Raw genomic sequence first — 56,158 nt, forward strand, 5'->3', positions numbered from 1 at the left:
TAAACTACCCGGACTATTCCGTGATCGTCAACCTGGCTATTCAGGCGACAAACCCGTCCTTTGCCGGCCCACAATCACGCACGCTAACTTCGCGGTCGTTACTGTTGTGGGAATCGACAGACCGGCCGACGTCCGCTTCGCGGCCATCCGCCCGGCTCCTGCCGGCTTCAGTACTCTACCCGGTCGGCTTCGTGATTGCAACTCCGTCTCCGGAAGTTCCTCACACCGCCCGTGCCCCAGCCCCGCTCGGCTGTATCGCCACGGCCCTGGTGCCCGCTCTCTGCCGGTTTTCCCGGCTTCCCGCGTGCAAAGAGAAAGTTACGCGGTCGTCCCGCAGAAGGCAAATCAAGATCCATCACTGGCGCCAGTCGGCCGTGGCACACCTCCGGCAACCCACCCACTCAACCGTGTGCGGAGGACCGGAACCGCTCATCCGTGGGAGAGTGTCTGCATGGCCGAGCTGACAGCGACCCCGGTGCTCGCCAAGGACACGCTACTCGGACTACTCCTGCCGTTCTGGCAACTCGTCATCGGCGCCGTCGTACTCGTCGTCCTGGTCCTGTCGATCGGCCGGCTCGCTCGCCGGGGACCGTCCCGAATGACGACGGCCCTCTTGGTCACGGCCGCCGCCATCGTCGGCCTCGCGACGATCGGTGTGCTGCTCCAGGGCTGAGGACGGCCTTCAACGAACAGCCGCACCACCGACGAGCCGTTACCGCCTGCGGCTCCGAACGCTCGGGCGGGCTCAGAAAGGCTAGAGACGACGGTTGGCCAGGCTCGGCAACTCGGCCCGGACCGTTCGCAGCCGCTCCAGGTCAAGATCGACAATCGCGAGCCCGGAACCATCCGGCACCTGGGCGAGCACCGTCCCCCAGGGATCTATCACCATGCTGCGCCCGAAGCAGGTGCGGCTCGGCTCGTGGTCCCCCGTCTGGGCGGCAGCCGCAACGAAGCACTGGTTCTCGATGGCCCGGGCGCGCAACAGCACCTCCCAGTGGTCCCGCCCCGTGTGCAACATGAAAGCTGCCGGAACGAGGAGTAGGTCTGCCTCTCCGTCCGTGACGAGCTGGCGATAGAGCTCGGGGAAACGAAGGTCGTAGCAGATCGACAGCCCGACCCGAATGCCCTCCACCTCAACGACTACCGGCTGCGAGCCGGCAGCGACCGTGGCTGACTCCAGGTACGACACCCGCCCGGGAATCTCCACGTCGTACAGGTGGATCTTGCGGTAGCTGGCAGCGAGCGTCCCGGAACGGTCGAACACCAGGCAGGTGTTGTACGAATGCTCCGGGTCCGGGCCCCGCTCGTGGATCGAACCAGCGACAACCCAGATGCCGAGCCGCTGAGCGGCGTCGGCGAAGAACCGCCCGACCTCCCCGTCCACCGGCTCCGCGTCCGGTTGCCCCGCGACCGGACCGAGATAGTCGACGTACTCGGGGAGGATCGCGAGATCGGCACCACCGGCTGCTGCCCGCCTCAGCAGGGCCTCGGCGGCGGCCAGATTCGTCTCTCGGTCATCCCGGGCGTTCAACTGGCAGACCGCGACTCGCATGGGACCCAGGCTACGGGCAGGGGAGTCAACGGAACAGGACCAGGATTACGGCCACGTCGCGTCGGCAACAGCGAAGCGCCCAGGACCTCGAGGTTCCGGTTAGACCCCAGCGCGAGTCAACTCGGTCACGCGGACTTCTCCTCACGCTCCCGCCGTGCCCGGCGGCTGGTGAACTCACGCGGAACGATCGTTGGGTTTACGTTCTCCAACACCACGTCACGATTGATCAGAACGCGGGCCGCGTCGGGGTTGCTGGGCACCTCGTACATCACGGAGAGCAGCACCTCCTCCATGATCGCGCGGAGACCGCGGGCGCCGGTGCCGCGGAGCATCGCCTGGTCGGCGATCGCCTCCAGGGCCGACTGCTCGAACTCCAGCTCGACGCCGTCCAACTCGAAGAGGCGCTGGTACTGCCGGACGAGCGCATTGCGCGGCTCGGTGAGGATCTGCACCAGAGCCTCACGGTCGAGGCTACGAACGTTGGTGATCACCGGGAGCCGACCGATGAACTCGGGGATCAGACCGAACTTCAGCATGTCCTCCGGCATCACCTGGCTGAAGGTGTCGTCGGTCGAACGCTCCGAGACCGCCCGCAGCCGGGCACCGAAACCCGTCCCACCGTGACCGGTACGCGCCTCAATAATCTGGTCGAGGCCCGCGAAGGCACCGCCGCAGATGAAGAGCACGTTGGTGGTGTCGATCTGAATGAATTCCTGATGTGGATGCTTACGGCCGCCCTGGGGCGGAACGTTCGCAACCGTCCCCTCCAGCATCTTGAGCAGCGCCTGCTGCACACCCTCGCCGGAGACGTCGCGAGTGATCGACGGATTCTCCGACTTGCGCGCGATCTTGTCGACCTCGTCGATATAGATGATCCCGGTCTCGGCGCGTTTGATGTCGTAGTCGGCGGCCTGGATCAGCTTGAGGAGGATGTTCTCGACGTCCTCACCGACGTATCCGGCCTCGGTCAGGGCCGTGGCATCCGCGATGGCGAACGGCACGTTGAGCATCCGGGCCAGGGTCTGTGCCAGGTGGGTCTTGCCGCATCCCGTGGGGCCCAGCAGCAGGATGTTGGACTTGGCCAACTCAACGCTGTCCGCGCTGGGCGCACCGGCCGCCTCGGCCTGAATTCGCTTGTAGTGGTTGTAGACCGCGACGGCGAGAGCTTTCTTGGCCTGAGCCTGACCCACGACGTAACTATCGAGGAACTGGCAGATCTCCATCGGCTTGGGAAGCTCTTCCCACTTCACTTCGCCCGACTCGGCCAGCTCTTCCTCGATGATCTCGTTACAGAGATCGATGCACTCGTCGCAGATATAGACGCCGGGACCAGCGATAAGCTTCTTGACCTGCTTCTGCGACTTCCCACAGAAGGAGCACTTCAGTAGGTCGCCGCCGTCACCGATCCGTGCCACCTACAGTCTCCCTGCACTCGTCGGCCAGCGATCCGGCCATGGCCCCCGGACACCGCGCGCCGCCCATCTCAGCTACCTGCCGGGTCGACCGGCGAAGCGGTACAGACCCGACGTTACCCGCTGGCGCGGGTTTCTCCGACCCCTAAAACGGGTGTGTCAGAGGTCGGTCGAGGCTTCCCCCGGCCGACCTCTGACCTGATCCGGCTCAGTTGGCGGCGTTAGCGGCCAGTAAGCCCTTCTTACGGCTGGTGAGGATGGTGTCGACCAGCCCGTACTCACGGGACTCCTCGGCCGTCATAATCTTATCTCGGTCGATATCCTTGCGGACCTTCTCCACCGGCTGGTTGCAGTGCCGGGAGAGCATCTCTTCCAGCTGGGTACGCATCCGCAGAATCTCCCGGGCCTGGATCTCGATATCCGAGCCCTGCCCGTAGCCCCCCTCCGTGGCAGGCTGGTGAATGATGATCCGCGAATTCGGCAGCGCCATCCGCTTACCGGGCGTGCCGGCCGAGAGCAGCACCGCCGCCGCACTGGCCGCCTGCCCCAGGCAGACCGTCTGAATATCCGGCCGCACGTACTGCATGGTGTCGTAGATCGCCGTCATGGCCGTGAACGAGCCACCCGGCGAGTTGATGTACATGATGATGTCGCGGTCCGGGTCCGTGCCCTCCAGCGTGAGCAGCTGGGCCATCACGTCATTGGCCGACGCGTCATCCACCTGGACCCCGAGGAAGATGATCCGATCCTCGAAGAGCTTGTTGTACGGGTTGGATTCCTTCACCCCGTACGACGTGCGCTCGACGAACGACGGCAGGACATAGCGGTTGTGCACGGCCGCGAACTGCGGCGGCAGGCTCAGGTCGGTCATCGTCAGCTCCTCGCTCAGCTCAGGGTCCCGGCGCCTTCCGGAACCTGAGCGGCCCCGGTGATCACCTTGTCGATGAAGCCGTACTCCATGGCCTCCTGGGCGGTGAACCAACGGTCACGGTCCGAGTCCGCCTCGATCTCCGCCTGAGTCTGGCCGGTGTGGAAAGCGACCCGCTCCTGGAACATCCGCTTGGTGTAGAGCATCTGCTCCGCCTGGATAGCGATGTCCGAGGCGGTACCGCCCATGCCACCCGACGGCTGGTGCATCATGATCCGGGCGTGCGGCAGGGCGTACCGCTTGCCCTTGGTGCCGGCGCAGAGCAGAAGCTGACCCATTGAGGCCGCCATGCCCATCGCCACCGTGGACACGTCATTGTCGATGAACTGCATCGTGTCGTAGATCGCCATGCCCGAGTAGACCGAGCCGCCCGGCGAGTTGATCCAGAGGTTGATGTCGCGGTCCGGGTCCTCCGCGGCGAGCAGCAGCAGCTGCGCGCAGATGCGGTTGGCGACCTGGTCGGTCACCTCGCTGCCCAGGAAGATGATCCGCTCCTTGAGCAACCGGTTGTAGACCGAGTCGTCGAGGTTGCCAATGTTGTCGCCACCGCGGGCATCGATCGCCCGGAGCGGCGTCGGCGGGATGTGCATGTCGGTCATGGCAGCCCTTCGCTCTCCGTACCGTCCTACCCGACACTAACGGCTCGACCGAGTGGCAGAACCCCGGTCGGGGCACTGTTCGCTCTCAGCGCAGCCCGGTCAGGCGTACCCAAAAACAGGTTCGGCCGTCGCCCCAGCCAAATGGCAGGGACGGCGGCCGAAACCTACGATCATTCCGCGTGAGCGTGCGCGGCCTCGTTCTCGGCGCGCAGGGCGTCGAGGCTTACCGCCTCGCCAGTAGCGTCCTTGATCGTGATGTGATCCATGATCGAGGCCAGGGCCTTGCCCCGCCGGACGTCACCGTAGACCGCACCGGCGGCACCGGAGCGGACCAGCTGGTCGTAGAACTGCTGCGGAGCCACCCCGGCCCGCTGCGCCCGGTGCACGATCTCGTGACCGAACTCGTCGTCGGAGACCTGAATCTCCTGCGCGTCGGCGACGGTGTCCAGCAGGAGCTGAATCTTCACGCCCTGGGTGGCCGCCTCGGTCAGTTCGGTGTTGATCTGCTCCTCGGTCTTCTCCTCGGCCGCGAGGTACTCCTCCATCGAGGCACCGATCCGCTCGAGCTGATCCACCATCGACGCCCTGCGGCTCTCGACCTCCTCGCGGACAACACCCTCCGGCGCCGGCACCTCGGCCGCCTCGACAATCTGCTCAAGGGCCTTGTCCCGGGCGGCGTAGATCTGCTCGACCTGCTTGCTCCGGGTCACCCGCTCGCGGACATCGTCGCGAAGCTCCGCCATGGTGTCGAACTCACTCGCCAGCTCGGCGAACTCGTCGTCCAGCTCCGGCAGCTCCTTCTCCTTGACCGTGCGGACCGTCACCGAGACCTCGGCGTCGCGACCGGCGTAGTCCCCGCCGACGAGCTGCGTGGTGAAGGTCGTGCTCGCGTCGGCTGCCAATCCGACGACGGCCTCGTCCAGGCCCGGCAGGAGCTGCTTGCTGCCGACCTCGTGCGAAAGGTTGGTCGCCGAGCCCCCGGGGACCTCCTCGCCGTCAACGGTCGCGTTCAGGTCGATCTGCACGAAGTCGCCCTCGGCGGCAGCCCGCTCGACGGTCTTCAGCGTCGCGAACCGCTCCCGCAGGCTCTGCACCTGCTCGTCGATCTCGCTGTCATCGATCTTCAGCTCATCTACCGTCACCTCGACCGTCGACAGGTCGGGAAGGTTGAGCTCCGGCCGGATGTCCACCTCGGCGGTGAAGTTGAGCGAGTCGCCGTCCGCGAACTCGGTGATCTCGACCTCGGGACGACCCAGCGTCTTCAGGTCGTGCTCGCGCACCGCCGAGAGGATGTTCTGCGGGATGGCCTCCTGGACCGCCTCGTTGAGCACGGTGCCCCGGCCGACCCGCTGATCGATCACGGCGGCCGGAACCTTCCCCCGGCGGAAGCCGGGAACCTGGACCTGCTGGCCGATCTCCCGGTACGCCTTCTTGAGGCTCGGCTCGAGCTCGACGAACGGCACCTCGATGGCGAGCCGCACGCGCGTCGGGCTCAGAGTCTCGACGGTGCTCTTCACAGGCGTACTCCTTGACGGATCTTGGTGGTCTGGGCGCTGTCTACAGCCCATCGAGTGTAGGCGAGCCGGTACGGCCTACAGGCACTGCCCGGGAACCACACGTAGAACGGCGGTGCCCGGGTCGACCCGGCCGCGAACGACAGTCGGGGTGGCGGGATTTGAACCCACGGCCCCTCGCTCCCAAAGCGAGTGCGCTACCAAGCTGCGCCACACCCCGTGGCGGGATGCAGTCTATGCCGTCCACACCCACGCACACTTCCCCGGGGCCACATCCGATCGCGTGTTCCGCCGTTGGGTCGACCGACGGAGCCCACCGGCCGGCTCGCGGGGGACGGCAACAGCGACCCGTCCGGTCGCACCGCACCCCCCGGGAGCAGCACTGTCCGCGCGCACCCAGACCGGGCCCGTGGTTCGTTCCCGACCACAGCCGCGGGCAGGCTGCGCGGAGATCGGCGGCATTGGGTACGCTGTCGGCGCGCCTCCACACGGAGGCCGTCGCGGGCGTAGCTCAATGGCAGAGCTTCAGTCTTCCAAACTGACGGTGCGGGTTCGATTCCCGTCGCCCGCTCCACCGCACTCCGGCCCAGGTCAACGGCACGATCGTCGAACCTGGGCCGCTGTCGTTTCAGCCCTCTTTGATCTTGCGTGCCATTGGCGTGCCGGTAGCGCCCGCCGTGCCGCCCGAGGCCGCTTCGCGTGCCGTCCGCGTGGCCTTCTTGCCCTTGGCCGGCTGCCGCGCCGCTCTGCGGCTTGCCACCGGGTATGGGGGTTCGGCTGATTGCTGACCGCCAGGACCAGTCACCGCCGTTCGATCGCGGCGGGCCGCGGTGGTGCAGCTACGAGACGTCAACCAGGCGTAGGCCGTCGTACTCGGCGAAGTCGGCGTAGTCCTTGCCGTTGAAGGTCGCCAGCGGAAGCCGGTCGACCCGGCAGCAGGCCGCGATCCAGGGGCGTCGGACGGGGACGCCCCCGATGCTGCGCCCGCGCCTGAAGCTGTCCCCAGGTGGTCCAGGACTACCAGGCTCACGCGGCGCTGGCCCGCCGAGAGGCGTACAGATCGGCGAGGAAGTCGTCCAACTTTTCGTCGGACTCGAACCGGTCCGGCCGGGCCAGGTCGTCGACGGAGGCGACCGGCCGTACACCCTGCCGGCGGGCCCGCTCCTCCGCCGGCACATGCTCAGCGGTCGGCCACCGGAACCCAAGTCGGCTGGGAACAGCCCAACGCCTCGCCGTTCTGCAGTGCACACGTGCGCAAGCCGTTGTCATACGGAACGCAACTGCTAACTTCCCGTGATCTTGCTCTGTGGCCCCGCCCAAGGAACATATCGCCTGATTTCTGGAGTTCTTAATGGAGCTTCACCGCCGTCACCCCAACCACTTCTTGGTCTTCTTCTTCCTGCTAGGCGGCATCGTCACCATTTGGGCCTCTCAGAACGGATGGCAGCTGAGGTTCCTGGTCGTGTCGGTGGGCTCGGCACCTCTGTCTACTGCTGGCCTGATCATGATCCTGGGCGCCCTTGCCAGCCTTGCCAGTACATTTCGTCCTGCGCCGATCGCGCTCAGTCAGTCAGCGCTCCGGCTGCGCGCGGGAGGCATCAACGGTTCCGTGCCGTGGACATCGATTGACGCATTGATACTTGAGCCGCACCAAGGAACGTTGGACAGCAGCGGTGCCCCACGACTGCTGTTGTTTCCGTCGGCGGACGCCAACCTGGGCACGGCAGCTGAATATCAAACAAGGTCGATGGCCGCCACTCGATCGTCCTGCTGTCGCTGGACTCGCTCCGGGAGCCACCGGGGAAGGTTATTCGGGTGCTTGCTACGTATGCAGCACAGCGGTTCATCAACGGAAGCTCGGACTCCGCAGTGGAGACGGAATCTCCCGGTAGCCCGATCTGATCCAGGCGACAACCAGGGATCGCCGGATCTCGGCTACGCCGGGCATCTCAGCCTCCTGACTGTTTCCGCACACGTCCCAGTCTCGCTTGAGGGATCTGCGCACCTCGACAGTGGCAGGTAGGTTGACCGAAAAGAGCCACCTTGCCCCTGGCCTCTCGGCGGCACTCCACGCACCGATCATCGAGATCGACGACTTCGTATCGTGGGACAACTTCACCGGCTGGTGGCCTCGCTTTGACGCCCAGGTACTCACCCCGCTGCTTCGCGGTCAGGATGCCCACTATCACGCGCGGGACTGGACGGACTGGTACGGCAACAGGCTCGGCGAGTGGAAGACCCTCCCCTGGGCCCCGGTCGTGATCTTCGAAGGGCTCACCTGCACCCGCCGCGACACGATCGGTCGGCTCGCCTACGCGGTCTGGGTCGATGCACCGGCACCGCTACGGCTGACGCGCGGCCTCGCCCGCGACCGCGCCGACCTCGTCATCGACACCGCACACCGTGGCTGACCGCTAACGCACACCCGGGCCACCACCGTCCCCGGCGCGGAAGCACCTCTTCCAGAGTAGCGAAGCCAACCCGCCATTGGTATGGTCCACTGCCGCATCGATGAGTCCGGCGGAAAGGGGGCATCATGTCGTCCGAGGTCCTACTCTTCACCGGGGCCATAGTTATGCTCTTAGCGACAGCTGTCCTGCTTGGCAGGACGTTGGCCAAGCGGCGACACTGGCGAATTCTGCCCATGATGGGCGCCCTTACCGTCTCGGTAATAGTGCTGACGATGATCACGGGTCCGTTCGGTGCACGTTCACTGGCGGTGATGCTGGCCGCCGCGCTATGGGGTGCGGTTCTCCTCTCCACCGCCAGCTTGGTGCGACACTCGCACTCACTCCTTGCGACCGTCGTCAGCGTGACTGGTGGTGTCATAGCGATTAACGCGGCGCTGGTTGCCTTTGTGGTAATGAGGTTCAGCTCGACGGACGCCCCCCGGGAGTACGCCCTGCACTGGTTGCCCACGATGTTGACCGGTGCTTTCAAGGATCTGGGTGGGGTGCGCAGCGAAAGCGAGAGGCCGCTGTGGGTGGACATGTCCGAGGAGGCCAGCTTGTTACCGTTGCTGATGGTCTTACTGACGGGCTTCGTCCTGTCCTATGTCGTGCGACGACAGGCCCTCACCCGTATGGCCGGTGTTGCGGGCTGAGCTGGCGCTTGGACCCCCGGTCGACGTCATCCGCCGGCGGTTGGCGCGGCGAGGGCCCGTCTCGTTGGTATCGGGCGGGCCGGTGTCACTGTGCTTCCTGGGCTCCCGCGACGAGCGGGTGAAGGAAATCGCGGCGATGGCGAACAGCGCGCCGCCGGAGAGCCAGACCGGGTCCCAGAGGAACAGATGCCAGGGCAGCGCCGAGCCGAGCCCGGCGGGCAGATCGACCACCCCGGCCACGATCAGTAGGTGCTGCGCCAGGTTCGCCACGCCATACAGGGACAGCAGCGCGGCGGTGCCCCACCCGGCGAGCAGCAGCACCCAGCGCGGCGTCCGGCGGGGGCGTCCGGTCGCCAGGGCCAGGCCGAGCGGCGCGGCGATCAGCTTGAGCACCGCCGTTATCCAGAGCAGGGCAACGAACGCCGACTCCCGGGCCAGCGCCGGCCCTTCAACGGCCGGGCCGAACGTGCCCTGTCCCAACAGGCCGCCAGCCGCCCAGTGGAAGCTCAACCCGGCGAACGACAGCGACCAGAGGCCGGCGCCGTAGCCGGCCCAGGAGCCCCGTCGCCCCCCAACCGCGCCGGCGGCGCCCCCGCCGCGCCGGTCATCGGTGTTCACGGCGCTCCGGCTCACGTTGCCCTCCCGGTGAATCAGCCCCGGTGTGGTGGCACTGTGCGGTTCCAGCACGGACCACCGACCGGCCCGATGCTGACGGGTCCAATGCTGCCACTCAGGTGGCTCGGGCCTAACCATTCGACGGGACGGGCGCTGGCACATTCCCCGTACCCCGCCGGGATCACCGCCGAAGAAGCCAAGAGGTAGGAAGCTCTGTGGTCGGATCTACCGAGGTAGCCGCCCCACACCCAACATCGAGTCGCGCTGCCCGTACGGTCACGGAGGCATTCGCGCCGGCGGTGTGGGCGACGGCCATGCCACTCGCCGTCGCCCTCCACGCCACCGCGCCGTCGTGGTTCGCCGGGCTCGGTTTGGGGGCTGCTCGCCGTCCTGTTCGGTTCCCTTGTGCCGTACGGCATCATCTATCTCGGTGTACGCCGTGGCACGCTCACCGATCACCACATCGGCGTACGCGAACAACGCCGCACGCCACTGCTCTACGGATTCTTCTCCCTGCTCGCCGGCCTCACCGTGCTGGTCTTGCTGGGTGCGCCACGGCCGCTTGTCGCGATGGTTGTCGTGATGTTCGCGGTCCTGCTGGTCACCACCGGGATCAACCAGGTGTGGAAGCTCAGCGCGCATGCCGCGGTGTCGGCCGGCTCCGCTGGTGTGCTCATCACCGTCTTCGGCCCGGCACTACTCGTCGTCGTCCCGGTCGTGGCGCTGGTCGCCTGGTCGCGGGTCCGGCTCCGCGATCACACCACCAGCCAGGTCCTCGCCGGAGCCGCCGTGGGTGTGTTGGTTGCGGTCCCCACGTTCCTCGTACTCTCGTGATCCGGCCTGGCCGGACGTGCGGTGCGACGTCGAACGAGGGTCAACCGGCCGGTCAGACGGTGATGACGACCTTTCCCCGAGCGTGGCCCTCCTCGAGGTAGCTGATCGCCTCGGGCACCTCGCTCAGGGGATAGGTCCGGTCGAGGACCGGGGTGACCTTGCCGGATTCGAAGAGATCGCAGAGCACCGCCAGGTCGTCCCGGTTGGGGCTCGCCACGAAGAACACCAGGCGTTGCCGTACGAACGGCGACAGGGCAAGCCCACGGAGTACGCGAGCCAGCGGGCCGAGCAGCCCGTCGCCCGTACCGCTGTTCAGGATGAGTGTGCCCCGCGGGGTGAGCATGCGTCGGCAGGCGAGGAGCGGGTGATTACCGACGTTGTCGAGGAGCACGTCGTAGCGTCGTCCACTGCGGGTGAACTCCGCTGTGGTGTAGTCGATGACGTGGTCGGCACCCAGGTCGCGGACCAGCTCGACGTTCCGGCTGCTGCAGACCCCGGTCACCTCGGCTCCCAGCGCCTTGCCGATCTGCACGGCGAAGGTGCCCACGCCGCCCGCCGCCCCGTTGACCAGGAGCCGCTGACCGGGTTGCAGCCGGCCGTGGTGACGTAGCGCCTGGTAGGCGGTGAGGGCGGCCACCGGCACGGAGGCGGCCTGTTCCAGGGTCAGGCGGGCCGGCTTCTTCAGCACTCCGGCGTCGTGGCGCATCGTGACGTACTCGGCGAACGCTCCCTGCTGCAGGGCGAACACCTCGTCTCCCACCTGGAGCGTGGTGACGTTGCTGCCGACTGCTTCGACCTGCCCGGCCAGGTCGTGCCCGAGCGTGTTCGCCTTGGGGCGGGTCAGCCCACCCTGGGCCCGGGTGATGTACGGGCTGCCGCGCATGATGTGCCAGTCCACCGGGTTGACCGAGGCCGCCCGCACCCGGACCAGCACGTCGTCGGCACCGACGGCCGGCATGTCAAGATCTTCAAGGGTGAGAACCTCGGGCGAGCCGTACGCGTAGAAACGAATTCCTTTCATGGGTTCCCTCTCATTCCACGCTGCGGAGGATGTGTTCGATCGATGCCGTTCGGGTTCGTAGTTCGGCGAGGTCGACGGCGCTTCGCTGCTGGGCGTCGAGGGTGTTCTCGGCGAGCTTCTCGAACCGGTGCACGAGCTGACGCAGGTCGTCTGCGCGGGCAGCTGCCCGCTTTTCTTTTCGGCCTTCGAACAGCCCGACGATGACCAGGGCGACCAGGAAGGCCGCCACGATGACCACGACCAGCAGGAAGACTGTCGTTGGCCAGGACATTTCCCCTCCAAGTGGGTCCATTACGTTGACTCCTTGGGCGCGGGACCCTTTCCTGGGTCCGGCCGGGTGAGGGTCTGGGCCGCCTCGGCCACCGCCGATGCGGTCAGGTGCAGGTCGAAATCGGTGACTTCGTAATACTTCATGGCTTTGCCATCGTCGGAGAGCTCGAGCCGGCCGGTGATCAGGCCTGCCGCCTCCAGGCGCCGTAGATGCATGTGCAGGAGTGGACGACTCACTCCAAGCTCGCGGGCCAGCTGACTCACGTAGTCACGACGGCCAGCCAGGGTCGCGACGATGCGTAGTCGAATCGGATTGGCCAGAGCCGCCAGCATCTCGACCAGGTCGTCTCCGGTCGGTCCGCTCACTGCCACAAGACCCCTTCACGTGTCATTTTTTTCTTACACGTGAAACCGTAGCAGTCACCACCCCCGCCGGCAATGCTCACCGCTGTTCTCCCCGGAGCTACAGCAACGACTGCCCGATCGGCCAGGGCCGCGTTGCCGGCCCAGGGTCGAACTCAACGCCGACCAGGGTCAACGGAAGGAAGGTCCGGGTCAGCTGTTGGTGATCCAGCTCCAGAACGAAACCACCCACTCGGTCTGCTTGAGCCATCCGAAGCCGAGACTGACGAGAAAGACGGCCGTCACCAGGTGCGCGCCGCGGGCACCGCGCCGCACCCGGCCCAGACGCTGCTCCAGCACCACCCGGCCAACCAGCCGGGCGAGGGCGAAGAGCCCGACCGCGACCAGCAGACTCAGTAGGAAAATCAACAGTGGTGCGGCGAGGTTGCCGCCACCCGAAATCGCCCAGATCCCCCAACAGACGAACGCGAAGAGCGCTCCGCCGGCGCTCCACTCCCGGCCCGGGCGGAGCTGCGCGAGGTGCCAGCTGATCGGCCGACGCGAAGCCCGCGCCTCCGGCCAGCCCGCCTCCGCCTGCTCCACCACCGGGAACGGCGTGGTCCGACGGGCACTGGTCTCCCCTACCGAGGCGACCCCCCGCTGGAAGGCATCCGGCTGCGGCGGCATCCCGGCCTCCGGCTGCGGCGGCACCGCATCTCCCCACTGCGGCGGCACCCCGACGCCTGGCTGCGGCGGCACCTCGACGGTCCGCTCGGCCCACGGTTGCGTCTGGTCGGCCATGTCGTCCCTCCCCTGGACCAGACGGGGACCGGCGGGCCCCGTCTGACTATCGAGGGTAGCCAGCACACAAATGTGGGTCCGCTACGGACCGCCGGGCCAGCCGACCCCGGCGCAGTGCGCTAGACACGAGGACATGACCTTCGTACCGCACTTCGGTGTCGCCCGGACCGAGGAGCTCGAGAAGTTGGGTGAACTACTCAACAGCCTCTTCCACAGCAGCCTGGACGCCGAGTCACAGGCCGTCCAGCAGAGCACCCTGGAGCCCGAACGCACCCTGGTCGTCCGCGACAACACCGAGCTGGTGGCGACCGCCACCGCCTTCACCCGCGACCTGACCGTACCGGGGGCGTGTCTGCCCGCGGCACACGTCAGCATGGTTGCGGTGGCGCCGACACACCGCCGCCGCGGTCTGCTCACCGAGTTGATGCGGCGGCAGCTCCGCGACGTACGTGACGCCGGCACCGAGCCCGTCGCGCTGCTGTGGGCCAGCGAAGGGCGGATCTACCCACGCTTCGGCTACGGCCTGGCCTGCCAGCAGTTGGTGGTGGAATGCGAGACCACAGAGCTACGCCTGCCCGATCCCACCGCCGCTGAGAGTCGACTCCGCCTGACCAGACCGGCGCACTGCCGGGGTGAGCTGGCCCGGGTGTACGACCGGGTTCGGCCCGACCGGCCCGGCTGGTCCAGTCGCAACGAGGTGTGGTGGAACTATGTCCTCGCCGATCCGGCCGCCCGCCGGGCGGGAGCCACCGAACGTCGAGCTCTGCTACACGAGGGCCCCGACGGCGTCAACGGGTACGCGCTCTTCCGCACCCGCAACGCCTGGGACGCGGTCGGGCCGAAAGCCGTCACCATGGTTGACGAGGTGGTGAGCGGTGATCCGGCCGCCAATCTCGCGATGTGGCGCCTGCTGCTCGCCCTCGACCTGACCCGCCGGCTCACGCTGCGCGGCGTACCGCTGGACGACCCGCTGCTGCGGCTGCTCAACGAGCCACGCCGGCTCGACGCACGACTGACCGATGCGCTCTGGCTACGGATGGTGGACCTACCGGCGGCTCTCTCCGCCCGACGGTACGCGACCCCGGTTGACGTGGTGCTGGAGGTCACCGACGACCTGCTGGCGGAGAACGCCGGTCGGTGGCGGCTTACCGGCGGGCTGGACGGGGCCAGCTGCGTACCCAGTGCCGGGGCGGCCGACCTGGCCTGTGACATCCGGGCCCTCGGAGAGCTGTACCTGGGCGGTGCCGGACTGGGCGCACTAGCGGCGGCCGGCCGGGTTCGGGAGCTGCGGCCCGGCGCCCTGGCCGCAGCCGGGCCGGCCTTCGGTTGGCACCGGGCTCCCGCTGCCATGGAGATCTTCTGACCCCGCGGGGTACGTTCGGTTGATGGGTGACGTGGAACGACGACGGCGGCGGCAGCGGCAACCCGCCGACCGCACCACCGAGAGCCCGAGCCCGGCCCGGACAGCGGCCGGGGGGCCGAGCGGAGGCCGGCCGTCCCGAGTCCGCCGGGGCGGCGCCGAGGAGAGCGAGCGCGGGCTGCGGGGCCTGGTCGGCTCTGGCTCGTCGCAGGTGAGCGTGACCGCGGCGATGCGGGCCCGGGACGCCACCCGACCGACGGAGCAGGACCTGGCGGAGGCGGAGGCCCGGATAGTCCTGGTCCGCCGGAACTGGGTTCCGCGCGAGGACCTCCCCCGTCGGTGAACGGCCCGGTTCAGGGCAGGTCGGGAAGCTTCCGGGTGCGCTCGTAGTCGGCCACCTGGTTGATGCGGCGGGTGTGCCGTTGATTTCCGGAGAACGGGGTGGTCAGGAACGCCTCGACGATGGCGGTGGCCTCATCGAGGGTGTGCTGCCGCGCGCCGATCGCGACGATGTTGGCGTTGTTGTGCTCCCGGGCCAGGTGCGCGGTATCGAGACTCCAGGCCAGCGCGGCCCGAACGCCGTCGATCTTGTTCGCGGCGATCTGCTCACCGTTACCGGAGCCCCCAATAACCACGCCGAGGCTACCCCCGTCGGCAACCACCCGGTCGCCGGTGTGTAGGCAGAACGCCGGGTAGTCGTCGTCCGGGTCGTAGGCGTGCGGGCCGACGTCAACCACGTCGTACCCCTCCTTGGCCAGATGGTTGGCCACGTGCGCCTTCAGCTCGAAACCGGCGTGGTCGGATCCCAGGTAGACACGCATACCGGGCAGTCTGACAGGGCCTGTCTCCGACCGACGCTCGCGGGTCGGTCGGAGACAACTTCAGCACACTCGAGGGAAGACGTCAGCACACTCCGGGAGACGCCAGACCGCCCCCCGGCGAGGGTGCGCTTACCCTCTGCCCGGTCCGGACAGCAACTCGGCGACGACCAGTCCACCGCGGGCCTTCGGGGTGAACCAGGTGCTCTTACGCGGCATCTTCTCCCGCGCCAGGTTCACCGCGACGAAGTCGTCCACGGTCACCGGTGCGACGAGGACGGCCAGCTCGGCGCGGCCGGCGTCAACCTCACCGGTGAGCCAGCTCGCCGGATAGTCACCGCCGACGTAGGTGATCCGCTTGTCACCCGGGTCCAGCCCCAGCGCGTCCCGCAGCAGCAACCGCTCGACCAGGGCATGATCCAGGTTCTCCAGGCGCCCCGCGCCGACCTGGGGCAGGCGTACGGCGTACGCCGCATCGGGGAGCCGGAGGTGGATGGTGCCGCCGGCCGCCGGGACCTCGACCGGGCCGTCCATCGGCTCGACCTGGGCGCCGGCGGCGCGAAGCCGGTCGATCAGCTCATCTGGGCTGGTGGTGAGCTCGTCAACCAATCGGTTGTACGGGGCGATGGCGACCGAGGCCGGCGTGGTGACCACGGCCAGGAAGCGCGGTAGCCCGCCGGTCTGGGCCGCCAGACTGCGGTGGTTGCCGTCGGCGACGACCAACTCGCCACCGCCGGCCAGAGCGGTCAACTCGTCCTGCTGCTCGCCCGGGCCGACCAGCCAGATGGCGTGCGTCCGCCCGGCCTGGTCGGTGTCGGTCGCAGCCGGCGCCCCGGCGCGATCGGCCGCCGCCGCGAGGGCGGTGTGCAGCTCCTCGCCCCGGCCGGTCTGCAGCAGGAGCACCGGCGACAGCAGATGCCCCAGCGCCTCGGCCAGGGCCACCCGCTCGCGCACCTTGGCGATGAAGACATCCTCGTTGCGGATGACCAGACCCGGCTCGGCGGCGCTGGTGGAGATCTGGTCGGTATCGACCATGACGAACAGCCCGTACCCGGGCTCCTCCTGCGGGGCACTGATCCGGTAGAGGACCACCACCTGCTCGGCGGGGGTGTAGCTGCCCGCCGCCTTCGCCTCGGCGAGCCGGGCTACCGCCTCCGGGAGCGCTTCGAGAAACGTTTTCCCCCGGCTCTCCGGGGCCCGATGCGGCATCTCGATGCCGAGGGCGCTGTGTGGATTCACCTCAATGATCGAGGTGATCTCCGCGTCGTCGGCGAACTCGTCGTAGTTCTGCGCGCCGGTGCCGCCAGTGGTGATCCAGGCCCGGGCGATTGGATGGGCGACCGTCATGCCCGCTGACGCTACCGGTACCGCTCACCCCCGGTGTCCGGGCCCACCCGCCGTGCACCGGAGCAACCCGCCGGCACCAGCGGTACGCTCACTCACGGTGAAGTCTCTTCACGACAGCTGCGCCGATTCTCGGCGCCGGTACCGCTCCTCGCCGGAAGTTCCCAGGTACAACCCGAAATGAGACCGTGACCTGGCCCACCCGCCGACCCGGGTGCGTGTCAGACTCGACTCGCGCGACCGCTACGAGCGGTTGCCCGACGACGCCGCGGTCGGCGTGCGGCGAGACGAGAGATGGAGACGAACAGTGCCGGGAGTGCGCAACCTGACACAGGCGGAGGCCACCGAGCGAAGCCGGCTACTCGACGTGACCGGGTACGACATCAACCTGGACTTGTCGAGCGCCGTGCAGGCCGAGGGCCACACGTTCCGGTCCCGGACCGAGGTCCGGTTCCGATGCAGTGAGCCGGGTGCGAGTACCTTCATCGAGGTCGCCGCGGATTCGGTGCGGTCGGCCACCCTGAACGGCACCCCGCTGGAGCTGGGCGGCTGGTCGGCGGAGGCGGGGCTCACCCTGCCCGACCTGGCTGCCGAGAACACACTCGTGGTGGATGCGGACTTCGCGTACTCGAACAGCGGTCAGGGGCTACACCGCACGGTGGATCCGGTTGACGGCGAGACCTACCTCTACAGCCAGTTCGAGACGGCGGATGCGCAACGGGTCTACGCGGCCTTCGACCAACCCGACCTGAAGAGTGTCTACACCTGGCACGCCACCGTGCCGGAGCACTGGAAGGTCGTCTCCAACATGCCGGTGGAGCGGGAGGAGCCGGCCGGCGAGGGCGGCAAGACGGTCCACTTCGTGGAGTCGGTGCGGATGAGCACCTACATCACCGCGCTCTGCGCCGGGCCCTACCACGAGGTGCGGGACAGCCACGACGGCATCGACCTGGGCGTCTTCGTCCGCGCATCGATGGCGCAGTACCTGGACGCCGACGATCTCTTCCTGATCACGAAGCAGGGCTTCGACTTCTTCCACGCCCAGTTCGACATTCGGTACCCGCTGCCCAAGTACGACCAGCTCTGGGTGCCGGACTTCAACGCGGGCGCGATGGAGAACTTCGGCTGCGTCACGCACGCCGAGTCGCTGTTCATCTTCCGGTCGCAGGTCACCGACTTCGAGTACGAGCAGCGCGCCAACACGATCCTGCACGAGCTGGCGCACATGTGGTTCGGTGACCTGGTCACCATGCGCTGGTGGAACGACCTCTGGCTGAACGAGTCGTTCGCCGAGTGGGCCAGCCACTGGTGCAACACCCACGCGACCCGCTTCTCCGAGGCGTGGACCACGTTCCTCTCCGTCCGGAAGAACTGGGGTTACCGACAGGACCAGCTCTCCTCCACCCACCCGGTCTACTGCGAGATGCCGGACCTGGAGGCGGTCGAGGTCAACTTCGACGGGATCACGTACGCCAAGGGTGCGAGCGTGCTCAAGCAGCTCGTCGCGTACGTGGGCGAGGAGCCGTTCCTGGCCGGGCTCCGGTCGTACTTCCGCAAGCACGCCTGGGGTAACGCCACCTTCGACGACCTGCTCTCCGAGCTGGAGGCGGCCTCCGGGCGCGAGCTGCGCAAGTTCGCCGCCCAGTGGCTGGAGACCGCCCAGGTGAACACGCTGCGCCCAGAGCTGACGATCGGCGCCGACGGCAACTACCAGCGGGTCGTGGTCCGCCAGGAGGCGCCGGCCGACCACCCGACCCTGCGCACCCACCGGATCGGGGTCGGCCTCTACGACCGCACCGATGGCCGGCTGGTCCGCCGCGAGCGGTTGGAGGTTGACGTCGTCGGCGAGACGACCGAGCTGACCGAGCTGGCCGGGGTTCCCGCCGCGGACGTGCTGCTGCTCAACGACGACGACCTGACCTACACCAAGCTGCGGCTCGACGAGCGGTCGATGGCCACCGTGGTGCAGCACATCACCGGCTTCGAGTCGTCGCTGGCGCGGGCGCTGTGCTGGACTGCCGCGTGGGACATGATCCGCGACGCCGAGCTGGCCGCGCGGGACTACGTGGCGTTGGTGCTCGCCGGCCTCCCCGCCGAGACCGACATCAATCTGGTCACCGCCACCCTGCGGCAAGCCACCACCGCGCTCACCTTCTACGCCGACCCGATGTGGGCACCGAGCGGCTGGGCCGACCTGGCCCGGACGGCGAAGACCGCCCTCGCCGCCGCCGAGCCGGGCAGCGGCTTCCAGCTCGCCTGGGCTCGGGCGTACGCCTCCGCCGGTCGGTCGGCTGAGGACCTGGCGACGTTGCGGGGCTGGCTGGAGGGGAACGGGGTCCCGTCCGGCCTGCGCATGGACACCGAGCTGCGGTGGGCGGTGCTCACCGCGCTGGTGACCAACGGCGCGGCGGGTCCCGACGACATCGAGGCGGAGCTGGCCACCGACCGCACCGCCAGCGGCGAGCGCGAAGCCGCGCACGCGCACGCGCTCGTGCCGACGCCGGAGAACAAGGCAGCCGTGTGGGCCAGGTTGACCGGTCCGGAGCCGCTGCCGAACTGGCGGCACCGCGCCCTGTTGCGGGGCTTCGCCCACCCGACGCAGGTCGAGCTGGTCCGCCCCTACCGGGAGCGGTACTTCGCCACCATCGCGCAGGTCTGGGCCAGCCGGGACAGTGAGCCGGCGCAGGAGTTCGTCCTGCTGGCGTACCCGGCGTACCTGGTTGAGGAGGAAACCGTGGCGGCGACCGACGAGTGGCTGGCCGGCGCGGGCCAACCGGCACCGCTGCGGCGGCTGGTCGCCGAGGGCCGCGACGGCGTCGTCCGGGCCCTCAAGGCCCGGGCGCGGGACGCCCGAAGCGGCTGACATGCGACGGCCCGGGGCCGAGAGCGTGCTTGCCGGGTGTCAGCAGCCCTTACCGGCGTGGCTGGCCAGCTGGTCGAGGCCGGTGACGATGCCACCGGTCAGGTCGCCGCCACCGAAGGCCGCCACCATCGACAGCGCGGCGAGCCGCGCGTACGTGTCCGGGATGCGCCGGCGGGCGTGCTGGCCGGTGACGATCTCCAGCTGCCGCTGGTTCGGCGAGATCGCGATCAGGACCGACCGGTCGGGGTCGGCGAGCTGGCGGTGCCGCCGCTCGGCGTCCTCCCGGACCGGCTCGTCGAGACCACCGACGAAAATCGAGAAGGTCAGCCCGGTGCTCTCGTCGGCCAGGCGCATGGCCTCGTCAACGCGGAGCAGCTGGCGGGTCGAGAACGGGCCGTCCAGCTCCGGCGGGGCCGCCGTCTCGGACGACGACTGCAGCTCACCAACGGTCACTTGCGCCTCCGGTTCCACCGGCCGGCGCCTGCTGGCCGGCCTGCTCCTGCTTACGGCCCGTCAGCGCGGGCGCCTGGGCGCCGGCGGTCAGTGCGGTGCCCGCCGCGTCGGCCAGCTCCTCCGGACTACTCAGGAACCAGACCGGAGTGAAGTCGAAGGGCCGGCCGGGCCGGTAGCGCTTACCACCGCCACCAACGCCGCGGCTGCTGGCGGCGTATGCCACACCAGCGATTACCAGCGCTGCTACCGCCGGGATTCCGACGAAGACCAGCAACGTATCGGTTACAGACAATCCCAACGCCCCCAGGCGAAAGAGAGACCAGGAATCCGGGTCGGGTGGACGGTCAGGTGGACGATTCCCCGACTCCGCTTGTGGTATTCACGTTAGCGGAGTCAACCGCCCGCCAGATTGCGGGGTGGTGATCCCATCCCCCACTGAGCTGCTCCAGCTGGGCAGCAGCGGCGAGCAGCCGCGCGTCGTCGCCCTGCCGGCCGCTGAGGAGGACCCCGACCGGCAGCCCCTCGGCGGTGGCACCCACCGGGAGCGACACCGAGGGGTCACCCGTGACGTTGAAAATGGCACAATACGGTGAAAAACGCCGTTGACGGTCGAAGTCATCCGCCGGGTCATGAACATCGGTAAACCAGCCCACCGGTGCCTGCGGCGCGGCGAGAGTGGGACAGAGCAGCAGATCGCAGCCGGCGGTCCGGCGTAACCCGAGCCGGACCTGCGCCTGGAGTTCGCCGAGCGCGGCGGTGAGGCTGGCGGCGGAGATCGCCGCCCCGCGGTCCCGCAGCAGCCGGGTCAACGGCAGCAGCTGGCTCTCTCGCTCGGGCGGCACCGGGGCGAGCGAGAGCACGTACCAGACGGTCTCGAACAACGGCCAGGCCGTCGGCGTCAACGGCGGCGGCACCTCGACCACCTCGTGCCCAGCGGCGGTGAACAGGGCAGCGGCCTGGTCCACGGCGGCGACACAGTCCGGGTGGACGGACTCATCGGCGAGCATCGGCGTGGTGAAGCGGCCGATCCGCAGTCGGCCCGGCGTGGCGGTCCGGGCCGCCGCGAGCCAGCCCCCGGCCGGTGGTGACGGCGCCAGGTAGGGCTCACCGGGAACCGGCTGAGCCAACACGTCGAGCAACGCGGCCACGTCGGCCACGGTCCGCCCGATCGGGCCGCTGGTCGGCAGGCCGTATGCGCCGAAGCCGACCGGACCGCCGGAGACCACCCCGCGGCTGGGTTTGTAACCGATCAACCCGCACATCGAGGCGGGGATACGCAGCGAGCCGCCGCCGTCGGAGCCCTGAGCCACCGGAAGGAGACCGGCCGCCACCGCGGCCGCCGCACCACCGCTGGAGCCACCGGCGGTGTAGGACAGATCCCACGGGTTACGGGCCGGCGGAGCGACCCGCCCCTCGGAGTAGAGCGAGCAGCCCAACTCGGAGGTGGTGGTCTTGCCGAGGCTGACCAGGCCGGCGGCCCGGATGAATCGGACCACGTCCGCGTCTACCGGCGGTACGAAGTCGGCGAAGGCAGCGGAGCCGAAGGTCGTGCGCACACCGGCGGTGAGGGTCAGATCCTTGATCGCCGTCGGCACGCCGTGCAACGGCCCCCGCGCCGTGATCGGCACGGCGTCAGCCGCGTCGGCGGCGGCGAGGGCCGCCTCCGGGGTCACGGTGACGAACGCGCCGACGGTGTCACCGAGCGCCGCCACCCGGGTCAGATGGTGTTCGACCAGTTCCCGGCTGGTCCGCTCGCCGCTGGCGATCGCGGCGGCCTGCTCCAGTGCGGTCAGATCGTGCGCCTCGGTCATGCCGTTATCCTGCCCGCTGCCCGATCGGGCCACTGCCCCGACAGGCCGTACGGGTCAACTGTGGTGGGTTCGCCCTGCCCCCAGGGGGCGAGAAAGCGCAGTGCGTTGCCGCCGAGCAGGCCGGCGCGTTGGTCCGGGGTGAGGAAATCGGAGCGGTGCACGACCGCACCCACCGGCCGCTCCCCCAGTGGATATGGATAGTCGCTGCCGAGCAGCACCTGGTCAACGCCGATCGTGTCGACCAACAGCCGCAGCGCCGGCGGTTCGAACACCACCGAGTCGACGAAGAACCGGTCCACGTACGAGCTGGGGGGCCGGGCCGAGGCGCCGCGGACCAGATTTCCGCGACGGTGCCAGGCGTTGTCCGCGCGGCCCAACCAGAACGGGAAGCTGCCGCCGCCGTGCGCGAAGCAGATCCGCAATGTCTCCGGCACCCGGTCGAAGACCCCGCCGAGAATCATCGCCAGCACCGACAGGTGGGTCTCGGCCGGCATCCCGGTAAGCCACCGCGCCATCCACCGATCCAGCCGCGGCCCGCCGGGCATGTCCCACGGATGGACGAAGACCGGCGCACCGACCTCGGCGCAGTGGGTGAGGAACTCGACGATGCCGTTGTCGTCCAGGTCGAGGTCGCCGACGTGGTTGCCGATCTCCACCCCGGCGTGCCCGGCGGCGAGACAGCGGTCCAGTTCGGCGCTGGCGACCTCCGGGTCCTGCAACGGCACCTGGCAGAACGGAACCAGCCGGCCAGCTCCGGCGGCCGTGATCTCCAGCATTCGGTCGTTGAAGATCCGAGCCACCCTGACCGCCTGGGCGGCGGGGCGGTCGTAGCAGAAGAAGACGGGCGTAGGCGAGACCACCTGCACGTCGACGCCGTCGGCGGCCATGTCCGCCAATCGGATCGCCGGGTCCCAACACTCCGCGCCGACCGGGCGGAACTCCATCTCGCCGACCATGATCATCGCGGCGCGCTCGGAGTCGACCCGTAGCCAGGGCCAGCCAGAACCGCCGCAGACCGCGGCGAGATCCGGCCAACCCCGCGGTACGGCGTGCGAGTGCACATCAATGACGGGGGTACCCATCAGCCCTTGCCCGGATGCAGCGTGCCGCACTGGTCGCAGGTCCGGGCCGCCTCGTCGGCGTAGAAGGTGGCGAAGACCGGGGGCAGGTCGGCGGCGATATCCCGGACCTGCAACTCCACCTCGTGCACCTTGTTGGTGCACTCGGGGCAGTACCACTGGAACCGTTCCAGGGTGCCCTCCTCGCGGACCCGCTCGATCACGACACCGATCGAGCCGGCCTCCGGCCGCTGCGGCGAGTGCGGAACTCCGCGCGGCAGCATCCACATCTGCCCCTCACGGATGTGCACCGTCTGTGGCCCGTCCGGGAGCATCAGGTTGACGTGCATGTCCCCTTTGACCTGGTAGAAAAATTCTTCGTATGGTTCAACGTGATAGTCGGTGCGCTGGTTCGGTCCGCCGACGACCATGACGATGAAGTCCGAACTGCCCGGGAGCAGTTCCTTGTTGCCCACCGGTGGCTTCAGCAGGTGCTGGTTGTCCACGATCCAGCCGGGAAAGCTGAACGGCTCAGCGATCTCGCTCACAACGGACCTCCTTCGGGGCGCAGGGCGACGGCCTGCATTTCGATCAACAGGTGTGGGTGCGGTAGCTGGTGGACCGCCACGGTGGTCCGAGTGGGCCCACCCGCGTCGAAGAACTCCGCCCACACCTCGTTGTAGCCACCGAAGTCGTTCATGTTGACCAGGTAGCTGGTCACCTGCACCAGGTCGGCCAGCCCGGCACCGACCGGCTGGAGCAGATCCCGGATGTTCACGATCACCGCCCGGGTCTGGGCCCGGATATCGAGGTCGGTGGTGCCGAACCCGTCAACGGCGACACCCGCGAAGGTGTTGTCCGGGCGGCGGGAAGAGGTGCCGGAGACGAAGATGAAGCCACCGGCGACCTTGACGTGCGGGAACGCCCCACGTGGCACGGCCTTTCCGGCCACCACCCGGGCAGCTGCCCGCGCGCCGAGCTGCGGCGCCGGTGGCGCCCCGCCGGTCACGCCGCCGCCCGCAGCGACGCGTGGCCGAGCTTCTCCACCACCGCGCGGACGTGCGCGCCGGGTCGCAGCGCGACGGCGGCCGTTGCGGCGCCGGCCAGAAAAACCCAGCCCGGGTGGAGCCGAACCCCACGCTGGCCGGCGAGGCGGACCCCCTCGTCGAAGGCGCGGCGTGGGTCGCCGAGGATCGCCGCGGTTGACCCCACCTGGGCGACCTGACCATCGATCTCCAGCAACACGCCAAGGTTGTCCAGGCCGTCCGGAACCGGGCACCACGGCCCCACCACGAAGGCCCCCGCCGACGTGTTGTCGGCGATGACATCCGGCAGGGAGAAGGTGAAGTCCGCGTACCGGGAATCAATCAACTCGATGGCCGGGGCGACCGCGCGCACCGCGGTGGCGAACTCCGCGACCGGCTCGCCCGGCTCGGGCTGCCGGTCCAGCAGGAAGGCCACCTCCGGCTCCACCCGCGGATGGATGAAGTCTCCGACGGAGACGGTCCCGCCGTCGGCGACCCGCATCCGGTCGGTGAGCCGGCCCCAGATCACCTCGTCCACCCCGACCTGGGCCATCTTCGCCTTACTGGTCAGCCCCATCTTGAGGCCCACCAGCTGCTCACCCCGGTCCAGCCGGCGCCGCACCAACTCGGCCTGCACCGCGTACGCGGCGTCGACGTCGAGCCCGGTCTCGGCGGCGAGCTGGCCGATCGCCGTACCCCGGTCAGCCGCCGCGACCAGTTGGCCGGCGATCCCGGCGATATCTACTCCGCTCACGTCTCCTCCTTGCCGGCCAGGTCCAGCGCCACATCCACGATCATGTCCTCCTGGCCACCCACCATCTGACGCCGGCCCAACTCGACCAGGATCGAGCGGACATCCACGCCGTAGCGTTCGGAAGCCCGCTCGGCGTGCCGCAGGAAACTGGAGTAGACGCCGGCGTAGCCCAACGAGAGCGTCTCCCGGTCCACCCGCACCGGTCGGTCCTGCAACGGCCGGACCACGTCCTCCGCCGCGTCCATCAAGGCGAAGACATCGCAGCCGTGCTCCCAGCCGTGCAACTCGGCGACCGCGACGAAGACCTCCAGCGGCGCGTTGCCCGCGCCCGCGCCCTGCCCGGCGAGGGAGGCGTCAACCCGGACGGTTCGGCCCGCCGGCGCATCCAGCGGCCCATCGCCAAGGATCCGGCCGTGCTCCACCGCGACCACACTGTTCGCCACCCCGAGCGAGAGGTTGTGGTGGGCGTGGATGCCGATCTGCGTCTCTGGTTCGAGCACCTGCCGGTAGGCGTCAACTCGCTCGGCCACATCGGACATCAGCAGCCGACCGCCGGAGTCGGTGACGTAGACGCAGTGCGCCCCGTACGACTCCATGAGCTTGGCCTGCGCCGCCAGGGCGGCCGGGTCGTTCATGTGGGCCATCATCAGGAACCCGGAGACGTCCATCCCATTCTCCCGGGCCCAGCCGATGTGCTGGGCGGAGATGTCGGCCTCGGTGCAGTGGGTGGCGATCCGCACACTGCTCACGCCGAGGGCCCGCGCCGCCTTCAGGTCGGCGATGGTGCCGATTCCGGGGACCAGCAGCGTGGTCAGCCGCGCCGTGGTCAGCACCTCGGCCGCCGCTGAGATCCACTCCGCGTCACTCGCCGCACCGTGCCCGTAGTTGACACTCGACCCGGCCAGCCCATCGCCGTGCGCCACCTCGATCGCCGCGATTCCGGCGGCGTCGAGGGTGGCGGCGATCGTCCGCACCTGGTCAATGGTGTAGCGGTGGGCGATGGCGTGCATCCCGTCCCGCAGCGTCACATCCTGGAGGTAGAGCTGGGTCATGCCGTCACCGCCCGCCGGACGATCAGCCGCTCCGCGGTGCGCAGCGCGGCCGAGGTCATGATGTCCAGGTTGCCCGCGTACGTGGGCAGGTAGTGCCCGGCGCCGGAGACCTCCAGGAACGCCGATACCTGCAGGCCGGTGAGGCGTCGACCGAGCGCCGGCAGGTAGCTGTCCACCCGGTCGAACTGCACATCCTGTTTCAGGCGGTAGCCGGGGACGTACTCCTGTACGTCCCGGACCATGTCGGCGACGGCGGCGGCGATCGCGGCGCGGTCCGCGTCGGGGTCCGGGCAGAGGCAGTACACGGTGTCCCGCATCAGCAGCGGCGGATCGGCCGGGTTGAGCACGATGATGGCCTTGCCCAGCTCGGCGCCGCCGACCACCTCGATCGCCCGGGCGGTGGTCTCGGTGAACTCGTCGATGTTGGCCCGGGTGCCCGGCCCGGCCGACTTCGCGGAGATCGAGGCGACGATCTCCCCGTACGCGACTGGGGTGACCCGGTCGACGGCGGCGACGATCGGCACGGTCGCCTGCCCGCCGCAGGTGACCATGTTGACGTTGGTTTCCTGCAGGTGTTCGTCCAGATTGACCGGCGGCACCACGTACGGCCCGACCGCGGCGGGGGTCAGGTCGACCACGGTCCGACCGTGGGCGCGCAGCACGGCGTCGTGGTGTCGGTGCGCCCCGGCCGAGGTGGCGTCGAAGACCAGCGCCACGTCGGTGAACTCCGGTAGCGCCACGAGCCCCGCCACCCCCTCGGCGGTGGTGGTGACACCGAGTCGCCGGGCCCGAGCCAGTCCGTCGGAGTCCGGGTCGATGCCCGCCATGGCGACCATCCGCAGACTGTCACTGAGCCGCAAAACTTTGATCATCAAGTCGGTCCCGATGTTCCCGGAACCGAGCACTGCCACCCCGACGCTCACTCCTCGACCTCCTTCGCAAAGCAGGTACGTACCGATCCGAGGCCGGAAATCCGCGCCTCATATGCGGCGCCGGGCGTCACCGGCACCAACGGGCCAAGGGCCCCGGAGAGCACCACGTCGCCCGCCCGCAGCGGATCACCGGAGCGGGCGAGGGTCCGGGCCAGCCAGGCCAACGCGTGCAGCGGGTTGCCGAGACAGGCTGCCGCGGCACCGACCGAGACCGGCTCCCCGGCCTGCTCCAGCACCATGCCGGCGAGACGCAGATCCACATCGGCGAGTCGACGGGGCGTGGTCCCCAGCACGAACAGCCCGCTGGAGGCGTTGTCCGCGATGGTGTCCACGATGGCGATGTCCCAGCCGGCGATCCGGGAGTCGACAATCTCGATCGCCGGCAACAGGTGATCGACCGCCCGGATCAGGTCGGCGGTGGTGATCCGCTCGTCCGTTAGGTCCGCGCCGAGCACGAACGCGATCTCGGCCTCCACCCGGGGCTGGAGCAGCCGACCAGGTGGCACCTCCACCCCGTCGGGCACCGCCGTGGCCTCGGTCAGCACCCCGAAGTCCGGCTGGTAGACGCCAAGGCTCTCCTGTACGGCCGCGGAGGTCAGACCAATCTTGGCGCCGATTCGCCGGTGCCCCTGCCGCAGCCACTGGCGCACCTGCGCCTGTTGCACGAGGTACGCCGAGTCAATGTCCCCGTCGGGGATGAGCCGCCCGCGCAGCGGCGGGCAGGGTTTGCCGCTCTCCCGAGCCTCGATGAGCTCCCGGGCGGCGGTCTCGTAGTCGACGGTCATGTCAGGTCCACACAGACGTTGGTGAGCTCGGAATAGAAGCCCAGCGAATGAATGCCACCCTCGCGGCCGACGCCGGAGGCCTTCACCCCGCCGAACGGGGTACGCAGATCACGCAGATACCAGGTGTTGACCCAGACGATCCCCGCGTCCAACCGGGCACCGGCCCGGTGGGCCCGACCCACGTCCCGGGTCCACACCGCCGCCGCCAGGCCGTACTCGGTGCCGTTGGCCAACGCGTACGCCTCCTCCTCGTCGTCGAAGGGCGCCACGTGCACGACCGGGCCGAAGATCTCCTCCCGGTTGGTCCGCGCATCCGGGCCGAGCCCGGTGAGCACCGTCGGCTGGATGTACGCGCCGCCGTCACGGGCGTCGCCGAAACGGGGCGTACTCCCGCCGGCGAGGACCTCCGCCCCGTCGGCGCGGGCCAGCTCGTAGTGGCCGAGCACCTTCTCCCGGTGGGTGGGCGAGATCAGCGGCATGTTCATCGTGGCCTCGTCGGCGGGCCACCCGTACGGCAACTCGGCGGCCCGCTCGGCCAGTCGGGCGGTGAACTCCGCGAAGACCGGACGCTGCACGTAGATGCGTTCGGTACAGAGGCAGACCTGGCCACCGTTGGTGAAACTGGACCGCACCGAGCCCTCCACCGCCGCCGACAGATCGGCGTCGGCGAAGACCAGCCCGGCGTTCTTGCCGCCCAGCTCGAAGGAGACCGCCTTCACCCCGTCGGCGGCGGCCCGCATGATGGCTCCGCCGGTGGTCGACTCGCCGGTGAAGGTGATCGCGTCAACGTCGGGGTGCCGGGTGAGGAACTCCCCCGCCGAGCCGGGCCCGAAGCCGTGCACGACGTTGAAGACGCCCGCCGGCACGCCGGCGGCGGCCATCACCTCGGCGAGCAGGGTCGCCGAGGCGGGTGTCTCCTCACTGGGCTTGACCACCACCGCGTTGCCGCACGCCAACGCGGGCGCGACCTTCCAGGTGAGCAGGAGCAGCGGCAGGTTCCACGGGACGATCACGGCGACCACGCCGACCGGCTTGCGCAGCGCGTAGTTCAGCGCCCGGCCACCGGATGGGGTGCGGGTGCTGAACGACTCGGTCGGTGTGGTCGCGGCGATCTCGGCGAAGGCACGGAAATTGGCGGCGCCGCGCGGGATGTCCAGCGTCCGGGCCTGCGAAATCGGCTTGCCGGTGTCGGCCACCTCGGCGGTGACCAGATCATCGAAGCGGCGTTCCAACTCGTCGGCGACCCGGAGCAGCACCTCGGCGCGCTCTCGTTCGCCGAGCCGGCCCCACGGGCCGCGCAGCGCCGCACGGGCGGCGGCCACCGCGTCGTCCACTCCGGTCTGATCCGCGGCGACGACCTCGAAGAGCGGCTCCCCGGTGACCGGACTGTGCTTGGTGAAGCGGCGGCCAGCGGCAACGAACTCACCAGCGATGAAACTGGGCAACAGGGCCGGCCCATCCGGTGCCTGGCCCGTCATCTGGCGCGCATCCCACCGGATCATCCGCGCCTCCCTCGGCGGAGCGCCGCCCCGATCACGCCGGCCAGCAGGGCCGCCGCGCCACCGGCCGCCACACCCAGCAGCTGGTGCTGGCGACGGACTCGACGGCGCACCTGCGCGTACGGGGTGGTCGAGAAGGAGACCAGCTCGTACCGGGACACGTACCGGCCGGGCAGCGCCCGCTCCAGCGTCTGCTCCACCCGTCGGCTGAGCTGGAACAGCGGCGAGGCGACCCGGTCGCGCATCTCGACGAAGTTGGTCAGCGCCATCTGGGCGATCGCCTCGGCGTTGGCCTGCCGGTGGCGTTGGTACAGCGGTAGCGCGGCGGACCAGTCGTCGGCACACTCGTCGAGGCAGCGGTCCAGCTCCACCACATCCTCGAAGGCGCAGTTGGCGCCCTGACCGTAGAACGGCACGATGGCGTGCGCCGCGTCGCCGAGCAGCCCGACTCTCCCGTTCACCTGCCAGGGGTCACAGCGGACGGTGCCGAGGACTCCGACCGGATTGTGCAGATAGTCGTCAACCAGGGTCGGCGCGAGGGGGAGCAGATCCGGGTAGTGCTGCGCGAAGTGTCGCTCGATCGCCGCCGGGCTGCCCAGTGAGGCGAAGCTCGCGGTGCCGTGGGTGGGCCAGAAGAGGGTACAGGTGAAGGAGCGGTCCGGGTTCGGCAATGCGATCATCATCGAGGTGCCCCGCGGCCAGATGTGCAGTGCCTCCGGGTCGAGCGCGAAGGCCCCGCCCATGGGCGGAATGGTCAGCTCCTTGTAGCCGTAGTCGAGAAAGTCCAGGCTCTCCCGCAGCAGGCCGTGGCCGAGTAGCTGGCCACGGACCGCCGAACCGGCGCCATCGGCGCCCAGGACCACCGCCGCGGCGTCAGTGACCTTCCCCTGTGGCGTCTCGAACGTCATCTCTCCGGTGGCCGGGTCGAGGTCGACCAACCGGTGGTCGAAGGCGACCCGCACGCCCGGCAACGCGGCGGCGGCGGAGAGCAGGGCGTTGTTCAGCGCCCCCCGACTGATCGAGTTGATCGCCCGGTCCCCGGCGGCGCTGTAGCCCTGAAACTGCGGCTCACCGTCCACCGGATGAATCATCCGGCCCCGCATCGGCAACGCGTCGGCCATCACCCGGGCGTCCAGGCCGATCCGGCGCAGCGCGTCCAGCCCTCGTTCGGAGAGCGCCAGGTTGATGGAGCGACCCCGCTCAACCCGACCAGCCCGGGGGTCGGGGCGGCGTTCGTAGAGGGCGACCGGATAGCCCCGCCGGGCCAGGAAGGCAGCGAGCAGGCAGCCGGAGAGTCCGGCACCGACGACGGCGACCTCAGCGCGCTCTGTGCTCATCAGTGCACCTCCACCGTAGCGGCCAACGCGTTGGCCACCCGCCAGCAATCGTGGTACGTCGAGTAAAGCGGCACCGGTGCGAACCGGACAACATCTGGCTCACGCGCATCTGCGACAACCCCGTGCTCCAACCGCAGCTGCTTCGCCAGATCGGCGGCGCTCCCCGTGCCGATCCGCACCGACAGTTGCGCGCCTCGGCGGGCCGGATCGCGCGGAGTGACCACTGCCAGGGGCCGCCCCGGGGTGACCTGGTCCAGCAGCCACTCGAGGTAGCCGGTGAGCCGGACACTGCGCTCCCGCAACGCCGTCATGCCGACCGAGTCGAAGAGCTCCAGCGACGTACGTACCGGCCCCATCGCAAAGATCGGTGGGTTGGAGACCTGCCAGGCCTCCGCCGTCGCCGGCGGCCGGGCCACCGGCGACATCTCGAACCGGGTAGCCGCCTCGGTACTCCACCAGCCCTCAAACCGGGGCAGCGTCGGATCGGCGAGGTGGCGCTCGTGGACGAACACCCCGGAGAGCCCGCCCGGCCCGGAGTTCAGGTACTTGTAGGAGCACCACGCCGCGAAGTCGACATCCCAGTCGTGTAGGGCCAGTGGGACGTTTCCCGCAGCGTGCGCCAGATCCCAGCCGACCACCGCGCCGGCCGCCCGGCCGGCGGCGGTGATCTCCGGGATCTCCATCAGCTCGCCGGTCAGGTAGTTGACACCGCCAAGCAGCACCAACGCAATCGTGTCCCCCTCCGCCGCGAGCAGGTCAAGCACGTCGGCCGTACGCAGGGTGTCCTCACCGGAACGCGGAGCCAGGCGTAGCACCGCGGTATCCGGGTCAAGGCCGTGGAACCGGGCCTGGCTCCGGACGGCGTAGCTGTCCGAAGGAAAGGCACTGTCCTCGATGACGATCCGGGTACGGGTGCCGGTCGGCCGGTAGAAGCTCACCATCAGCAGGTGCAGGTTGACGGTGAGGGAGTTCATCACCACCACCTCCGCCGGCCGGGCACCGACCAGTCGGGCGGTCGGCCCGGTCAGCAACTCGTGGTAGGGCAGCCACGGTCGACCGGCCGCCAGGTGTCCCTCCACCCCGAGACGGCACCACGCCTCCAGGTCGGCGAGTAACTCGTCCCTCGTTGCCCGAGGCTGCAGGCCCAGCGAGTTTCCGGCCAGGTATGCCGCCTGCTGGTAACGACCGCCGTCGGCGGGGGGTACGTGGAACAGGTGCCGGTGGCCCGGGTCAGCGGTGTCCAACCGGTTCGCCGACTTCTCCTCCTGGCTCAGCTCTTCCTCGTGCATGCGTTCGCTCCGCTCCCCGCTCACATCTCGGTCCGGGCTGACCACAGCTCCGGGAAGACCACCCGGGCCATGCTCCGCTGCAGCCACGCCAGGCCGGCGGAGCCACCGCTGCCGACCTTGGCGCCCATCGTCCGCTGCACCGCCTTGACGTGGTGCCAGCGCCAGTCGCCGAACCCCTCGGCCACCTCGGTCAGTGCCTCGCCGAGCAGCCGAAACTGGTCGTCGGGGCGGGCGGCGTAGATCCGCACCCAGGCCGCCTCCACCGCGGGATGCGGCTGGTGCTCCTCGGCGACGTCCCGATTGAGGAGTTCCGGAGGAAGCTCGTGACCGTGCCGGGCGAGCAGCGCGAGCACGTCGTCCCAGAGGCTGGGGGCGTTCAGGGCAGCGGTCAGTTCGGCATGCACCTCGACCTGCCGACGGAACGGGCGAATCAGGGCCGGATCGCGCAAGCCGAGCAGGAGCTCGACGTGGCGATACATCGCCGACTGGAAACCGGAGCCCTCGCCGAGGAGATTACGGAACCGGTTGAAGTCGGCGGGGGTCATCCAACGCAGGCTCCGCCAGGCGGCGTTCAGCCCTTCCAGGTGCAGAGCGGCACGACGCAGCGGCGCCTGGGTGTCCGGGATCCGGTCCGCCCGCAGCAGCTGCTGGGCCTCGCGCAGTTCGTGACAGGTCAGGTTGAAGTACAGCTCCATGATCTGGCTGGTCACGAGGAAGGACATCTCGCCCGGATCGCTACTCAGGGGCGTCTGCAACCGATGCAGAGTGCTGGCCTGCACGTAGGCGTCGTACGGAATCCGCCCCGTGAACTCCAGGGTCGGCTCACCGCCGTTGCGGGCGGCTCGGGTGGCGCGTTGTCGCGGGGTTACCGGCCGCACCTCCGCCGCGGTGGCCGCCCGTAGTTCTGTTCGTTCCACCAGTCCGCTCCCTCCGCTCGAGCCGGCCATCCGGCCGTACTGCGGTAGCGGTCATGATGCCGCGACGAGTCGCACCAGTGGAATGCCGAGACAACGGCTCTCACGGCGGTTCACCTATCAATCACAAGGCGATACCCCAGATTTGGTTGGAGAACGTAAGCTCCCCAGTGTGGACGAGATGGACTGGGCTCTGCTGCGCGAACTACAGGCCGACGCCCGGCTGTCGTACAGCGCGTTGTCCCGACGGGTACACCTCTCCCCGCCGGCGGTAGCCGAGCGGGTACGTCGGCTCGAGGAGGCCGGTGTCATCACCGGCTACCACGCACACGTGGACCCGGCTCGAGCCGGGCGAACGGTGATCGCGCTGATCCGCATGTCCTGCTACGGGGCCCGCTGCATCCTCAACAGCCCGGAGACCACGGCCTGGCCGGAGATCATGCAGATCCGTCGGATCACCGGCGACGCGTGCAGCATGCTGACCGTCACCGCCGGCTCGATCGAGGAGTTCGAGGCGGTCATTGATCGACTCGCTCCATACGGCCAGCCTTCCAGCACGATGGTGCTCTCCACCCCACTCGACTGGCGTCCGATCACTCCACCCGGCTCCGGTAGCAGCGAGCCAGCCCCGTCCCGCCGCCGCTGACCCGCGCGGGGGTTTGCCCGGAAGCCAGCGGGAAAGCAGGCCGCGGTACCCGGGGAGGGTCCGGTGGTCGACACCGGGAGGGGGAATCATGCGGGGTCGTCGCGTACTCGCCATGCTGGCCTTGGTGGCGGCGTTCGTCCTGTTCGGGGGCGCGCCTGCCCGCGCCGGTGAGCACACCTTCATCGAGGTCACGCCGAACCCGGCACAGGCCGGCACCCGTGTCGACCTCCGGGCCAGCTGCGACAAGGACAACAACCGTCAGGCGACGGTGCACTCGGATGCCTTCGATGGTCAGGTCTTCCTCCGACCCGACAACGGCTTCCTCACCGGCCACGCCACCATCCCGAGCAACAAGGCGGCCGGCGACTACCGGGTCGACCTGCGCTGCGAAAACAACAAGACCGCCAGCACAACACTGACGGTACTCAACATGTCCCAGCCGACGAAGGGACCGGCGACCGGTGCCGGCGGCACCGCGGTCGGTAGCACCGGCTCCTACCTCCTGGTCGGGGGCGTGGTGGCGGTCGCGCTGGCCGTTGGCTTCGGCTTCTTCGGGCACCGCCGCGCCGGGAACGGTTCCTGACCCGACCGCCACCATGGCCCGAGCAGACAGACGTACTCGACAACGAGCGGTCCGGGCCGGCACCCGGCGCGCGGTGTCGGCCGCTGCCCGACTGGCCGCCGGAACCGCCCGCCGGCTGCACCGAGCCGCCGGACAGGCGTCCGCGGCGAGCGTCGTCACCACCGACCCGGCCACGGAGCCGCTACCCCCGCAACCGCGCCGGCGGTGGGTACCGGCCCGGCGGCGGCTGGGGTTCTCCCGCAGCCCCGGGATCCCCGTGCTGGCCATCGGGACCCTGATGATGCTGATCATCGCCATGCTCGGGGTGGAACAGGTGACCGGCATCAGCGTCCTTCCGGAGCGGTTCACCGCCGGTCTGCGACCGCCGCCGAAAAAGTTCCCGGTGCTACCAGCGAGCGATCCGGTCGCCGTGGAGATCGATGCCATCGATGTCGCGGCCCCGGTGCACAACGTCGGGCTGGCACCGGACGGCACCATCGCGGCGCCGGACGCGGCTCGCGCCCAGGAGGCGGGCTGGTACGACCAGGGCCCCACACCCGGGCAGTACGGTCCGGCGGTCCTCGTCGGGCACGTGGACACCGACACGGGGCCGGCGGTGTTCCAGGGGCTGCGCAACCTCCGCGCCGGCGACCGGGTCGAGGTGGATCGGACCGATGGGCAGGTCGCGGTCTTTGAGGTCAACTCGGTGGAGCGGTTCGCCAAGGAACGATTCCCGACCGACCAGGTGTTCGGGGATTTCGACCGACCAAACCTGCGGCTGGTGACCTGCGGTGGCCAATGGGTTGGCGGCCAGACCGGCTACGCCGACAACGTGGTGGTCTTCGCCTCCCTGGTCGAGGCCCGGAGCGGCTGAGTCACCCGGGCACGAGGCCACTCAGGCGGCTTCGGGCTCGCGCAGGTCGAGCCAACCGACCCAACGCGGGTCGGGAGGTCGGTGGCCGAGCACCCGCCACGCGATACCTTTCGGTGCCGTCGGCGGGGCAGGGAGCCGCCAGCCCAACTCGGCCGGGGTCTTGTCGCCCTTGGTGTGGTTGCACCGGGCGCACGCCGCCACCACGTTCTCCCAGGAGTGCCGACCACCGCGGCTCCGCGGGAGGACGTGATCGATGGTCTCCGCGGGGCCCCGGCAGTAGGCGCACCGCCACCCGTCCCGCGCGAAGATGGCCCGCCGGGACAGCCCGACGTGGGCCCGAAAAGGCACCCGGACGAAGTGGGTGAGCCGCACGACCGAGGGCACCGGCAGCGAGTTCCGGGCGCTGTGCAGAACACCGTCACCATCGGCGACGCAGACAGCCTTGGCGGTGAGCACCAGGATGGCGGCACGCCGGACAGACACGACACACAGCGGCTCGTAGGTGGCGTTGAGGACCAGCGCGCCGGAGCCCACCGTGGGTCGTATGTCAGGCATCGCGCTCACCCCTCCGGTTCAGCGCCCCTCGCTCGCACCACCGGACGGAAACGGGCGCAGCGACCCACCGGCCGGACGTCGACCCCCAGACATCGCCGTCCGTGCGCCAATCGTCCCTGATAAGGCTCGGGATTGCACGTGTTAATCGGGGGTACCCCGCTGGGGGCTGGCCGGAGCGACCCGGCCTGGGCCCGCCGGTCGCGTTTCGCCGTCGTCGGCGGGCCGCGCGCCGCGACCGGCGCCGGCTGCGGTACGAAGGCAGGGTGGATGTCTCCATCGTTCCGGCCGCGACCACCGACTCCCTCGCTACGGATGAGCCCAGCGCGACGTGTCTCGAAGAGCCGCTCTGCGCCGTTCTCCACGACCTGACCGGCGCCGTGTGGTTCGCCGAGGGCAGCTACTGGATTTTGATCAAGCCACTCCGGATCACACTGATTCTGGTGCTGGCCCTGCTGGCCCGGTGGCTGATCAGCCGGACGATCACACGCCTCGTCCGTAGCACCAGCAGCGCGGGCATGCCGACGATGCTGCGACCGTTGCGGGAACGAATCCCCACCACGGCCGCCGAGCCGGGTGAGTTCGTGCCGGAACGGCGCCGACAGCGCGCCGAGGCGATCGGCTCGGTGTTACGCAGCCTCTCCACGGCATTCATCTTCGGCATCGCGTTGCTGATGGTGCTCAAGGAATTCAGCTTCGAACTGGCGCCGCTGCTCGCCAGCGCCGGCATCGTCGGGGTGGCCCTGGGCTTCGGCGCGCAGAGTCTGGTGAAGGACCTGATCGCCGGGCTGTTCATGCTGATCGAGGATCAATACGGCGTCGGGGACACGGTCGACTTCGGTGAGGCGACCGGCTTTGTGGAGTCGGTCGGCCTGCGGGTGACGACGGTACGCGACGCACGCGGAGTCCTCTGGTACATCCGCAACGGAGAAATCATCCGGGTCGGCAACAAGAGTCAGGGCTGGGCGCTGGTCGTGGTGGACCTGCCGATCGGCTTTGCCAGCACCGAGGAGGCGACAGCGGTGCTGCGGGAGGCGGCCGCATCGGTCGCGGTGGACCCGGAGCTGGCGGCGGAGATCATCGAACCGCCCGAGGTCCTGGGTGTCGAGCAGATGACGATGGACGGCGCGGTGATCCGCACCGTGGTGAAGACAACGGCGGACGGTCAGTTCGCCGTCGGCCGGGAACTGCGTCGCCGGCTGGCCGGCGCGCTGGAGAACTCCGGCTTCACCGATAAGATCGCCGCAGCCCGGTTCCCGGGCCTACCGGCGCAGCCGTCCCGGGTGAGCGATGCCAGCGGCATGCCGTGACCGAAGCGGCGGTTTCCGTCGACTACCCCTTCGACTATCCTCCTTTCGTTCAGTCGGCGATCCGACGATCAACCATTTCACCCTGGCTGCTCGTCGGTGATTCCGGCAGAATCCGATACAGCTCCCCGACAGCGGAGGAGTTTCCTCGCTGATCGACGAATCGGACGATGCTTCTCGGCTCGGCCACTCAGCAGTGCCTGGTCCCGGGAATGATGGAGGCGATGGTGCCCAACGGCCAACCTTCTCCAGCCCGTCCGGCCACCTTCAGGGAGGTGTTCGCCCAGCGCGAGTACCGATTTGTTCTGACGGCCGGAGTCCTCTCCTGGGTTGGCGACTACCTCGCGAAGGCTGCGGTGACCCTCCTGGTCTACCGGGAAACCGAGTCGGTAGCGCTCTCCGCGGCGGCATTCGCCATCAGCTACCTGCCCTGGTTGATCGGCGGTCCGCTGCTCGCGACCGTCGCCGAACGGCATCCCCACCGAGCCGTGATGGTCACCTGCGACCTGGTTCGGATGGTACTGCTGCTGGCCATCGCGGTACCTGGGATGCCGACTCCGCTGATTCTGGCGCTCCTCTTCACCGCCACCCTCGCCAACCCACCGGGCCAGGCCGCCCGGTCGGCGCTGCTGCCACGGATCCTGACCGGTGACCGCCTCGTGGTCGGACTGTCGATCAACGCCAGCGTCGGCCAGGCCGCGCAGGTGGTCGGCTACCTGCTTGGCGCGGCGATCGCGGCGGCCAGCCCCACCCTCGCCCTACTGGTTACCTCGGCGACCTACGCCGTGTCCGCCACGCTGATCCGCCTCGGGGTGATTGCCCGACCAACGGCGATGAAGGCTGTGCACCGCAGCCACCTGCTGCGGGAGACCGGCGAGGGATTCCGCATCGTCTTCGGCCAGCCCGTGTTACGTGCCATCGCGATCCTCGTGTTCAGCGCCATGCTCTTCTCCATCGTCCCGGAGGGGCTGGCGGCGGCGTGGGCCGGCCAGCACGCCGACGACATGGATCAGGGCTTCGCCCAGGCGGTCATCATGGCCGCCGTCCCGGTCGGGTACATCCTCGGCGGCCTGGTCGTCGGCCGCATGGTCGCACCGGCCCGACGGATCGCCCTGATGCGTCCACTGGCAGTGCTCGCTCCGCTGCTCCTGGTTCCCACCCTGCTCGACCCGTCACCGATAGTGGTGGCGCTGCTGGCCGCCGGGTGCGGATTCGCCGTCGCCGGGCTGCTGCCAACGGCGAACGGCCTGTTCGTCCAGGCACTGCCGGCCGGCTTCCGAGCTCGTGCCTTCGGGGTCATGGCCTCCGGCATGCAGGTGATCCAGGGGCTGGCGGTTCTGGTGACCGGGCTGCTCGCCGAGCGTTTCTCCATCCCGCTCGTGGTCGGCCTCTGGAGCAGCGCCGGGGTGCTGCTGATGACCGCCGTGGTGCTGTTGTGGCCGGGTCAGGCGAAGGTTGACGCCGCGATCGAAGCGACCTCGCGAGCTGACGCACCCGATCCGGCGCCGGCACCGCCCGCCCCCCGTCCGGGACCGGACCGCCCTGGTGGCCAGCCGGTCGACAGCCCGGGCGAGGGCCAGCGGACCGCCCGGGAACGGCATCGCAACACGGTGTCCTGACCGGTTCGGAGCCAGGGCGGGGAGGTGATTCGGCCCACGCCCGCCCAGCGGCGGACGGCCGCCGGAACCTGGCAGGATGGGGCCGTGCATCCCGCGAGCGAATCGGGCAGCCCCGCCCCCTCAACGAGTTTCTTCGACGCGGTTGGCGGCGAGCCCACCTTCCGCAGGCTGGTGGACGAGTTCTATGCCGGCATCGCCGACGACCCGCTGCTGCGTCCGATGTATCCAGAGGAGGATCTGGGGCCCGCCGCGGAGCGGCTCACCCTGTTCCTGATGCAGTACTGGGGCGGACCGAACACCTACTCCGCCCAGCGGGGGCACCCGCGCCTGCGGATGCGGCACGCACCGTTTCGGATCGGCGCAGCGGAACGAGACGCCTGGCTGCGGCACATGCGGCAGGCGGTGGACCGGCTGGACCTCCCCCCGGAGCTCACCACCGCGCTCTGGGACTACCTGGAGCGGGCTGCGTACTTCATGGTGAACACGCTGGAGGACCCGGCCACGCCGGCGTGACCCAGGAGACCCGGGCGGCCACCGCAGGGCGGTTAGAGTAGGGCGCCCTCGTCGTGCAGCCAGTCAACGAAGCTGGTGGCTACCGCCGCCCCACAGTCGATCATTTCGACCAGGAGCGCGTCGTGCACGCCAGCGGCGAACGGCACCTGCAGTTCGGCATAGATCGGGAGCTGGCCGCGTTCGGAGGGATCTCCGATATACGCCTTACAGAAGCGACGAGTGTGGTTCCACTCGTTGACCACCCGGTAGGCCCGATCCTCCCAATCCGGCGGGACGGTCGCGTGCGGCCGAACGCGTAGCACCAGGATCTCGTCGTCCGGGCCTTCGAGCGCGACCAGGACCGCGTGCCGCTCCCACATCGCCAGTAGGTTTCCGTCGCCGTCGGCCAGGTAGCGCACGTCGAGCCGGTCGAGCGCGGCGCTGATCCGGCTGAGCGTGACCGGTGCGACCGTGGCAGATACGTCCGGGACAGCTGCGTCTGCGGCCGGAGAACGGTCGGCTCCGGTAAAACTGTCGCCCGGTTGTCGGGGAGCCGGTGGGCTGACCCGGACCGCGTCCTCCACTGTGACCCTGCTCCGGCTGTCCGGCTCACCGCCGTCGGCGGAACCGGGGCGCCACGACCACCACGGCATCGCTCACCCACCTCACTCCCCAGCGGATCCAGCCCCTAACGCTGCGTTGGATCCGAGGATGGACGGTACCCGGACAGCCGGGAAGAAGCACCCCCCTAATCAGCTCCCCGGGACAGAAGGATGACGGGGGATCACCCGGACTGCTGACCAAGGATAGGGCGAACGGTTAGATCTGTCACCCTCTGCAACCATGCTGCCCCGTGGGGACCCACCAGGCCGACCCATTGGCCGACCGCCCGGACCTGCACGCCACCCGACGCCTCCGGCGGACCGAGAAAGCCCATCCGCACCAAGCCCTGGACCAACCGCTGAGGCACCTCGACCGGCGTGGCGGGAGAGTCATCCGGAGTGACGACCACCGGCACATGGTCCAGGAGAGCATCACGCACCGCCCGCTCCCCGAGCGCCCTGCCCCCCACTCCACGCCCGGCGGCATCCCTGAGCGCCGCCGCCGCGGCTTCGGCCACCCGCCGCAACTCGGCCGCGGGGAGCGTCTCCACCCGCCGGGCGGCGGGCGGCGGCAGCGGCCAGCGCCACTGTGCGTCCCGGCGCACGGGCAGCGCCGAGCCGCCCGCAGTCAACTCCGCCAGAAGCTCACCGGCGGCGACAGTGGCGTCACCGGGGCCGCCGCCGGCCACCGTGTGGACCACCAGCACCCCCCACGGCAGCCGCGCCCAGAGGGCAGTCCGTTCCGACCCACTGCCGGGTCGCAACCGCACCAGCGCCCCCCGGTCCAGCCGGACCAGCCGCGCCAGGAACGCCCCCGCGTCAACGACACCAGTCAGCCCATGGCCCACCCCACCGGGCACCGGGGACGGGTAGCCACCCCGACCGACGGTGTCCGGGCCGGTCACGCCGCCCCTTCCGGGATGAGGTAGGTGCGCAGGAAGGCCCGCTCCTCGGCGGAGAGGCGGCGCGGCAGCTGCCGGCTCAGATCAAACGGCACCAGCACCGACCGAGCCCGGCTGACCAACAAGTCGCCGTCGTACATCTCGTAGTCGACGGTAACGGAGGCGGCCCGGATCTCCGATACCCAGAGCTCGATCCGGACGGTCGGGGCCGATTCCGCGGTGGCCCGGCCGAGCGCGTAGTCGACCGGCCGCAGGTAGTCGACCTCGTGCCGCCGAATCACCACACCATCGGCGAACGAGCCAACGCCCCAGGCCCGGCCCCCGGCGAACATCAGGGCCACCCGCGCCTCCTCGTAGAGGGTGAGGAAGCGCGAGTTGTTGATGTGCCCGTACGCGTCCAGGTCGGACCAGCGGAGCGTGCAGTGGTAAACGAACCGATCCGCCATGTGTCAGTCGCGGGTGAGCTTGCGGTAGGTAACCCGGTGCGGCCGGGCCGCCTCGGCGCCGAGCCGCTCGATCTTGTTCTTCTCGTACGCTTCGAAGTTGCCCTCGAACCAGAACCACCTCGCCGGGTTCTGGTCATCCCCCTCCCAGGCCAGGATGTGTGTGGCGACCCGGTCCAGGAACATCCGGTCGTGGGAGATGACCACGGCGCAGCCGGGGAAGTCCAGCAACGCGTTCTCCAAGCTGGAGAGCGTCTCCACGTCCAGGTCGTTGGTCGGCTCGTCCAGCAGGATGACGTTTCCGCCGATCTTGAGCGTCAACGCCAGGTTGAGCCGGTTGCGCTCGCCCCCGGAGAGGACCTTGGTCGGCTTCTGCTGGTCCGGCCCCTTGAAACCGAAGGCAGCGATGTACGCCCGCGACGGCATCTCGACCTTGCCCACCATCAGGTGGTCCAGACCGTCGGAGACGACCTCCCAGACGGTCTTGTCCCCGGCCAGACCCGCCCGGGTCTGGTCCACGTACGACAGGGAGACGGTGTCACCGACCTTCACGCTGCCCGCCGTCGGCTGCTCCAGCCCGACGATGGTCTTGAAGAGGGTGGTCTTACCGACGCCGTTCGGACCGATGATGCCGACGATGCCGTTACGCGGCAGGGAGAAGCTCAGGTCCTCGATCAGCACCCGGTCGCCGAAGGCCTTGGTGAGGTTCTGCGCCTCGATCACCGAACTACCCAGACGCGGGCCCGGTGGGATCTGAATCTCCTCGAAGTCCAGCTTGCGGGTCTTCTCCGCCTCGGCGGCCATCTCGTCGTAGCGGTCGAGTCGGGCCTTGGACTTCGTCTGGCGCGCCTTGGCGTTGGAGCGGACCCACTCCAACTCGTCGGAGAGCCGCTTCTTCATCTTGGCGTCCCGCCGGCCCTCGACCGCCAGCCGGGCCGCCTTCTTCTCCAGGTAGGTGGAGTAGTTGCCCTCGTAGCCGACGGCCCGCCCCCGGTCCAACTCCAGGATCCAGCCGGCCACGTTGTCCAGGAAGTAACGGTCGTGCGTGATCGCGATAACGGTGCCGGCGTACTTGGCCAGGTGCTGCTCCAGCCACTGCACGCTCTCCGCGTCGAGGTGGTTGGTGGGCTCGTCGAGCAGGAGCAGGTCGGGTGTCTCCAGCAGCAGCTTGCAGAGGGCGACCCGACGCCGCTCCCCACCGGAGAGCTGGGTCACGTCGGCGTCCGGCGGCGGACAGCGCAACGCGTCCATGGCCAGTTCGAGCTTGGAGTCGATGTCCCAGGCGTCGGCGTGATCCAACTCCTCCTGGAGGCGGCCCATCTCCGCCATCAACTCGTCGGAGTAGTCGGTGGCCATCTGTTCGGCGATCTTGTTGAACCGCTCCAGCTTGGCCTTGGTCTCCGCGACCGCCTCCTCGACGTTGCCGAGGACCGTCTTCGCGTCGTTGAGCGGCGGCTCCTGGGCCAGCATGCCGACGGTGTAGCCGGGCATCAGCCGGGCCTCACCGTTACTCGGCCGGTCCAGCCCCGCCATGATCTTCAGCAGGCTGGACTTACCGGCGCCGTTCGGGCCGACCACACCGATCTTGGCACCCGGCAGGAAGCTCAGCGTCACGTTGTCGAGCACGACCTTGTCGCCATGCGCCTTGCGCGCCTTTTCCAGGACGTAGATGTACTGGGCCACGGTGCGGGCTACCCTCCATCGATCAACGGGTGTGGTCTAACGCGGGCGGGGCCGGCCGCGGATGCGGAGCCGAGGTCGCCCGTCGGCGGGCCGCTCATTCCGGCCCACCGTCAATCCTGACAGGTCACCCCGGCTACGCCCACATCACCCCGCCGGGCTGGCGCCCGGTCGAACCGCCCGCCAGTCCCACAAAATTGTCAACAAGATCACGTTTGGGGTTCGGTGCCGACAAGCGGGTGAGCTAAGTCCGGCACGGTACACCAGACGCCGCGGCTACGCTCAGTACGCTCGTCGCGGGGGATTCGTCAGCACCCGGAGGTGGCCCAACGTGACCGTCCGCAGCTCCTTTGTCGTAGTGGCCAATCGACTGCCCGTTGACGAGGTGAGCACACCCGAGGGACGGCAGTGGCGACGTAGCCCGGGTGGGCTCGTGACCGCACTGCATCCCGTCCTCGCCGAGCACCACGGCACCTGGGTGGGCTGGGCCGGCGGCAAGGGGGCCGCACCGGAGCCGTTCGACCTGGAGGGCATCCGGCTGCATCCGGTGCCGTTGAGCTCGGAGGAGTTGGAGCGCTACTACGAGGGGCAGTCCAACGCCATGATCTGGCCGCTGTACCACGACGCGGTCGAGACCCCGGTCTACAAGCGCCGCTGGCGGGAGACCTACCGACTGGTGAACGCCCGTTTCGCGGAGGCGGCATCGGATGTCGCGGCGGAGGGTGCCACGGTCTGGGTGCAGGACTACCAGCTCCAGCTGGTGCCGGCGATGCTCCGCGAGCTCCGCCCCGACCTACGGATCGGCTTCTTCCTGCACATCCCGTTCCCGCCGATCGAGCTGTTCATGCAGATGCCGTTCCGCACCGAGATCCTCCGCGGGCTACTCGGCTCCGATCTGGTGGGCTTCCAGCAGCGGCTGGCGGCGCAGAACTTCGTCCGACTCGCCCGGCACCTGCTCGGGCTGCGCTACGAGGGGCAGATGATCCAGGTCGACGGCCGCCGGGTGAAGGCGGGCGCGTTCCCCATCTCCATCGACACGCAGGAGATGGAGCGACTCGCGGTGGATCCGGCGATCCGGGCGCGGGCGGAGGAGATCCGCAAGGAGCTGGGGAACCCCCGCACGATCATCCTGGGGGTCGACCGGCTCGACTACACCAAGGGCATCGAGTTACGGCTCAAAGCCTTCCGCGAGCTGCTCTCTGACGGAAAGTTGACAGTTCCGGATGCGGTTATGGTGCAGGTGGCGACGCCGAGCCGGGAACGGGTGGAGCACTACCAGGCACTTCGCGTCAAGGTGGAGCGCGAGGTTGGTCGGATAAATGGCGAATTTGGCCGGGTTGGGGTACCGGCGGTGCATTATCTGCACCAGTCGTACAGTCGCACCGAACTGGCCGCGATGTACGTCGCCGCCGACGTGATGATGGTGACCCCGCTGCGAGACGGAATGAATCTGGTGGCCAAGGAGTACGTAGCAGCGCGCGCCGACCGGGGTGGCGCGCTCGTGCTGAGTGAATTCGCCGGCGCAGCCACCGAGCTGCGCCAGTCGTTCCTGTGTAACCCGCACGACCCGGACGCGGTCAAGGAGGCCCTGCTGCGGGCCGTACACGTGGAGAAGCCGGAGGCCCGTCGCCGCATGCGGACAATGCAACGTCATCTGCGCACCCACGACGTGGGGCACTGGGCGAAGTCCTTCCTCACCGAACTCGGCGTACCGGGACCGGATGCCTCGTGAGCACCGGCACCACACTCAACGACCCCGTCGGTGGCGGCCTGGAACAGGAGCTGCGCACCGCGATCGGTCGCATCGCCCGCGTCCCCCAGCTGCTGATCGCCTGTGACTACGACGGCACCCTCGCCCCGATCGTCGAGGACCCGAGCCGGGCCGTACCGCTGCCGGAGGCCGCGGCGGCGGTGCGGGCGCTCGCCTCGCTACCGCAGACCAACGTGGCGGTCGTCTCCGGGCGCGCGCTGCGTGACCTGGCCGCCCTGTCCCGGCTGCCCAGCGAGGTCCACCTCGTCGGCAGCCACGGCTCCGAGTTCGACATCGGCTTCGTCGAACGGCTCTCTCCCGAGCTGGTCGCCGTCCGCACCCGGCTCCGCGACGCGCTGCACGAGATCGTCGCCGCCCACCCCGGGATTCGGCTGGAGCGCAAGCCGGCCAGTGTCGCCGTACACACCCGCGGGGTTGACCCGCAGGTCGCCGCCGCAGCCGTCGAGGCGGTCCGCAACGGCCCCGCGACCTGGGACGACGTCACCGTCACCCAGGGCAAGGAGGTCATCGAGCTGTCGGTGGTCGCCACCCACAAAGGCACCGCCGTTGACCAGCTGCGCACCCAGCTCTCCGCCAGTGCGGTGCTGTTCATCGGCGATGATGTCACCGACGAGAACGCCTTCGGCAACCTGCACGGACCAGATGTCGGCATCAAGATCGGGCCCGGCGAGACCCAAGCGCAGTATCGGGTAGCCGAGCCGATCGAGGCCGCCCGCGCCCTCGGTCTGCTTCTGGAGACCCGACGGAACTGGCTCTTCGGCGAGCGGGCGGTGCCGATCGAGCGGCACTCGATGCTGGCCAACGGCCGCACGGTCGCGCTCCTCACCCCCGAAGCCAAGGTCACCTGGCTGTGCAATCCCAAGCCCGACTCGGCGGCGATCTTCGCCGACCTGGTCGGCGGCAGCCCCGCCGGCTACTTCAGCGTCGTGCCGGAGCGCGGTGGCATCCCACTCGGCCAGCGCTACCGCTCAAACACGATGACCGTGGAGACCCGGTGGTCCGGCCTGACCGTGACCGACTGGCTGGACACCCCGGACACCGATACCACCCCGGACGGGCCGGCGATCGTCAGTGCCGACTCGACCCTGGTCCGGGTGCTCACCGGACATGGCCGGGCGCAGCTGGAGTTCGCCCCCCGGCCCGAGTTCGGCCAGGTCGCCGTCCAGCTCCAACCACTCGACGACGGGCTGCTGGTACTCGGTTCCAACCACCCGGTCGCGCTCTACTCCCCCGGCGTCACGTGGGAGGTGGTCGGCGACGGCGTGTACGAGACGGCGAAGGCCGTCGTTGACCTCGCCGCCGCCAACGGGCCGATCGTGCTGGAGATGCGCTTCGGCACCCACAGCCTGGAACACCACCGGCAGCCGATTCACGAACGGCAGGCCGCCGCGGAGCAGCCCTGGAAGGACTGGGTAGCCACCCTGCGGCTGCCGACCACCGGCCGGGACCTGGTCGCCCGCAGCGCACTCACCCTCCGCGGGCTGTGCCACCAGCCCAGCGGGTCGATCCTGGCCGCCGCGACCACCTCCCTGCCCGAGGAGCTCGGCGGCGTCCGCAACTGGGACTACCGCTACTGCTGGCTGCGGGACGCGGCGCTGACCGCCCGCGCTCTGGTCGACCTCGGCTCCACCGAGGAGGCCGAGGCGCTGCTGCGCTGGATCGATGGAGTCGTTGACCGCACCGGTGGGCACCCCGAACGGCTACACCCGCTCTACACGGTTGACGGTTACGAACTGGGCGCCGAGGCTGTCATCGACACCTTGCCCGGCTACGCCGGTTCCCGGCCCGTCCGGGTCGGGAACCTCGCCAACCACCAGCTCCAGCTCGACGTCTTCGGTCCGATCGCCGACCTGATCGCGGCCGTGGCCGACGCTCGTGGCTCCGTGCGGGACGACGAGTGGCGGGTCCTGGAGAACATGGTGGAGGCGGTCCGCCGCCGCTGGCACGAGCCGGACCACGGCATCTGGGAGGCGCGCCTGGCGCCCCGACACCACATCTTCTCGAAGGTGATGTGCTGGCTGACCGTCGACCGGGCGCTGCACGTCGTCCGCAAGCACGGCGGTGAGGAGCAGCCCGAGTGGGTGGAGCTACGCGACCGGATCGGCGCCAACGTGCTCGAGTTCGGCTGGCACGAGCAGGCCGAGGCGTACAGCGTCGCGTACGGGCACGAGGACAGTGACGCCTCCTCGCTCTGGATCGGCCTCTCCGGCCTGCTCCCCGGGGACGACCCCCGGTTCGTCTCCACTGTCCTCAAGATCGAGGCGGATCTGCGCAGCGGCCCGGTGGTCTACCGGTACCACTGGGAGGACGGCCTACCCGGCCGGGAGGGCGGCTTCCACATCTGCACCTCGTGGCTGATCGAGGCGTACCTACGTACGGGCCGCCGCGGCGACGCGGAGGAGCTGTTCACCCAAATGATCGACACTGCCGGACCAACCGGGCTGCTGCCCGAGCAGTACGACCCGCTGACCGAGCGCGGGCTGGGCAACCATCCACAGGCCTACAGCCACCTCGGCGTGATCCGCTGCGCTCTCCTGTTGGACAACATGCTCAAGCAGTGAGCCGCGGCCCCGACAGCCGGCGCCCCCCGCGTCGGTCGTGTCTGCTCGTGGTGGCGGCCCGCACCGGGCCGCCACCACGAGCGCCGGACACCACCACGAGCGCCAGACGCCACCACGCCGAACGTCCGGCCGCCCTCAGGAGTCCAGCGCCCCGACCACGTCGCCCACGACCACGACCGCCGGGGGGCGGATGTTCGCCGCAGCCACGTCGGCCGCCACCACGCCGAGCGTCGAGCGGATCGTACGCTGAGCGCCGGTCGTGCCCTCCTGCACGACCGCGGCCGGGGTCTGGGCCGGGCGACCGTGGGAGACCAGCGTCGCGGAGATCGCCGCCAGATTCTTCAGTCCCATCAGAATCACCAACGTGCCACGCAGCCCGGCGAGGTGCTCCCACCGCGCCATGGAGGCGGACGAGTCCGGCGGAACGTGCCCGGAGACCACGGTGAACTCGTGTGCGACCGCCCGGTGGGTAACCGGGACGCCGGCGCTGGCCGCGGCGGCGATGGCGCTGGTCACTCCGGGTACCACCGTCACCGGTACGCCCGCCCCGGCGCAGGCCAGCAGCTCCTCGCCACCGCGACCGAAGACGTACGGGTCGCCCCCCTTGAGCCGGACCACGGCCTTGCCGGCCAGGGCCCGGTCCACCAAGATCCGGTTGATCTCCTCCTGGGTGCGGGCCGGCCCGTAGGGAATCTTGGTCGCGTCCACCAGTTCCACCTCGGGGCCCAGCTCGTCCAGGAGCAGCCCGGGCACGAGCCGGTCGGTGACCACCACCTCCGCCTCGGTGAGCAGCCGCCGCCCCTTGACAGTGATCAACTCTGGGTCACCCGGTCCCGCGCCGACCAGGGCGACGTGCCCACCGCGGCGGGTGGGGTGCACCGGCCCCGCGGCCTCGCCGGCATCGGCATCGGCATCGGCCGGCGGCGGGGCCACCCGACCCGGCCCGGCGGCGAGCAGATCCCGGACGACGTCCCGGACGGCCATCGATCGACGGGGGTCACCGCCGCTGAGAACCGCCACCGTCACCGGGCCCTGCCGGGTAACCGCCGGCGTCCACGCGGTGGCGGCGGCGCGATCATCGGCCCGAACACAGAAGATCCGCCGCTCGTCGGCCACCGCGCTGATCGCGGCGGCGGCGCTCGGGTCATCGACTGCGACCTGCACCAGCCAGGCATCGTCGAGGTCGTCCGTGGCGAACCGCCGCCGCTGCCAGCGCAGCCGCCCGGCGTCGGCGTGGGCGCGAAGCGCCGGGGTCAGCTCCGGCGCTACCAGAAGGACATCCGCGCCCGCGTCGAGCAACGCGGGCACCCGGCGGGTGGCCACGACTCCGCCACCGACCACGACCACCCGCCGGCCGGCCAGCCGCAGACCGAGCGGGTACGGGTTGCCGCTCACGCCGCCGTCCCGTCCGGTCGGATGGGCAGTGCACTCATTTCTGCGCCACCCCCGCCGAGTCGAAGGTGGCGACCTCGTGCAGCACGCGGACGGCCCCTGCGACCACCGGTAGGGCCAGCAGCGCCCCGGTGCCCTCACCGAGGCGCAGCCCGAGGTCGACCAGGGGGGTCAGCCCCAGTCGGCGCAGTGCCACCGTGGCTCCCGGCTCGACCGAGCGGTGGCCGGCCACCATCGCGCCGGTGGCGGCCGGGGCGAAGGCCGCGGCGGCCAGCGCAGCCGAGTCGGCGATGACGCCGTCGAGCAGCACCGGCACCCGGCGGGCGGCGGCGCCCAGGATCAACCCGGTGAGGGCGGCGTGTTCCAGGCCGCCGACCGCGGCCAGCACGCCCAGCGGGTCCGTCGGGTCCGGCTGATGCCGGCGCAGCGCCGCCCGGACCACCTCGATCTTGCGCTGGTGCGTCGGATCGTCCACTCCGGTGCCCCGGCCGGTCACCACGGCGGGGTCGGCCTCGGCGAAGACCGCGATCAACGCGGCCGCCGGCGTGGTGTTGCCAATACCCATATCCCCGGTGAGCAGGATGGCGGCTCCGGCATCGACGAGTTCACCGGCGACCCGAATGCCCGTCTCCACCGCAGCCCGGGCCTCATCCCGGGTGAGGGCGGCGGTGACGGCCAGATCCCGGGTGCCGCGCCGGACGTTCGCCTCGACCAACCGGGGTCCGGCGTCGCCGGCCGGGGCCGGACCGGGGGGTACGGCCGCACTGGGTGTTGGGGGCGTGGCGACCCCGACGTCGACGACGGTGACCGCGGCGCCGGCCTGCCGGGCGAAGGCGTTGACCACCGCCCCGCCGGCAAGGAAGTTGCCGATCATCTGCCCGGTGACCTCCTGCGGCCAGGGCGTCACGCCCTGGGCGTGCACCCCGTGGTCGCCGGCGAAGATGGCCACCGCGGCCGGCTCGGGTAGCGGCGGTGGGCAGGCGCCGGCCAGGCCGGCGAGGCGAAGGGAGAGGTCTTCCAGCACCCCGAGGGAGCCCGCGGGTTTGGTCAGCCGGCGCTGCAGGTCCGCGGCGGCAGCCATCGCCTGCTCGTCGAGCGGTGCGATCGCCGCCCTCGTCGTCTCCAGCATCATCCCTCCAGAATCTCGGCCAGCACGGTGGTAAACGCGTCGGTCGTCGCCGGATCGCGGACCGCGATCCGCAGCCAGTCCGGGCCCAGCCCGGGGAAGGTGTCGCCGCGGCGTACTGCCCAGCCTCGATCACGCAGGGTACGGCGTACCGCGTCGGCGCCCGGGTGGTGGACGAGGACGAAGGCGCTCGCTGGCCGGCCGACGACGCGTACCCCGGGTAGGGCCGCCAGGCGGGCGAGGAGGTGGGCACGGTTGGTGGCGAGGTCGGCCGCGATCTGGCGCTCAGCTCGCACCGCCTCGGGACCGGCGCAGGCCGCCGCGGCAGCGAGGGCCGGGGTGGAGACCGGCCACAGCGGTTGTACGGCGGCCAGGCGGTCCAACAGGTCCGCTGCACCGAGCAGGTAGCCGACGCGCAGCCCGGCCAGCCCCCACGTCTTGGTGAGGCTCCGCACCACCAGCAGGCCGGGCAGGTCGGACCGGGCAGCAAGCGACTCCGGCTCGCCAGCGACTCCGGGCGCGAGGGTGGTGTCGGCGAACGCCTCGTCCACCACGAGCACCCGGCCGGGCCGGGCGAGCGCGGCCAGGTCGGCGGCCGGGTGCAGCACCGAGGTCGGGTTCGTCGGGTTACCGACCAGGACCAGGTCGGCATCGGCCGGCACCTCTGCGGGGTCAAGCCGGAATCCGTCGTCGGGGTCGAGCAGCACCCGCTCGACCGGGTGTCCGGCCGCACGCAGCGCCGCCTCCGCCTCGGTGAACTGCGGGTGCACCACCACCGGACGGCGGATCCCGCGCAGCGCCTGGGCGATCAGCACGAAGCCCTCGGCCGCACCGGCGGTGAGCAGCACCTGCGCCGGTGGGCGACCGTGCCGGGCGGCGACGGCGGCCCGCGCCGCAGCGGAGTCCGGGTACCGGCCCAGGTCACCGAGGGCAGCGGTGATCGGGTCGGCCAGCCAGTCCGGCATCGGAGCCTGGCGCACGTTCACCGCGAGGTCGACCAGACCGGGTACGGCCTCGGCATCTCCATGGTGCCCAAGATCGGGTTCGGGCGCCGCCGGACTGCCCGCCGGACTGCCCGGCAGGGTGTCCGACGGCGCGGCCCCTCCCCTGCTCAACTGCGTACGCATGACCGCGATCCTGCCGGGAAGGGGGCGCGTGGCACAGCGCATCGCGACGTGGGCCGCGTCACGAACGACGGGTTAATGAATATTTCTCTAGTACGAATCGGAAATGTCATAACTTGGCCCTGTGAGCAACCGTCCCCTTGCTGCCGCCGGTCGTCTCGTCCCACTTCTCCGCGCCGGGCTCATCGCCGGCATCATCATCGCCGCCCTGGCCTACCCGATCGCCGCCGCAGCCGGCCTCGGCGCCAAGGTCACGGCGCACGCGATGGAACACAAAACCAAGATCCTCAAAACGGCCCTACCAGCCGAGACCTCGTACCTGTACGCGCCGGACGGCAAGACCGTCCTGACGATGTTCTACGAGGAGTACCGGCAGTACACAAAGCTCGGCGATGTGTCGCCCAACGTCCAGCACGCCATCATCGCCGCCGAGGATGCCCGCTTCTACCAGCACAGCGGCGTCGACCCCAAGGGCATCGCCCGCGCCTTCGTGGCCAACGCCCGCTCCAACGGCATCTCCCAGGGCGCCTCCACCATCACGATGCAGTACGTCCGGATGGCCCTGCGGGACAGCGCCACCACCCCGAAGGAGGTACAGGAGGCGACCCAGCAGACCAGCCTGCGCAAGATCCGGGAGATGCGGCTGGCCATGGACCTGGAGAAGGAGCTGACCAAGGAGCAGATCCTGGAGCGATACCTCAACTCCGCATACTTCGGGCATCGCGCCTACGGCATCTACGCCGCCAGCGAGATCTACTTCTCCAAGACCCCGAAGGACCTCTCTGTGGTCGAGGCCGCCACCCTCGCCGGACTGGTCAAGTCGCCATCCCGGTTCGACCCGGCCAGCTCCGACCAGAAGGAGGCGACCGCCCGCCGCAACTACATCCTGGACCGGATGACCGACCTCGGATACCTCTCACCGGACGCCGCCGCCAGCACCAAGTCCGAACCGATCGAGCTGACCCTGAGCTACCCGTCCAACGACTGCGCGTCGGTGCCCCAGGAGTGGAACAGCTGGGGATTCATCTGCGACTACGTGAAGAACTGGTGGAGTGCACAGCCCGCGTTCGGCGAGAACCGCCTGGAGCGGATGGACAAGCTGCGTCGGGGCGGGTACCGGATCGTGCTCAGCGTGGACCCGAAGATTCAGGAGGCGGCGGAGAAGAACGTCGGCACGAAGGGGAGAACCGGCAGCCCGTACGCCAACGGCATCGTGGTCACGGAGCCCGGCACCGGGCGGCTCAAGGCGATGGCGGTGAACCGGACGTATTCCCTGAACCTGGACGGGAATCCGCTCAGCTCCAACCCGGAGGCCGGCCCGAAGGTCAAGGCCAACTACCCGAACACGGTCGCACCCCTGCTCGGCGGTGGTGACCTCCCCGGCTACCAGGCGGGATCAACCTTCAAGATGTTCCCGCTGCTCGCCGCCCTCGACTCGGGTATGACCCTGAACACCTCCTTCAACGCGCCGTACCGGTACCGATCGGAGGTCTACAACGGCTGGGCTCCGTCGAACGCGAGCGGCGCCATGTCCGGAATGCAGACCATGTGGTCCGGCTTCGGTAAATCGGTCAACACGTACTTCGTCTGGCTTGAGGAGCAGGTCGGGGCAGACCGGGCGGTACGCCTCGCCGAACAACTGGGGCTACGCTGGCGCACCGATGTGGACCGACATCACGCCGCTCCGGCGAACGCGAAGACCTGGGGCGCCTTCACCCTGGGGGTCTCGGACGCCACCCCGCTGGAGATGGCGAACGCCTACGGTGCCGTCGCCGCCGAGGGCCGCTACTGCGAGGCGATCCCGGTGCAGGCGATCTACGACCGGGACGGCACACCGGCGATCTACCGGACGGCGGGCGGGATCGAGCGGGAGGTCGCCAAGCCCCGCTGTCGCCAGGTGGTCAGCGCCGACGCCGCCCGGGCCGCCACCGACGCCGCCCGGTGCCCCACCGGCGACTCCCCGGCCCGAGGTGGCTGCGGCGGCTGGTCAACGGCGGACAGCGTCCGGGGCACCGTGGGCCGTCCGGTGGCCGGCAAGACCGGTACCACCGACAGCACCCGGTCGGCCTGGTTCGTCGGATTCACGCCCGAGCTGGCCGCGGCCAGCTTCATCTCCGACCCGGACAACCCCTTCAACGCCGTCGGTGACGGTCAGTCGCAGATTCCCATCCACGCGGTCGCGAACACCCTGCGCGACGCGCTTGAGGACAAACCGACTCGCGACTTCACACCTCCCTCAGACGCGATTGTCGGCTGACCTGGGGTGCCGACCCGGACCGGGGTGGAGACCACCGGTGGTCGCACCGATCAACCCGCTACGGCTACGGGTAACCTCATGGCCGTGTACCGGTTCCTGTTGACGCCACGCTGGCTGGGCGCGCTCGCGCTGACCCTGGTCGCGGCGGCGATCATGGTGTTACTCGCCGACTGGCAACTGGCGCGCTACCACGACCGCACCGCGATCAACGAACGGATTGACGCCGGCCAGCGGATGGACCCGGTACCACTGTCCGAGGCGATAGCCGCCCCGACCGGGAACACCGGCACCGTCGGGCCCGGCCCCACCACCGAACGAACCTGGACGAAGGTCAACGTCACCGGGCGGTACGACACCGCGAACGTGATCCTGGTCCGGGGGCGCTCACTGGACCGCACGGTCGGCTTCGAGGTACTGACCCCACTGCTGCTGACCGATGGCACGGCCATGTTGGTCAACCGAGGCTGGGTTCCGCCCGCGTCGGGCGGTGACGCCACCGTCCACCCGACTGTGCCCGCGGCCCCCGCCGGCACAGTCACGGTGACCGGCCGGATCCGTCCCGGTGAGGGCGGTTCGCTCCCGGTCACCCGCCGCGACGGCAAACTGGAGACCCGCCGCGTCAGCCTGTCCCAGCTGGCCGGGGAGCTGCCGTACCCGATCTACGGCGGCTATGTGCTGCTCGATCAGCAAGTCCCGACCGCCGATTCGACCTTCAAGCCGGTCCCGGTCGGCTACACGAACAACTGGCAGAACTACGGGTACGTCGTGCAGTGGTGGATCTTCGCCGGGATGACGCTGCTGGGCTTCGGCTACTTCGCCCGGCGAGAGGCCCAGCGACGGTCCGGAGCGGCGCGCGAACGTCCCACCGACCGGACGGCCGAAGCAGCCTCCACCTGAGCATTGCCTACGGCGTCCGCGCCGCCACACCGGCACCACTGGCGGGCGGCGCAGCCCGGCGTCAGACCGAGACGGGCTCCTCGATGCGCAGTCCCCGGGCGCGCACCCCGTCAGCGACCCGGGCGAGCGTCGAATCGAGTGCGACCAGCGCGGCAGAGAGCTGACCGAGCCGTTCTTTGAGTGACTCATCGGACCACGCGGAGACGTCAACGTCCCCCAAAGCACTGACGGCGGCCTCCAGGCGGGCCATCACCTCGTTCGTACTCATGTACGAAGGCTATACCACCCGGGTGACCGACACGCCGGAAACGCCCAGCCAGACCAGGACGTTATGGTTCCGACACTCGGGACGGCTGGGACGCGCCTGCGGGGCGACCACCCACCGCCGGCGCGTCCGCCCGCAGACCCGCTTGGAACGCCGAGCGCCGCTGGACACGACCTGGAGGCACCCAGGGCCAACCCAGCAGGGGATCAGCCCTGCTGGGAGCTAGGTCCTGCTGGAGCTCATTCCCGCCCAGCCGTGGCGACGTTACGCAGCAACAGCGCCTCGGCCAGGCACACCCGGGCGAACTCCCCCAGGTGCAGGCTCTCGTTCGGGCCGTGTGCCTGGGCGTACGGATCTTCCACGCCCGTCACCAGGATCGCCGCCTGCGGGAACATCTCCTGGAACGTGGCGATGAACGGGATCGAACCGCCGACCCCGATATCCACCGGGTCCGTGCCGTCCCAGGCGGTACGGAACGCGGAGCGGGCCGCGTCGAACATCGGGCCGGAGGCGTCAATGTGGCTCGGGTCGCCATCGTGCTCCAGGGTGACCGACACCTGCGCGCCCCACGGAGCGTGCCTGCTCAGGTGCGCGCGAAGCGCCGCGTACGCCCGCTTGGGGTCATCACCCGGTGCCAGCCGCAGGCTCAGCTTGGCCTTCGCGGCCGGGACCAGGGCGTTCGGCGCCTCCCCGGTGGCCGGCGCGTCGATACCGAGTACCGCCAGGGCCGGCTTGGTCCAGAGCCGGTCCGTGATCCGATCGGTGCCGATGAACTGCACGCCCTCCGCCAGCCCTGCCTCGGCGCGGAAGCGGTCCTCCGGATAGTCCACCGCCGCACCGCCGCGACTGACCAGCCCGTCCACGGCCACGTTCCCGGCGTCGTCGTGCAGGGTGGCGAGCAGCCGGGCCAGCGCGGTCAGTCCGTCCGGCACCGGGCCGCCGTACATGCCGCTGTGTACGGCGTGCTCCAGCGTGCGGACCTCGACGAAGCAGTTCACGATTCCACGCAGCGACGTGGTCAGTGCCGGCACGCCGATGTCCCAGTTGGTGGAGTCGGCGATCACGATGACATCCGAGGCAATCTCGTCCCGGTACTCGGTGAGCAGCCCCGCCAGCGAGTCAGAGCCGTACTCCTCCTCGCCCTCGATGAACAGCACGACGCCCACCGGCAGCGAGTCACCGAATGCCCGCAGCGCCGCGATGTGCGCCATGATGCCCGCCTTGTCGTCGGCAGCGCCGCGGCCATAGAGGCGGCCGTCCCGCTCCACCGGCTCGAACGGGTCCGACTCCCACAGCGACCGGTCGCCGACCGGCTGCACGTCGTGGTGGGCGTAGAGCAGCACGGTCGGGGCACCGGGCGGCGCCGCCTTCGTCCCGATCACGGCCGGCTGCCCACCGGAGCGGGCCAGCCGCACCTCGAGGCCGCAGTCCCGCAGCAGCTCCGCGACCGCTGCCGCGGAACGCTCCACGTGGGTGTGGTCGAAGCCGTCGAACGCGATACTCGGGATCCGGACAAGACGCTCGAGGTCCGCCCGGACGCCGGGCAGCTCCCGCTCAAGCGCGGCCCGCAGGTCAGGCTCGGACATGATCGGTGTTGTCATGACCGGCATCGTATGCCGCCCTTACCGACCGGCCGCGCCGCAGGTAGTACCGGGCGCGGTCGTGGGGCAACACCGGCGCGCCGTCCACCACCAGGTCCGCCCGGCCGCAGGTGCCGTCGGCGGCGAAGTGGACCCGCTCACCCACGTGCCAGCGACGCAGCTCCGGCAGAATCCCCGGGCCGTCCCGGGTCACCGCCCGGGTGAGCCGCAGCTGCTCCGGGGCGGTCACGAACACGGCGAGGCTCAACTCCGGCGCCACCGCGGCCCGCGCCGCGCTCACCCCCTCCAGCAGCAGGACCGGTGACACCGGCACCGGCACCGGGCGGGGCAGGAACGACCGCCGGACCCAGCTGAACCGCCGGTACTCCCCCGCCCGCCCCGCCCGCACCGGCGCCAGCACCCACTCCTCCAGCCGGGACCAGAAGGTGAGCTGGTCAGCCCAGCCGTCGAGCAGGTCGTCGGTGTGGATCACCGCCGGGCGGGTCCGGCCGGGCCCGACGGCGAGCGCATCGGCGAGGCGCGCCGTGAACCAGCTCTTGCCCGCGCCGCTGGGCCCGTCCACAGCCACCAGCCGGGTCTTCCCCAACCGCGCCGGCGCCGCACACACCCGCTCTGCCAGCCGGGCGTACGACTCCATCACCGCTACCGCCACGGCCTGACCGTATCGGGCGGCAGAGCCACGCCACCTCGGTCCGTCGCCCGTTCGGGCGGTCGTGCCGCTGGCCGACGGCGTTCGACCGCGCGTCGTCGGGCGCGGGCGGCATGATCGGCTGGTGTCCCACAGCGTGATGAGTCCAGGCGTTGATGCCCTGTTGGAGCAGGCCCGCGCCGGGGTGCGCCGGCTGACCCCGCACCAGGCCGTCGAGGCGATCCGCGCCGGGGCGTTGCTGATCGACACCCGCACCGAACGGCAGCGGGTAGAACAGGGTGAGCTGCCCGGTGCGATCGTCATCGAGCGGGCGGTGCTGGAGTGGCGGCTGGACCCGGCCAGTACCTGGCGGATCCCGGAGGCCACCCGGTACGACCGGGAGGTCGTGGTGGTGTGTCGGGAGGGTTACAGCTCCAGTCTGGCCGTGGCGGGCCTACGCGCGCTGGGCCTACGTCACGCCACCGACATCATCGGAGGGGTGCAGGCCTGGCGGGAGGCGGGACTCCCGATCTCCGACCGCCCCGCCGACGTCCGCGAGTGACACTGGGACC

General features: G+C 69.8%; 56 protein-coding genes and 2 tRNA genes. 19 read left to right on the forward strand and 39 right to left on the reverse strand.

The genetic code is table 11. The features are described from left to right. Positions 1 to 451: 451 nt before the first annotated feature. Positions 452 to 673 (forward strand): hypothetical protein, encoded by a 222-nt coding sequence (locus tag AC1UKG_RS10675; protein ID WP_018732818.1) that lies wholly within the window; start codon positions 452 to 454, stop codon positions 671 to 673. A gap of 81 nt (positions 674 to 754) precedes the next feature. Here AC1UKG_RS10675 and AC1UKG_RS10680 read toward each other — a convergent pair whose 3' ends face one another. From AC1UKG_RS10680 to AC1UKG_RS10705, 6 genes are all read right to left on the reverse strand, one after another. Next, the gene (locus AC1UKG_RS10680) at positions 755 to 1,552 is read right to left on the reverse strand and encodes a carbon-nitrogen hydrolase family protein (protein ID WP_018745221.1); all 798 of its coding nucleotides are present in this window, start codon (positions 1,550 to 1,552) and stop codon (positions 755 to 757) included. 125 nt (positions 1,553 to 1,677) lie between these two features. Further along, positions 1,678 to 2,967 (reverse strand): ATP-dependent Clp protease ATP-binding subunit ClpX, encoded by a 1,290-nt coding sequence (gene clpX / locus AC1UKG_RS10685; RefSeq protein ID WP_018745222.1) that lies wholly within the window; start codon positions 2,965 to 2,967, stop codon positions 1,678 to 1,680. Between the two features lie 205 nt (positions 2,968 to 3,172). Beyond that, positions 3,173 to 3,835: an ATP-dependent Clp protease proteolytic subunit gene (locus tag AC1UKG_RS10690; protein ID WP_018216646.1), complete on the reverse strand. Its 663-nt coding sequence runs from the start codon at positions 3,833 to 3,835 to the stop codon at positions 3,173 to 3,175. Between the two features lie 14 nt (positions 3,836 to 3,849). Continuing rightward, positions 3,850 to 4,491 (reverse strand): ATP-dependent Clp protease proteolytic subunit, encoded by a 642-nt coding sequence (locus AC1UKG_RS10695; RefSeq protein ID WP_018216647.1) that lies wholly within the window; start codon positions 4,489 to 4,491, stop codon positions 3,850 to 3,852. 170 nt (positions 4,492 to 4,661) lie between these two features. After that, on the reverse strand, positions 4,662 to 6,008 hold the full coding sequence (gene tig, locus AC1UKG_RS10700) for a trigger factor (RefSeq protein ID WP_018745223.1): 1,347 nt from the start codon (positions 6,006 to 6,008) through the stop codon (positions 4,662 to 4,664). A gap of 143 nt (positions 6,009 to 6,151) precedes the next feature. Continuing rightward, positions 6,152 to 6,225 (reverse strand) — tRNA-Pro (locus AC1UKG_RS10705). Positions 6,226 to 6,505: 280 nt separating this feature from the next. On the opposite strand from AC1UKG_RS10705, the gene AC1UKG_RS10710 reads away from it, so the two are divergent. Beyond that, positions 6,506 to 6,579, forward strand: a tRNA-Gly gene (locus AC1UKG_RS10710). 452 nt (positions 6,580 to 7,031) lie between these two features. Here the strand turns inward: AC1UKG_RS10710 and AC1UKG_RS10715 are convergent. Continuing rightward, positions 7,032 to 7,181 carry a hypothetical protein gene (locus tag AC1UKG_RS10715; RefSeq protein WP_018745224.1) on the reverse strand — a complete coding sequence of 50 codons (150 nt, stop codon included), beginning with the start codon at positions 7,179 to 7,181 and terminating at the stop codon, positions 7,032 to 7,034. An 848-nt stretch (positions 7,182 to 8,029) separates the two neighbouring features. On the opposite strand from AC1UKG_RS10715, the gene AC1UKG_RS10720 reads away from it, so the two are divergent. Further along, on the forward strand, positions 8,030 to 8,416 hold the full coding sequence (locus tag AC1UKG_RS10720; RefSeq protein WP_018745225.1) for a hypothetical protein: 387 nt from the start codon (positions 8,030 to 8,032) through the stop codon (positions 8,414 to 8,416). A gap of 125 nt (positions 8,417 to 8,541) precedes the next feature. Beyond that, positions 8,542 to 9,108, forward strand: coding sequence for a hypothetical protein (locus AC1UKG_RS10725; RefSeq protein ID WP_026271557.1), 567 nt, complete (start codon positions 8,542 to 8,544; stop codon positions 9,106 to 9,108). Here AC1UKG_RS10725 and AC1UKG_RS10730 read toward each other — a convergent pair. Continuing rightward, the gene (locus tag AC1UKG_RS10730) at positions 9,034 to 9,741 is read right to left on the reverse strand and encodes a DUF3995 domain-containing protein (protein WP_482642337.1); all 708 of its coding nucleotides are present in this window, start codon (positions 9,739 to 9,741) and stop codon (positions 9,034 to 9,036) included. The genes AC1UKG_RS10725 and AC1UKG_RS10730 overlap by 75 nt on opposite strands. Positions 9,742 to 10,128: 387 nt before the next feature. Here AC1UKG_RS10730 and AC1UKG_RS10735 point away from each other — a divergent pair, with 387 nt between their 5' ends. Beyond that, entirely contained in the window at positions 10,129 to 10,557 is a 429-nt protein-coding gene (locus tag AC1UKG_RS10735; RefSeq protein WP_018814712.1) for a hypothetical protein, read from the forward strand. A 52-nt stretch (positions 10,558 to 10,609) separates the two neighbouring features. Here the strand turns inward: AC1UKG_RS10735 and AC1UKG_RS10740 are convergent, their stop codons facing one another. From AC1UKG_RS10740 to AC1UKG_RS10755, 4 genes are all read right to left on the reverse strand, one after another. Next, positions 10,610 to 11,578 (reverse strand): NAD(P)-dependent alcohol dehydrogenase, encoded by a 969-nt coding sequence (locus AC1UKG_RS10740; RefSeq protein WP_018745228.1) that lies wholly within the window; start codon positions 11,576 to 11,578, stop codon positions 10,610 to 10,612. 10 nt (positions 11,579 to 11,588) lie between these two features. Beyond that, positions 11,589 to 11,849: a hypothetical protein gene (locus tag AC1UKG_RS10745; RefSeq protein ID WP_018216654.1), complete on the reverse strand. Its 261-nt coding sequence runs from the start codon at positions 11,847 to 11,849 to the stop codon at positions 11,589 to 11,591. A gap of 20 nt (positions 11,850 to 11,869) precedes the next feature. Beyond that, a complete protein-coding gene (locus AC1UKG_RS10750; protein WP_050564032.1) occupies positions 11,870 to 12,220 on the reverse strand; it encodes an ArsR/SmtB family transcription factor in 351 nt (116 codons plus the stop codon). A 183-nt stretch (positions 12,221 to 12,403) separates the two neighbouring features. Next, positions 12,404 to 12,991 carry a hypothetical protein gene (locus AC1UKG_RS10755; protein ID WP_018745229.1) on the reverse strand — a complete coding sequence of 196 codons (588 nt, stop codon included), beginning with the start codon at positions 12,989 to 12,991 and terminating at the stop codon, positions 12,404 to 12,406. A 133-nt stretch (positions 12,992 to 13,124) separates the two neighbouring features. On the opposite strand from AC1UKG_RS10755, the gene AC1UKG_RS10760 reads away from it, so the two are divergent. Together AC1UKG_RS10760 and AC1UKG_RS10765 are read left to right on the forward strand one after the other, a co-directional pair. Then, positions 13,125 to 14,354, forward strand: coding sequence for a GNAT family N-acetyltransferase (locus AC1UKG_RS10760; protein WP_482642338.1), 1,230 nt, complete (start codon positions 13,125 to 13,127; stop codon positions 14,352 to 14,354). A 22-nt stretch (positions 14,355 to 14,376) separates the two neighbouring features. Next, positions 14,377 to 14,694, forward strand: a complete 318-nt coding sequence (locus AC1UKG_RS10765) for a hypothetical protein (RefSeq protein ID WP_018745231.1) — start codon at positions 14,377 to 14,379, stop codon at positions 14,692 to 14,694. A 10-nt stretch (positions 14,695 to 14,704) separates the two neighbouring features. Here AC1UKG_RS10765 and AC1UKG_RS10770 read toward each other — a convergent pair whose 3' ends face one another. Then, positions 14,705 to 15,172, reverse strand: a complete 468-nt coding sequence (locus AC1UKG_RS10770; RefSeq protein WP_018745232.1) for a ribose-5-phosphate isomerase — start codon at positions 15,170 to 15,172, stop codon at positions 14,705 to 14,707. Between the two features lie 129 nt (positions 15,173 to 15,301). Beyond that, a complete protein-coding gene (locus AC1UKG_RS10775; protein WP_018745233.1) occupies positions 15,302 to 16,516 on the reverse strand; it encodes a DUF1015 family protein in 1,215 nt (404 codons plus the stop codon). A 313-nt stretch (positions 16,517 to 16,829) separates the two neighbouring features. Between AC1UKG_RS10775 and pepN the strand changes: the two genes are divergently transcribed. Then, positions 16,830 to 19,376, forward strand: coding sequence for an aminopeptidase N (gene pepN / locus AC1UKG_RS10780; protein ID WP_018814714.1), 2,547 nt, complete (start codon positions 16,830 to 16,832; stop codon positions 19,374 to 19,376). Between the two features lie 39 nt (positions 19,377 to 19,415). On the opposite strand, the gene AC1UKG_RS10785 is transcribed toward pepN, so the two are convergent. From AC1UKG_RS10785 to AC1UKG_RS10850, 14 genes are read right to left on the reverse strand one after another with little or no spacing between them, the layout of a single operon-like run. Continuing rightward, on the reverse strand, positions 19,416 to 19,829 hold the full coding sequence (locus AC1UKG_RS10785; RefSeq protein ID WP_018216662.1) for a DUF5130 family protein: 414 nt from the start codon (positions 19,827 to 19,829) through the stop codon (positions 19,416 to 19,418). Beyond that, on the reverse strand, positions 19,816 to 20,121 hold the full coding sequence (gene ctaJ / locus AC1UKG_RS10790) for an aa3-type cytochrome oxidase subunit CtaJ (protein ID WP_482642339.1): 306 nt from the start codon (positions 20,119 to 20,121) through the stop codon (positions 19,816 to 19,818). Before ctaJ ends, AC1UKG_RS10785 begins: the two co-directional genes overlap by 14 nt. Positions 20,122 to 20,173: 52 nt before the next feature. Then, positions 20,174 to 21,640, reverse strand: a complete 1,467-nt coding sequence (locus tag AC1UKG_RS10795) for an amidase (protein ID WP_018745236.1) — start codon at positions 21,638 to 21,640, stop codon at positions 20,174 to 20,176. Beyond that, complete coding sequence (locus AC1UKG_RS10800; protein WP_026271559.1) at positions 21,637 to 22,722, reverse strand: amidohydrolase family protein; 1,086 nt, start codon at positions 22,720 to 22,722, stop codon at positions 21,637 to 21,639. The genes AC1UKG_RS10795 and AC1UKG_RS10800 overlap by 4 nt, the downstream gene beginning before the upstream one ends. After that, positions 22,722 to 23,246, reverse strand: a complete 525-nt coding sequence (locus AC1UKG_RS10805) for a 3-hydroxyanthranilate 3,4-dioxygenase (protein ID WP_018745238.1) — start codon at positions 23,244 to 23,246, stop codon at positions 22,722 to 22,724. The genes AC1UKG_RS10800 and AC1UKG_RS10805 overlap by 1 nt, the downstream gene beginning before the upstream one ends. Beyond that, entirely contained in the window at positions 23,243 to 23,707 is a 465-nt protein-coding gene (locus tag AC1UKG_RS10810) for a RidA family protein (protein ID WP_018745239.1), read from the reverse strand. The genes AC1UKG_RS10805 and AC1UKG_RS10810 overlap by 4 nt, the downstream gene beginning before the upstream one ends. Next, positions 23,704 to 24,477: a fumarylacetoacetate hydrolase family protein gene (locus AC1UKG_RS10815; protein ID WP_018745240.1), complete on the reverse strand. Its 774-nt coding sequence runs from the start codon at positions 24,475 to 24,477 to the stop codon at positions 23,704 to 23,706. The genes AC1UKG_RS10810 and AC1UKG_RS10815 overlap by 4 nt, the downstream gene beginning before the upstream one ends. Further along, positions 24,474 to 25,529 carry a 4-hydroxy-2-oxovalerate aldolase gene (gene dmpG / locus AC1UKG_RS10820; protein ID WP_018745241.1) on the reverse strand — a complete coding sequence of 352 codons (1,056 nt, stop codon included), beginning with the start codon at positions 25,527 to 25,529 and terminating at the stop codon, positions 24,474 to 24,476. Before dmpG ends, AC1UKG_RS10815 begins: the two co-directional genes overlap by 4 nt. Then, a complete protein-coding gene (locus AC1UKG_RS10825) occupies positions 25,526 to 26,452 on the reverse strand; it encodes an acetaldehyde dehydrogenase (acetylating) (RefSeq protein WP_018745242.1) in 927 nt (308 codons plus the stop codon). Before AC1UKG_RS10825 ends, dmpG begins: the two co-directional genes overlap by 4 nt. Beyond that, complete coding sequence (locus AC1UKG_RS10830) at positions 26,449 to 27,246, reverse strand: fumarylacetoacetate hydrolase family protein (protein ID WP_018745243.1); 798 nt, start codon at positions 27,244 to 27,246, stop codon at positions 26,449 to 26,451. The genes AC1UKG_RS10825 and AC1UKG_RS10830 overlap by 4 nt, the downstream gene beginning before the upstream one ends. Next, entirely contained in the window at positions 27,243 to 28,724 is a 1,482-nt protein-coding gene (locus AC1UKG_RS10835) for a 2-hydroxymuconic semialdehyde dehydrogenase (protein ID WP_018745244.1), read from the reverse strand. The genes AC1UKG_RS10830 and AC1UKG_RS10835 overlap by 4 nt, the downstream gene beginning before the upstream one ends. A gap of 20 nt (positions 28,725 to 28,744) precedes the next feature. Next, positions 28,745 to 30,082: an FAD-dependent oxidoreductase gene (locus tag AC1UKG_RS10840; protein ID WP_018745245.1), complete on the reverse strand. Its 1,338-nt coding sequence runs from the start codon at positions 30,080 to 30,082 to the stop codon at positions 28,745 to 28,747. Further along, the gene (gene kynU / locus AC1UKG_RS10845) at positions 30,082 to 31,371 is read right to left on the reverse strand and encodes a kynureninase (RefSeq protein WP_029123696.1); all 1,290 of its coding nucleotides are present in this window, start codon (positions 31,369 to 31,371) and stop codon (positions 30,082 to 30,084) included. Before kynU ends, AC1UKG_RS10840 begins: the two co-directional genes overlap by 1 nt. 20 nt (positions 31,372 to 31,391) lie before the next feature. Then, positions 31,392 to 32,288, reverse strand: coding sequence for a tryptophan 2,3-dioxygenase family protein (locus AC1UKG_RS10850; protein WP_018814719.1), 897 nt, complete (start codon positions 32,286 to 32,288; stop codon positions 31,392 to 31,394). A 169-nt stretch (positions 32,289 to 32,457) separates the two neighbouring features. Here AC1UKG_RS10850 and AC1UKG_RS10855 point away from each other — a divergent pair, with 169 nt between their 5' ends. From AC1UKG_RS10855 to AC1UKG_RS10865, 3 genes are all read left to right on the forward strand, one after another. Further along, entirely contained in the window at positions 32,458 to 32,931 is a 474-nt protein-coding gene (locus tag AC1UKG_RS10855) for an Lrp/AsnC family transcriptional regulator (RefSeq protein ID WP_018745248.1), read from the forward strand. A 112-nt stretch (positions 32,932 to 33,043) separates the two neighbouring features. Then, positions 33,044 to 33,514 (forward strand): hypothetical protein, encoded by a 471-nt coding sequence (locus AC1UKG_RS10860; RefSeq protein ID WP_018745249.1) that lies wholly within the window; start codon positions 33,044 to 33,046, stop codon positions 33,512 to 33,514. A gap of 13 nt (positions 33,515 to 33,527) precedes the next feature. Beyond that, the gene (locus tag AC1UKG_RS10865) at positions 33,528 to 34,367 is read left to right on the forward strand and encodes a class F sortase (protein WP_026271560.1); all 840 of its coding nucleotides are present in this window, start codon (positions 33,528 to 33,530) and stop codon (positions 34,365 to 34,367) included. 21 nt (positions 34,368 to 34,388) lie between these two features. On the opposite strand, the gene AC1UKG_RS10870 is transcribed toward AC1UKG_RS10865, so the two are convergent. Continuing rightward, entirely contained in the window at positions 34,389 to 34,922 is a 534-nt protein-coding gene (locus AC1UKG_RS10870) for an HNH endonuclease (protein ID WP_026271561.1), read from the reverse strand. Positions 34,923 to 35,185: 263 nt separating this feature from the next. On the opposite strand from AC1UKG_RS10870, the gene AC1UKG_RS10875 reads away from it, so the two are divergent. The 3 genes from AC1UKG_RS10875 to AC1UKG_RS10885 all read left to right on the forward strand — a co-directional run bounded on the left by AC1UKG_RS10875 (position 35,186) and on the right by AC1UKG_RS10885 (position 38,358). After that, on the forward strand, positions 35,186 to 36,229 hold the full coding sequence (locus AC1UKG_RS10875) for a mechanosensitive ion channel family protein (protein WP_482642340.1): 1,044 nt from the start codon (positions 35,186 to 35,188) through the stop codon (positions 36,227 to 36,229). A gap of 221 nt (positions 36,230 to 36,450) precedes the next feature. Beyond that, positions 36,451 to 37,845: an MFS transporter gene (locus AC1UKG_RS10880; RefSeq protein ID WP_482642417.1), complete on the forward strand. Its 1,395-nt coding sequence runs from the start codon at positions 36,451 to 36,453 to the stop codon at positions 37,843 to 37,845. Between the two features lie 24 nt (positions 37,846 to 37,869). Further along, on the forward strand, positions 37,870 to 38,358 hold the full coding sequence (locus AC1UKG_RS10885) for a globin (protein ID WP_018745254.1): 489 nt from the start codon (positions 37,870 to 37,872) through the stop codon (positions 38,356 to 38,358). Between the two features lie 32 nt (positions 38,359 to 38,390). Here AC1UKG_RS10885 and AC1UKG_RS10890 read toward each other — a convergent pair whose 3' ends face one another. From AC1UKG_RS10890 to ettA, 4 genes are all read right to left on the reverse strand, one after another. After that, entirely contained in the window at positions 38,391 to 38,990 is a 600-nt protein-coding gene (locus tag AC1UKG_RS10890; RefSeq protein ID WP_018814722.1) for a type III secretion system chaperone family protein, read from the reverse strand. 131 nt (positions 38,991 to 39,121) lie between these two features. After that, positions 39,122 to 39,844, reverse strand: a complete 723-nt coding sequence (locus AC1UKG_RS10895) for a DUF8185 domain-containing protein (protein WP_018745256.1) — start codon at positions 39,842 to 39,844, stop codon at positions 39,122 to 39,124. Continuing rightward, positions 39,841 to 40,287 (reverse strand): acyl-CoA thioesterase, encoded by a 447-nt coding sequence (locus AC1UKG_RS10900; protein ID WP_018745257.1) that lies wholly within the window; start codon positions 40,285 to 40,287, stop codon positions 39,841 to 39,843. The genes AC1UKG_RS10895 and AC1UKG_RS10900 overlap by 4 nt, the downstream gene beginning before the upstream one ends. Positions 40,288 to 40,290: 3 nt before the next feature. Then, entirely contained in the window at positions 40,291 to 41,967 is a 1,677-nt protein-coding gene (gene ettA / locus AC1UKG_RS10905; protein WP_018745258.1) for an energy-dependent translational throttle protein EttA, read from the reverse strand. 328 nt (positions 41,968 to 42,295) lie between these two features. Here ettA and AC1UKG_RS10910 point away from each other — a divergent pair, with 328 nt between their 5' ends. Together AC1UKG_RS10910 and otsB are read left to right on the forward strand one after the other, a co-directional pair. Next, positions 42,296 to 43,696: a trehalose-6-phosphate synthase gene (locus tag AC1UKG_RS10910; protein ID WP_026271563.1), complete on the forward strand. Its 1,401-nt coding sequence runs from the start codon at positions 42,296 to 42,298 to the stop codon at positions 43,694 to 43,696. Next, positions 43,693 to 46,296, forward strand: a complete 2,604-nt coding sequence (gene otsB, locus AC1UKG_RS10915; protein ID WP_018745260.1) for a trehalose-phosphatase — start codon at positions 43,693 to 43,695, stop codon at positions 46,294 to 46,296. The genes AC1UKG_RS10910 and otsB overlap by 4 nt, the downstream gene beginning before the upstream one ends. A 135-nt stretch (positions 46,297 to 46,431) precedes the next feature. Here otsB and cobA read toward each other — a convergent pair whose 3' ends face one another. Genes cobA through cobC form a run of 3 tightly spaced genes read right to left on the reverse strand, consistent with a single transcriptional unit; the run spans position 46,432 to position 49,941 of the window. Next, positions 46,432 to 47,691, reverse strand: a complete 1,260-nt coding sequence (gene cobA / locus AC1UKG_RS10920) for a uroporphyrinogen-III C-methyltransferase (protein ID WP_018814724.1) — start codon at positions 47,689 to 47,691, stop codon at positions 46,432 to 46,434. Positions 47,692 to 47,725: 34 nt separating this feature from the next. Continuing rightward, positions 47,726 to 48,817, reverse strand: coding sequence for a nicotinate-nucleotide--dimethylbenzimidazole phosphoribosyltransferase (gene cobT / locus AC1UKG_RS10925; protein WP_018745262.1), 1,092 nt, complete (start codon positions 48,815 to 48,817; stop codon positions 47,726 to 47,728). Beyond that, positions 48,817 to 49,941 (reverse strand): Rv2231c family histidinol phosphate aminotransferase CobC, encoded by a 1,125-nt coding sequence (cobC, locus tag AC1UKG_RS10930; RefSeq protein ID WP_018814725.1) that lies wholly within the window; start codon positions 49,939 to 49,941, stop codon positions 48,817 to 48,819. The genes cobT and cobC overlap by 1 nt, the downstream gene beginning before the upstream one ends. 121 nt (positions 49,942 to 50,062) lie before the next feature. Here cobC and AC1UKG_RS10935 point away from each other — a divergent pair, with 121 nt between their 5' ends. Together AC1UKG_RS10935 and AC1UKG_RS10940 are read left to right on the forward strand one after the other, a co-directional pair. After that, positions 50,063 to 52,195: a transglycosylase domain-containing protein gene (locus tag AC1UKG_RS10935; RefSeq protein WP_018814726.1), complete on the forward strand. Its 2,133-nt coding sequence runs from the start codon at positions 50,063 to 50,065 to the stop codon at positions 52,193 to 52,195. Positions 52,196 to 52,273: 78 nt separating this feature from the next. Continuing rightward, positions 52,274 to 53,092 (forward strand): SURF1 family cytochrome oxidase biogenesis protein, encoded by an 819-nt coding sequence (locus tag AC1UKG_RS10940; protein WP_482642341.1) that lies wholly within the window; start codon positions 52,274 to 52,276, stop codon positions 53,090 to 53,092. Between the two features lie 61 nt (positions 53,093 to 53,153). On the opposite strand, the gene AC1UKG_RS10945 is transcribed toward AC1UKG_RS10940, so the two are convergent. From AC1UKG_RS10945 to AC1UKG_RS10955, 3 genes are all read right to left on the reverse strand, one after another. Continuing rightward, positions 53,154 to 53,360: a hypothetical protein gene (locus AC1UKG_RS10945; protein WP_018745266.1), complete on the reverse strand. Its 207-nt coding sequence runs from the start codon at positions 53,358 to 53,360 to the stop codon at positions 53,154 to 53,156. A gap of 236 nt (positions 53,361 to 53,596) precedes the next feature. Continuing rightward, on the reverse strand, positions 53,597 to 54,943 hold the full coding sequence (locus AC1UKG_RS10950) for a M20/M25/M40 family metallo-hydrolase (RefSeq protein ID WP_482642418.1): 1,347 nt from the start codon (positions 54,941 to 54,943) through the stop codon (positions 53,597 to 53,599). Then, entirely contained in the window at positions 54,930 to 55,610 is a 681-nt protein-coding gene (locus AC1UKG_RS10955) for a uridine kinase family protein (protein WP_482642342.1), read from the reverse strand. Before AC1UKG_RS10955 ends, AC1UKG_RS10950 begins: the two co-directional genes overlap by 14 nt. A gap of 61 nt (positions 55,611 to 55,671) precedes the next feature. Between AC1UKG_RS10955 and AC1UKG_RS10960 the strand changes: the two genes are divergently transcribed. Further along, entirely contained in the window at positions 55,672 to 56,148 is a 477-nt protein-coding gene (locus AC1UKG_RS10960; RefSeq protein ID WP_018745269.1) for a rhodanese-like domain-containing protein, read from the forward strand. Positions 56,149 to 56,158 lie beyond the last annotated feature (10 nt).

The organism is Salinispora sp. CH2A1_6 (genome assembly GCF_056820975.1).

Bases quoted from the DNA above. Each gene is read 5' to 3' on its own strand.
- AC1UKG_RS10675 (WP_018732818.1), top strand. From the start codon at position 452: ATGGCCGAGCTGACAGCGACCCCGGTGCTCGCCAAGGACACGCTACTC.
- AC1UKG_RS10680 (WP_018745221.1), bottom strand. From the start codon at position 1,552: ATGCGAGTCGCGGTCTGCCAGTTGAACGCCCGGGATGACCGAGAGACG.
- AC1UKG_RS10690 (WP_018216646.1), bottom strand. From the start codon at position 3,835: ATGACCGACCTGAGCCTGCCGCCGCAGTTCGCGGCCGTGCACAACCGC.
- AC1UKG_RS10695 (WP_018216647.1), bottom strand. From the start codon at position 4,491: ATGACCGACATGCACATCCCGCCGACGCCGCTCCGGGCGATCGATGCC.
- AC1UKG_RS10725 (WP_026271557.1), top strand. From the start codon at position 8,542: ATGTCGTCCGAGGTCCTACTCTTCACCGGGGCCATAGTTATGCTCTTA.
- AC1UKG_RS10740 (WP_018745228.1), bottom strand. From the start codon at position 11,578: ATGAAAGGAATTCGTTTCTACGCGTACGGCTCGCCCGAGGTTCTCACC.
- AC1UKG_RS10745 (WP_018216654.1), bottom strand. From the start codon at position 11,849: ATGTCCTGGCCAACGACAGTCTTCCTGCTGGTCGTGGTCATCGTGGCG.
- AC1UKG_RS10755 (WP_018745229.1), bottom strand. From the start codon at position 12,991: ATGGCCGACCAGACGCAACCGTGGGCCGAGCGGACCGTCGAGGTGCCG.
- AC1UKG_RS10760 (WP_482642338.1), top strand. From the start codon at position 13,125: ATGACCTTCGTACCGCACTTCGGTGTCGCCCGGACCGAGGAGCTCGAG.
- AC1UKG_RS10765 (WP_018745231.1), top strand. From the start codon at position 14,377: ATGGGTGACGTGGAACGACGACGGCGGCGGCAGCGGCAACCCGCCGAC.
- AC1UKG_RS10770 (WP_018745232.1), bottom strand. From the start codon at position 15,172: ATGCGTGTCTACCTGGGATCCGACCACGCCGGTTTCGAGCTGAAGGCG.
- AC1UKG_RS10775 (WP_018745233.1), bottom strand. From the start codon at position 16,516: ATGACGGTCGCCCATCCAATCGCCCGGGCCTGGATCACCACTGGCGGC.
- AC1UKG_RS10795 (WP_018745236.1), bottom strand. From the start codon at position 21,640: ATGACCGAGGCGCACGATCTGACCGCACTGGAGCAGGCCGCCGCGATC.
- AC1UKG_RS10800 (WP_026271559.1), bottom strand. From the start codon at position 22,722: ATGGGTACCCCCGTCATTGATGTGCACTCGCACGCCGTACCGCGGGGT.
- dmpG (WP_018745241.1), bottom strand. From the start codon at position 25,529: ATGACCCAGCTCTACCTCCAGGATGTGACGCTGCGGGACGGGATGCAC.
- AC1UKG_RS10830 (WP_018745243.1), bottom strand. From the start codon at position 27,246: ATGACCGTCGACTACGAGACCGCCGCCCGGGAGCTCATCGAGGCTCGG.
- AC1UKG_RS10835 (WP_018745244.1), bottom strand. From the start codon at position 28,724: ATGACGGGCCAGGCACCGGATGGGCCGGCCCTGTTGCCCAGTTTCATC.
- AC1UKG_RS10840 (WP_018745245.1), bottom strand. From the start codon at position 30,082: ATGAGCACAGAGCGCGCTGAGGTCGCCGTCGTCGGTGCCGGACTCTCC.
- kynU (WP_029123696.1), bottom strand. From the start codon at position 31,371: ATGCACGAGGAAGAGCTGAGCCAGGAGGAGAAGTCGGCGAACCGGTTG.
- AC1UKG_RS10860 (WP_018745249.1), top strand. From the start codon at position 33,044: ATGCTGGCCTTGGTGGCGGCGTTCGTCCTGTTCGGGGGCGCGCCTGCC.
- AC1UKG_RS10865 (WP_026271560.1), top strand. From the start codon at position 33,528: ATGGCCCGAGCAGACAGACGTACTCGACAACGAGCGGTCCGGGCCGGC.
- AC1UKG_RS10870 (WP_026271561.1), bottom strand. From the start codon at position 34,922: ATGCCTGACATACGACCCACGGTGGGCTCCGGCGCGCTGGTCCTCAAC.
- AC1UKG_RS10880 (WP_482642417.1), top strand. From the start codon at position 36,451: ATGGTGCCCAACGGCCAACCTTCTCCAGCCCGTCCGGCCACCTTCAGG.
- AC1UKG_RS10890 (WP_018814722.1), bottom strand. From the start codon at position 38,990: ATGCCGTGGTGGTCGTGGCGCCCCGGTTCCGCCGACGGCGGTGAGCCG.
- AC1UKG_RS10900 (WP_018745257.1), bottom strand. From the start codon at position 40,287: ATGGCGGATCGGTTCGTTTACCACTGCACGCTCCGCTGGTCCGACCTG.
- cobT (WP_018745262.1), bottom strand. From the start codon at position 48,817: ATGCTGGAGACGACGAGGGCGGCGATCGCACCGCTCGACGAGCAGGCG.
- cobC (WP_018814725.1), bottom strand. From the start codon at position 49,941: ATGCGTACGCAGTTGAGCAGGGGAGGGGCCGCGCCGTCGGACACCCTG.
- AC1UKG_RS10940 (WP_482642341.1), top strand. From the start codon at position 52,274: ATGGCCGTGTACCGGTTCCTGTTGACGCCACGCTGGCTGGGCGCGCTC.
- AC1UKG_RS10945 (WP_018745266.1), bottom strand. From the start codon at position 53,360: ATGAGTACGAACGAGGTGATGGCCCGCCTGGAGGCCGCCGTCAGTGCT.
- AC1UKG_RS10950 (WP_482642418.1), bottom strand. From the start codon at position 54,943: ATGTCCGAGCCTGACCTGCGGGCCGCGCTTGAGCGGGAGCTGCCCGGC.